This is a genomic window from Pseudomonas sp. GW822-FHT03F04 (genome assembly GCF_058801405.1).
In genome coordinates, this window is sequence record NZ_JBXANF010000002.1 from 170,748 (window position 1) to 226,704 (window position 55,957).

Here is a 55,957-nt window from a genome sequence, read left to right on the forward strand (position 1 = left end):
GCGGGGTTTCCTTGATCGACAGGTTCAACCGCGTGGCCGTGCTCATGGCGCCGGTGGTGTAGGAAGCGGTGTCTTCAGTCGTACTGCCCAATCCTTGGGCGGTGACGTTGGTGGAGGCCAGCTCGAGTGCCGGAGCGACGGCCTCGGGCTGTTTTTCGGCGTCGGATTCAGCCAGCAGATCCGGGCTCAATGCAGCACTGCACAGGCCCAGGGTGAGGGTCATGGAACGGGTGATGGGCGCGAACATCGCAGCCGACTCCTTGTCTTCGAGAGAAAATTTCCTTTGGTTCAAAGACGAAGAGGGGGAGTGCGATTTAGTAACAAACGAGAAATATTGTCATTTCTAGGTGTTGCGAGAGCATGAAAAAAGGGCCGTTTCCGGCCCTTTCCAGGTTACTGCTTGACGACTTCCTTAGGCGCTTCGTCGGGCTTTTTCGGCTTCATCAGGCTGAAGTCGATCAAGGCTCGCTGCTCACGTTCGTAAGGGTTGCCGATCAGCAGCGGACGCTGTTTGAAGCTGTCGCTGACCACGCTTTTGCTGCGGTCCAGTTCATCGAAGCTCAAACCCGCCAGGTCTGCCCAGGTGTGGATCAGATGCGCGCTGCTGTAAGGCCGGCTCAAGTCAGCGGCGAAACTCCAGTCGTGGTTTTCACGCCACTTCGGCGACGCCCAGGCCATGAATGGAATGGTGTACATCGGCGCGGTCGGTTTGTTTTCGTTACGGCCCAGGGTGTTGTGGCCCGCCGAGTCGAACACGTCTTCACCGTGGTCGGAGAGGTACAGCAGGAAGCCGTTCGGATCGGACTTGGCGTAGTCCTTGATCAGGCTCGAGACCACGAAGTCGTTGTACAGGACTGCGTTGTCATAGCTGTTGTAGGTCGGCACCTGGTCGTCACGCACACCGGCCGGCACGCCGTTGCGGTCCTGGAACTTGTCGAAGGTCGGTGGATAACGGTACTGGTAGCTCATGTGCGTGCCGAGCAGGTGCACAACGATCAGCTTGCGCGGTGCCGGATCGGTCAGGGCCTTGTTGAACGGCTCGATCACGTCGCCGTCATACTGCGCGGCGTTCTGGTTGCGGTTGTTGTTCAGGTACACCTGCTCGTCGGCCTGTTCGGAGAAGGTCGTGAGCATGGTGTTGCGCTTGGTCATGGTCTGCTGGTTGGTGATCCAGAACGTCTTGTAGCCGGCCTGTTTCATCATGCTGACCAGCGAAGGCGTGGACAGGTACAGATCCGGGTTCTCTTCGTCGGCGAAGGTCAACACCTGCTGCAACGCCTCGATGGTGTACGGGCGCGGGGTGACGACGTTATCGAAGACCGAGAGTTGATCCTTGAGCTTGTCCAGTTCCGGTGTGGTCTTGCGCTGATAGCCATAGAGGCTCATGCGCTGACGGTTGGTCGACTCGCCGATCACCAGCACCAGGGTCGCAGGCTGATTGGCGCCAGCGTCCTTGAGGTTGTGCAGCGGCGGGATCTTGCTCGCGCTGTCGAGCATGCCCTGCATTTCGCCCAGGGTCTCGAGGTAACGGTGGTAGGCCACGGCCATCTGCCAAGGCACGGCCGGTTCGATGCGGGTTTCGAACTTCTCGAAACCGCCGGCGAAGCTGCCGGTGCGCTGGGTCTGCTTGATCAGCGGATAACCGACCACCGCGATCAGAATCGCCATGGCTGCCACGAAGGCCCGGCCGCGCGGCATGTAGACCGGACGCAGGCGGGTCCACAGGAAGTAGGCGAACGCCGTGTGAGCGAGGAACGCAGGGATCATCCACCAGGCAAAGTACTGGGTCATGTACTCGCCGGCTTCCGACACGTTCGACTCGAACATGATGAAGATGACGCTCTGGGAGAATTCCTGCTGATAAATGAAGAAGTAACCCAGACTGGCCATCGAGCAGGCCCACAACACCACGCCGATCAGGGCGGCGAGCAGACGGGTGCGTTTGGGGAACAGCAGCATCGGTGCCAGCCACACCGCGCTCATCACGAACGCCTGGCGGAAGCCGGAGAATCCGGAGGTGCCGGTCAGCTGGATCAGCAGTTGAGTGATACCGGAGAAGTACCAGAAGAAAACAAACAGCCAGAGGAACCCGGCCCAGTCAAAACCTGCCGCAGCAGTTTTGCTGCGTTTGAACAATGCCATTCAGCACTCCAACTCGATCACCATTACCACCGCCGGGACGTTTCATGAACCAGAGCATGAAAACCGACGAACGGAAGCCGCGCGCAGACACGCACGACAGAATGGGCCGGAGTATCAACAAGCGAATGTGAAAACTTCGTTAGTTGCCGCAAATGGCAGAGAGCGGATCATGTCGGGAACAGCAGGGCAGCGGTTCCCGGATCAGGCGGGCGGTCAGGCGTGGGGTAAGCGCTGTACGCGGGGCAGAGGCTGCGGCTCAAGGCCCTGGGTCATCAGGCGCAATTGCGCCAACTCTTGTTTAAGCTGGTCGCGTTCGTCTTTCAACTGACGCAGTTCATCGCGACGGATCGTGACATACAGGGTTTGTGGCGGCATTGCTGTGTGTACTGTGCCCATTGCTCACCTCGCAAATGGCGTGTCTCAACTGCAGGTCAGCCCCGGTTTCGAGCCTTGACCTGCTATCGGCGCCGATTTTGGTTTCTTTTGCCCGCGAATGGAACTTTTTTATTTTTCATGGTCGTTGTGTCTTCGGCACGTTTCCCGACGTTATCAGTCTGGATCGGGCACAATGCCCGGAAACTTCACACCGACGCTCTGGACTAACCTCCATGAGAGCGTTGGGCTATAACCTTTGACACACTTTTATTTGTAGTAAGGAGCATCAGCACATGCAACTCGGGATTATTGGACTGGGCCGCATGGGCGGCAATATTGCACGGCGTCTGATGCTCAACGGTCACACCACCGTTGTTTACGACCGCAATACCGCCTTTGTCGACACCCTGGCCGCCGAGGGCTCTACCGGAGTCGCCGATCTTCCTGCACTGGTCGCAGGCCTGGCCAAGCCGCGTGCCGTGTGGGTCATGCTGCCGGCCGGCGCGCCGACCGAAGACACCATCGAAACCCTGAGCAATCTGCTTGAGGCGGGCGACACCATCATCGATGGTGGCAACACCAACTATAAGGACGACATCCGCCGGGCCAAGACCCTGGCCGAGAAAGGCCTGCACTACATCGACGTCGGCACCTCCGGCGGCGTCTGGGGCCTGGAGCGTGGCTACTGCATGATGATCGGCGGCGATGCCGAGACCGTTAAGCGTCTGGACCCACTGTTCGCCGCTCTGGCGCCAGGCATGGGCGACATCCCGCGCACCAAGGACCGCAAGTCCGATGACTCGCGTGCCGAGCACGGCTACATCCACGCAGGTCCTGCTGGCGCCGGTCACTTCGTGAAGATGATCCACAACGGTATCGAGTACGGCATGATGGCGGCCTTCGCCGAAGGCTTCGACATCCTCAAGACCAAGTCCAGCGAGCGCCTGCCGGAAGATCAGCGTTTCGACCTGAACGTGGCTGACATCGCCGAAGTCTGGCGTCGTGGCAGCGTGGTGTCGTCCTGGTTGCTCGACCTGACCGCCGACGCCCTGGCCAGCGATCCGAAACTGGACGGTTTCTCGGGCTCCGTGGCTGACAGCGGCGAAGGCCAATGGACCATCGAAGCTGCAATGGAACAAGCGGTGCCGGTCCCGGTGCTGTCCAACTCGCTGTTCTCGCGCTACCGCTCCCGCGGCCAGGGCACCTTCGGCGACAAGATCCTCTCGGCCCAGCGTTTCGGTTTCGGTGGCCACGTGGAGACGCCTAAGAAATGACCCATACGATCCGCAGGAAATCCAAGGCAGACCCCGCGCCACCGACCACGCTGTTTCTGTTCGGCGCCCACGGTGATCTGGTCAAGCGCCTGCTCATGCCGGCGCTGTACAACCTGAGTCGCGACGGCCTGCTGGATGATGGCCTGCGGATCGTCGGCGTTGATCACAACGCCATCACGGATGAAGCCTTCGCCAAAAAGCTCGAAGACTTCATCCGCACCGAAGTGGCGGCGAAGGTCGGCAAGGGCGATCAGATACTTGATCCGGCCTTGTGGGCCAAGCTCGCCAAAGGTATCAGCTACGTTCAGGGCGACTTCCTGGACGACAGCACTTATTCCGCGCTGGCGGCGAAAATCGCCGACAGCGGCACCGGCAATGCGGTGTTCTATCTGGCCACCGCGCCGCGTTTCTTCAGCGAAGTGGTGCGCCGTCTTGGCGCTGCGCGTTTGCTGGAGGAAACACCCGACGCTTTCAGAAGGGTAGTGATCGAAAAACCGTTCGGCTCCGACCTGCAGACCGCCGAGGCGTTGAACGCCTGCCTGCTCAAGGTCATGTCGGAAAAGCAGATCTACCGGATCGATCACTATCTGGGCAAGGAAACCGTGCAGAACATTCTGGTCAGCCGGTTCTCCAACAGCCTGTTCGAAGCGTTCTGGAACAATCACTACATCGACCACGTGCAGATCACCGCCGCCGAAACCGTTGGTGTCGAGACCCGTGGCAGTTTTTACGAACACACCGGCGCCTTGCGGGACATGGTGCCCAATCACCTGTTCCAGTTGCTGGCGATGGTGGCGATGGAGCCACCGGCCGCGTTCGGCGCCGATGCGGTGCGGGGCGAGAAGGCCAAGGTGGTCGGGGCGATCCGCCCGTGGACCACTGAAGAGGCGCGGGCCAACTCGGTGCGCGGTCAGTACAGCGCTGGCGAAATCGACGGCAAGCCGCTGGCCGGCTATCGCGAAGAAGCCAACGTCTCGCCTGAAAGCAGCACCGAAACCTACGTGGCGCTCAAGGTGATGATCGACAACTGGCGCTGGGTTGGCGTGCCGTTCTACCTGCGCACCGGTAAGCGCATGAGCGTGCGCGACACCGAGATCGTCATCTGCTTCAAACCGGCGCCGTATGCGCAGTTCCGTGACACCGAGGTCGACGAGTTACAGCCGACCTACCTGCGCATTCAGATCCAGCCCAACGAAGGCATGTGGTTCGACCTGCTGGCCAAACGGCCGGGGCCGGCGCTGAACATGGCCAACATCGAGCTGGGTTTCGCCTACAAGGATTTCTTCGAAATGCAGCCGTCCACCGGCTACGAAACGCTGATCTACGACTGCCTGACCGGTGACCAGACGCTGTTCCAGCGCGCCGACAACATCGAGAACGGCTGGCGTGCGGTGCAACCGTTCCTCGATGCCTGGCAACAGGACGCGAGCGTGCAGAGTTATGCCGCCGGTGAAGACGGGCCTCAGGCTGCCGACGATCTGCTGACTCGCGATGGTCGCGTCTGGCATGGTCTCGGATGAGTGAGCCGATCCGTTTTCTGTTGAGCGACATGGACGGCACGCTGTTGCTGCCCGATCACAGTCTCAGTCAGCGCACCATTGATGCCGTTCGTGAGCTGCGTGAGGCGGGCGTATTGTTCAGCCTCGCCACCGGGCGCCCGCCCAAAGCCATGTTGCAGCAGATCGAAGCCTTGGGCGTCGATCTGCCGACCGCCGCCTTCAACGGCGGCACGATCGTCAACCCGGACGGCAGCATTCTGGTCGCACATTACCTGCCAGCCACAGCGGCACTTACGGCACTGGCGTTGTTTGCCGATCAGCCGGAGGTCGAGATCTGGGTGTTCAGCGGCGGCGACTGGCTGCTCAAGGATCCGCATGGGCCGATGGTCCCGCGTGAGCAGCATGGCCTCGGTTATCCGCCGGTGGTGGTCGACAGTTTCGAGCCGTACCTGGAGCGTATCGACAAGATCGTGGCGACCAGCAACAACACCGAACTGTTGATCGAACTGGAGGCACGTTTGCTGGCGAAGGTCGAGGGCATGGCGCAGGTGTCGCGTTCGCAACCGGTGTATCTGGACGTGACGGCACTCGACGCCAACAAGGGCGCGGCTCTGGCAACTATTGCTGCCCATCTGGGCGTTCCGCTGGCGCAGACTGCAGCGATTGGCGATGGCGGCAACGATCCGGCGATGTTCCATGTCGCCGGCCTGTCGATCGCCATGGGGCAGGCAGAAGACGCCGTGAAGCGTCAGGCGGACGTGGTGACCGGGCCGAACACCGAGGACGGTGTGGCACAGGCCATCGAGAAATACATGTTGTCGCGCTGATCGACGCATAAAACAACGGGAGCCCAAGGGCTCCCGTTGTTGTTTCTACAGCCAGTAACTCACGGCATACCAGCCCAGCAAACCCATCACCACGGTGTAGGGCAACGCCATCCACACCATTCGCCCGTACGACAACCGCACCAGCGGCGCAATCGCGGACGTCAGCAGAAACAGAAACGCAGCCTGACCATTGGGCGTCGCCACGCTCGGCAGATTGGTGCCGGTGTTGATCGCGATGGCCAGCGTCTCGAAGTGTTCACGGCTCATATGGCCGGACAGGAATGCCTGTTTGACCTCGGTGATGTAGATCGTCGCCACAAACACGTTGTCACTGATCGCCGACAACAGACCGTTGGCGATGAACAGCATCCCCGGTTGCTGCTCGGCGGGCAATGCCAGGACCCACTGAATCAGCGGCACGAACAGTTGCTGATCATGGATCACCGCCACCACGGCAAAAAACACCACCAGCAAGGCTGTAAACGGCATGGCGTCCTTGAACGCGCTGCCCAGTCGATGCTCGTCGGTGATGCCGGTGAAAGCGGTGATCAGCACAATGACCATCAAACCGATCAGGCCCACTTCGGCGATGTGGAACGCCAGCCCGGCAATCAGGATCAATGCGGCTGCGCCCTGTACCAGCAGCGCGGCACGTTGACGCGGGGTGCGTTCGGCATCGTCTTCGCTGGCGTAATTGGCGAGAACCGCGCGGACGTTGTCCGGCAGCAAGGTGCCGTAGCCGAACCAGCGCAGCTTCTCCAGCAACATACAGGTCAACAGACCGGCCACCAGCACTGGCAGGGAAACCGGCGCGACCTTGAGGAAAAACTCGGCGAAGTGCCAACCCATCTCATGGCCGATCAGCAGGTTCTGCGGCTCGCCAACCAGCGTGCAGACGCCGCCCAGCGCAGTGCCGACGGCGCCATGCATCAGCAGACTGCGCAGGAAAGCGCGGAACTGTTCCAGATCCTCATGATGCAGCTTGGGAAGGTGTTGATCGTCGCTGAATTCGCTGTCCTGACGCGGATCGTTACCGGAGGCGACCCGGTGGTAGACCGAATAGAAACCGACGGCGGCGCTGATGATCACGGCGGTCACGGTCAGTGCGTCGAGAAAGGCCGAAAGAAACGCCGACAAGAAGCAGAACATCAGCGCCAGCAGCATCTTCGAACGCACGCCGAGCAGCAGGCGCGAGAACAGAAACAGCAGCAGATCCTTCATGAAGTAGATGCCGGCGACCATGAACATCAGCAGCAGAATCACCGGAAAATTGTGCTGCAACTCTTCGTACAGCGCCTGGGGCGTGGTCATCTTCAACAGCAGCGCTTCGATCAGCAGCAAGCCGCCAGGCATCAGCGGATAGCACTTGAGCGCCATGGCCAGGGTGAAAATGAATTCGATCACCAACAGCCAGCCTGCGGCGACAGGACCTGCCGACCACAGCACCACGGCGTTGAGAATCAGGAACCCGACGATGCACGCCTTGTACCAGCGGGGCGAATGCCCGAGAAAGTTGTGCGCGAACGCCTGGGCCATCGAACCGGACATCGGTTGCTCCTTGCTTTAAGAAGCGCGCAAGTTGCCGTAAGCGTTGAGCAAGATCAAGCGCAGGAGGTTTCGATTTCCGGATTTGCCGTTTTATGGGTTCAGATAACGCACCACCACGGCGCGGTAGTTGCCATCCAGTGAATAACCGCCGACCAGAATTCCACCTTGCGGTTGCAGTGCCAGCGATGTGGCGGTGTCGAGACTGCGGCCCAGTCGCGTACGCAACCAGCCGTGACCGGCGCCGAAACTTTGGTCGAGACGACCGTCGGCCAGATAGCGGGCGACGATGAAATCAGCCTCGACCCCGCCAATCGTCGCGCCTGCCGCGATGAGTCGACCGTCCGACATACGTTGCGCAGCACTCCACTGGCAGCCGCTGGGGCCGATGTCCAGCAGGTTGGGCTGACCGTTGTTGCAGTGCAGGTCTGGGCGACCATTGCTGTGGATAGACAGCGCCATGCACCGGATCGGGTCGCGGCTGCTGCCAAAGCAATGCAAACGGTCCATGGACTGGATGACCTGATTGACCAGCGCACTGTGCCCCTGGGCCTTGAAGGCCAGGAATCCGTCCAGCGCAAAGCGTTCGTCGAGCTGCCCGTCCGGCAGGTAACGTGCGAGCAGGCCTTCCTGGGGGAAGTCGATCGCACCGGCCACCACGATTCGCCCGTCTTCCTGCAGCAACAAGCCCCCCAGCCAGGTGTTCAGCAGCAAGTGCCGGACCATCACAAAACCTCGACCATTGAAGGTTTCGTCAAGATTACCGGTGGGCGTGACGCGGATCAGCATGCCGACATGGTCGGCCAAAGAGCAGTGGTGGTTGGCAATCAACAGAATATGTCCATCATTCTGGACGGCGAAGTCGCAGGCTTCTGCCCCTGGAACGCCCGGCGGCAGCCAGGTGTCGCGGGTGCCCATGGACAGATCGCCGGGCAGGCGAATGATTTTCCGGCCGTTGTCACCGAAGTCCAGGGCGGGTCGGCCGTGCCCATCGAACAGCGCCAGGGCGGGCAACGTCCGATGTTCGGATTCGTAATGCAGACCTGCCAGCAGGATTCGCCCGTCAGGCAAGACCTGGACCTTGCTGCCCGTGGCTTCGAAGCCGGAAGTGAACTGGCCGATCACGCTGCCCTGAAAGCCGAAGCCAAGATCCGCAGAACCATCATCCAGTAGACGCGCCAAGCCGAAACGGCTGCCTTGAGGGGTGACGACCTTGGCGGCGACCAGGATTCGACCTTGCGGGTCGAGCGCTACGTGTTGAGTCAGGCTGGACGTGCTGCCGGCAAAATAAACCTGAGCCACGCCGTTATTGGCAAATGTCTTGTCGAGTTGTCCGGCGTTATTCGCTAGCGCCGGGAGCGCAATAGCGGTCTGGGTTGACATGCATGCTTCTCCTTGCGAGTTGACCGATACCCGGGAGCCGGGTTGGCAACTGCATGAGCGAAACATTCAATCCCTGTAGACGCACAAGTACAACTGACAGAACTAACAGGTGGAGGGTCGTACTGTGCCAGAACAGTGTCTTTTGGAACCAGTCGCAAGCCTGCCAAGCATTCAGGTGCGAAAGTATTTGGGGAAGTTGTACGCGCAGGCTGAAGTTTAAAAAGATTCAGCAACTAACAGAAAAGGGCGGATGGCTCGAAAACCATCCGCATCGCCCTCGAATCAGTGCGGCATCGACCAGGATTGCAGTGCGTAACCCTCGTCGCTCAGTTCAGCGCGAGCCTGTTGCAACAGGTATTCAAGTTGAGCTGGATCGGAATAGGCACTGCTTGGAATGCGGGTGCGACCAATCTGCGAGTTGGTGCGGTCGATAACGGTCAGGCTCAGTTCGCCATTGCCGTCTTGTGGGGCCCAGGCCACGCATTGGAAAGGTTTAAATGCGTGGTTGGCAATCAAAAGAGCTTCGTTGATACGGAGCGGGGCGGTCATGGGGTCTTCTCTCTATAGTGCCCAATCAAGTGATGTGCCGTCGGTTGGGCTTACCGTTCGGCGAGTTACTTGTACTGATGCACGCAACCCGCTGGCGGGTCACACCGAATTTGAAGAAATTTCGACTTTCTTACATACAATCAGTCAATCGACAGATTTTGAAAGCCTGGTGAAAGATTCAAGTCGATAGCTAACTAATAAAGCAGCTTCTTATAACTGCTTCCCTTGTACATCTATAAGCAATCGATACAAGGCGCCGTCAAATTCTTGCTAATGTTACAGCCAGGTCTGCCAAATGACTGTTTTTACAATCATTTCCTATAATTTGGCGCCAAGGAACAGTCATGAGCGAAGCGCCTGCATTACGACGTTTATTGGTCGTCGACCCTTGTGACGACTGTCACCGATTACTGCCCGGTTTACGCGCTGTCGGCTGGGACGTAGACAGTTGCAGCCTGGAGAATGCCGCCGACCGCAGTTGCGATGTCGGCCTGTTGCGCTTGCAACCTTTTCACCTGGAACGTCCCGAGGCGGTCAAGGAACTGATCAGCCGCAGCGGCACCGAATGGATCGCCGTACTGAATCAGGAAGTGCTGCGCTTGCAGAATGTCGGGGATTTTGTCTGCGAATGGTTTTTCGATTTTCATACCTTGCCGTTCGACGTGTCGCGGGTGCAGGTCACCCTCGGCCGGGCGTTCGGCATGGCGCGCCTGCGTGGCCAGGGCACGATTCACGTCGATCAGCCGGAACACGAGTTGCTGGGTGACAGCAAACCGATTCGCGAGCTGCGCAAACTGCTGAGCAAACTCGCTCCTACCGAGTCGCCGGTGCTGATACGTGGCGAAAGCGGGACCGGTAAAGAACTGGTCGCACGCACCTTGCATCGGCAATCGCAACGGCACAGCAAACCGTTTGTGGCCATCAACTGCGGGGCGATTCCCGAGCATCTGATCCAGTCCGAGCTGTTCGGCCACGAAAAAGGCGCGTTCACCGGCGCCCATCAGCGCAAGGTCGGACGCATCGAGGCCGCCAACGGCGGCACCCTGTTTCTGGACGAAATCGGTGATCTGCCGCTGGAACTGCAAGCCAATCTGCTGCGCTTCCTCCAGGAAAAACACATCGAGCGAGTCGGCGGCAGCCAGCCGATCCCGGTGGATGTCCGGGTATTGGCGGCCACCCACGTCGACCTGGAAGCCGCGATCGAGAAAAAACGCTTCCGTGAGGACTTGTACTACCGGCTGAATGTGCTGCAAGTCGTGACCGCGCCATTACGTGAGCGCCATGGCGACCTGTCGATGCTGGCCAACCACTTTTCCCATTTCTACAGCCATGAAACCGGCCGTCGTCCGCGCAGTTTCAGCGAAGACGCGCTGATCGCCATGGGTAAACACGACTGGCCGGGCAATGTCCGGGAGCTGGCCAACCGTGTACGCCGGGGCTTGGTGCTGGCCGAAGGGCGGCAGATCGAGGCCCGTGACCTGGGGCTGATCAGCCAACAGTCGATTGCCACACCGATGGGCACCCTCGAAGACTACAAGACCCGGGCCGAACGCCAGGCGTTGTGCGATGTGTTGAACCGGCACAGCGACAACCTCAGCGTGGCCGCCAAAGTGCTGGGGGTTTCACGGCCGACGTTCTACCGTTTGCTGCATAAACACCAGATCCGCTAGGGCGCGGTGCTTCTTCCGGCAAGAAGCTGAAAAGGCCCGCTGCGATGCAAGTCGCAGCGGGCCTTTTCATAGTGTCGCGGGTTAGAAGTAGTACGGGAATTTCAGGCTGAAGGAAAAGTCCGGGGCATCGTCGGTCATGCCGATGGACAGGTTAGGTACGATGGTCAGGTTGTCGGTGGCCGCAATGGTCATGCCGACGTTGAAGTAACCGGCGTTGGCGTCACTGGACACCACCGATTCCCAGTCCGCGCCATCCTGTTTCAGCTTGCTCTTGCGTTGTACAAGGTCAGAGACCGAGAACGACATACTCATTTTTTCGTTCAGTGCGAAGGCTATGCCTGCGCCGATCTGGAAGCTGTCGCCGATACGGACCTTGCCCGGGGTTTTCTGGTTGACCGTGGAACTGATGTCGTCAAACGATTCCTCCAGGTTGTGGGTGTAGGACAAGCTGCCGAACAACACGGCCGGGTCAAACGTCTTGACCAGCGAAACACCCGGAGTGATCGACCAGACGCCGTTGCCGGTCGGCAGGGTGTCAGGCACGAACAGGTTGGTGTTGGCGTCGGTCTGACGCAGCTTGATACCGAACGGGTCCTTGCCGGTCGGGGCTTTCACCCGCAGGGTGACCACCGCGTCCGGGGTGTTGGCCGACTCGTCCAGGAACTTGTAGGCGATGCCGAAGTTAACGTCGCCAATGGTCGGATCCCGCGAAACATCCTGTTCCGTGGTGACGTTGGCTGCGCCCTGATTGCCGCCGCCCGACTGATAAGTCGAATCGCGATACACGACCGGCACGTTCACGTCGAACTGCCAGCGGTTATCGAAGTTGTAGCGGCCCGTCAGGTCGAGGGTCCAGGTATCGGCCTTGATCCGGTCGAGGTTGATGTTGCCCAGAAAGATCGAGTCCAGTGCCAGGAAGCCGTTGAGAATCAGCTGGCGAGTGTCATAACGCGAATAGGTTATGCCGGTTTCAAAGCTGAACTTGCCGCCGCCAAAGAAGCCGCTGGCCTCGTCGTACAGGTTGGACACACTCTGTGCAGGTTGCGAATCGTCGGCAAGCGACTGGCCGTAAGAAGCGCCACTGCCCCCGGCGGCGCCCCCCGACGCTGCTGCGGCCCCGGTACCGGTGGCCACTTTCGGATTGCCTTTCATGTCGGCTGGCGATTTGGCCAGACGTTTCGGTGGTGGGGAAGCTGGTTGATCTTCGACCTGGCGGACCCGTTGCTCGAGTACCGCCAGGGCTTTTTGTTGTACTTCGTATCGTTGCTTCAGCTCCAGAAGTTCCTGTTTCAGGGTCTCCACATCCGCATCGGGTGCTGCTTGCAGCATCGCCGCGGGTAGAAGAGTACTCAAACATACAGCGGCACGCAGTGATACTGATCGATACATGAATAAGCCGTCCCTTTAAGCCCAATGATCGAGACTCAGCGTAGTTCAATATCCGATATTGCGTAGTGCTCTGAGTTGACTCAAATTGCAGTCAAGCGCGCCGGCGCTCATGCCGTTATTACTAAGGACAACATTGAGTTGCGTCAGGTTGTTGACGACGTTTGCGTTACCGAGCAAACGGGTGTTTTGCAGCAGCCCGCCCTGGGCTACCTGTTGCAGGGCTGTGCCCTGATTGCCTGCGGCCTGGATGGCCATTTGCACGCCACCACCGGTGGCCGAAACGGCGACGCTGCCGGCGGCATTACTGCCGGAAATCGTTTGTCCGGCCATCAAGGCTTGCCCTTGAGCCGGCATCAGCGCCGGTGCCTGGTTGGCTTCCGAAACGTTGATCGCAACGTTGTTGTAGGCCGAGTTGCCGTCGCCGGCGGCGCGAACGCTTTGTGTCACGCCTTGGGAACTGTTGAGTCCTGCGCCACCAATGACTGAGCCGGTACCCGTTTGCAGGGTGCTGCCGTTACCGGTTTCCTTGATGGTCGAGACATAGAATTCGGGTTTTACGGTTGCTGCTTGTAGTTGCATCGCGGTTGAGGCCCCGATCAGATCTCCGCTGGCGTTGCGCCAGGTACTACTCATGACGATGCCGAAGCTGATGATCCGCCCCGGCATGACATAACGACCGCGAAGCTGTGACAGCTCCGAATCCTGGATTTCGATGGGTTTGAATCCTGCATTGGCATAGCCTGAAGCACTCGCTGCCAGGCAGGCAGCGGCCAGCCAGTATGAGGTTTTCATCTGCTGCTCCCGGGACATCCAGCCCCATTCTTTATAATCGGCGATTAAAAGAAGTCGCTCTGTATGAACCCGAAGTCCATCAATTCAGCATCTTTGACGGGGTTGAAGTTATCCAGCTTGTTCTTGGCGGTCAGCGGTGCCGGAGGACTGCGTAATGCATTGGTCTTGTCGTATCCGGGGCCGACGATGGCAAAGACAATGCCGTTCCAACCTTTGACAAAGTCATCATGTTTGTAGCGTTTATGGCCGAGAACCGGGTCTCCGATGTAAACCCAATCCTTGTCCGCTCGCTGCAGCACGACGAAATGCTTGTAGCCGCGAATTTCCATCAGTACCACCACCGGGATAGTGACCGCGTCGAGTTTTTCCGGCGGGATCTTGTAGCCCCTGGCGCGCATGCCGATGCTTTCTATGTAGCGCTTCATGTCCAGCATGGAAAAACCTTGAGTACGGACAAGGTCCTGGTCAGCGTTGACCAGCATGCCTTTGATGATGTGCTCTTCATCGACGTCGAGCCAATAAGCCTGGCGCAGTACCGTAGCCAGTGCGGCGGCGCCGCAGCTGAAATCGGTTTTTTGCTCGACGATGTCGGAAAACTTGCGCTCACGAATGCTTTGCACGTTTTTGTAGACCAGTACGCCACCGGGCAGGGCAGCCACGGGCATCTGGGCAGCCTGGGTCAGACCAGAGAGGCAAAGCAGGGCGAGGAGGGCAGTCTTACGCATGATCGATACGCCTTTGCGGACTGAGGAAAAGCCCCGTTTCCGGGGCTTTCGTTTCGATCGCGATTACATGCAGGCTTTGCAACCTGCAGCGATGGACAGCGAGTTGCTTTGTTGGTTGCCAACGCCAGCAGCGTTGTTGAAGCCACCGTTACCCGACCAGCCATTGCCAACGTTGGTCATGCTGGCATTGTTGGTGACAGGGTTTTTCCAGCCGTCTGGGGTCATCACTTGTTGAGTGGTTACGCCAGCCAGACCGAAGACACCCACGGCAACGAAGTCAGATTTCTGATCTTTGCCGCCGCCGTTGCCACCATGGCCACGGTCGTCGTTGCCATAACCGCCACCGCTGTGACCATGACCATGATCATCGTCTTTGGTGGTTGCGGTGCCTGCAGCTACGAATACGCCGCCTGCGGTAAATGTGCCAGTAAGCGTATCTTTTTTGTAGGTCTGGGTGCCGTTGTTGGCCACTTGCAGACCGGTGGTGCTTTGGTTGGCGGCGGCAGCGGCTTGCGCTACACGACCACCGGACACAGCGATTGCCAGGTTGTTTTTCTGTTGGTTGAAGTTGCCGGCAGCGTTGTTCACGCCAATGTTACCCGAGCCGCTGTTGCCGACGTTGTTCAGGCTGGCGTTGGCAGTGCTGGAGTAGTTGGCGACACCGTTGTTGGTGTTGACTTGAGTCGCGCTGGAGGCGGATACGGCGGAGCCGAAGATGAAGCTTTCATCAGCGGTTGCCAGAGCAGCGGCGTTGTCTTGTTGGTTGCCATCGCCAGCGGCGTTGTTCACCCCGATGTTGCCGTTGGCGCCATTGACGGCATTATTCACGCCAGCGTTGTTTTGGGTGCCCTGGTTCAACACGGTGTTACCGCTGTTGTTTTGCACATCAAGCACTGCGGCACCGGCGCCTGCGCCGATTTGCAGCAGTTCTTCCAGGGTTGGGCCTTTTGGATCATGGTCATGACCATGTCCATTGCCGTGCCCGTTACCATGACCGTGATTGTCATCATCACGACCGCCTGCCTGTGCTGCGATTGCCATCACTGCTGCGAGAGCGAAAACCAGTGGTTTGAGGGCCATTGTAGGTTTCATGGTGTTTCTCCGTCGTGCTTATTAGTTGGTTAAGTGTTGGTACTTTCTAATTGCACTGCTTCTTGTTTGGGTCAGTCAGCGACCCGGATGCTCAGGGTGTTAGCCATTCGGTTCCCCACCCCGGCACTCTGGTTCACCTGGATTACCCCTCGGCTGCCGGTGAAGGCCTGATCACTTGTCGTGACCTGGCGACTGCCGGGTGAGGTACCAGTTGCTCCTGAGCTCGGTAACAACGCCACGTTCTGTTGGGAAAGGGCGCTATCGTCAACGCTCTGCGGCGCAGCACTGATGCTGATGCGCATGGCGTTGGCCATCTGGTTGTTGGCCCCGGAACCCTGGTTCACGCCCAGTGCACCGTTGCCATTACTGAATGAGGTACCGCCGATGGTGGAGCTCGCGTTGATCGAGCGGTCGGCGGGGGTATCGAGTTTTTGGTGAATGGTGGTGGTGGCGCTGGCCGACGTGCCGATGGCAATCGACTTGACGTTGGTCTGTTGCTGTTGGTCGCCGGCGGCCTGGTTGACGTTGAAGTTGCCGTTGTACTGCACGCCGGAGCTCTGAATGTTGGCGCTGTCCACGGCGCTCGGATCGGCCATGACGCTGGTGCAGCCAAGCAGAGCAAGCAGGAGCAGGGAACGATTCATCTTATTGGCCTCCGGCCATGCGGGTCAGCGGAGCCAGACCGGTGCTGAGGGAGCGGTTGATGGTGTTGGAAATCGTGCCACCGCTACCGCCGCCATGACCGGCTCCCATGCCGGGCAGACCGTTTGGATTGGTCAAGACGTTGGTGCCGGGCAGGCTTGACCCTACGGCCATGTTTCCGCGAATGGATGCACCACTGGCTACACTGGCAAATTCACCGTCACTGAGTTCGGTGCTGGTCATTGCCTGGTCGATACGACCGGAAGGGTTGGCATTCACGGTGGTCGGGTAGGGGTCTTTGCCGGGAGCGCTGCGTCCGATGGGGATGGGCTGGACGTCGCGATTGAGCACGATCACGCCATTGCCTTCGGCCTGAACGTTGAAACTGAGGAAAGTGCTGGCAGCTGATCCGATCAGCAGAAGGCAAGTGAAGGCTTTATTGAAATTTCCCACGGCGGCAATTCCTTCTTCAGTGGGCTGGGCCTGGTCAGCGTTGTGAAGGAGAGAGCGAAAGCTGTGCCGCTTTTTAAATATTCAAGGATCTCAATGGGTTGGATGGATGGCGTGCAGCCTTGATACAAAAGCTGTTTCACGATTGAAACAACCCCCTGTCGGTGCAGGTGGCTACAGTCGTTGCAAAGCTCTGGAACAAGGGTTTGCGAGCATGTGTTTCACAGGCGTAACAAGTCGGGTGACAAAGCGATGAAGGCCGTTGAGACGGGCACTTTGCACCCGAGGGAGTGTTTCAGGATCGGACACTTTAGCCCCAAAGCAGGGGAAACCGACCCGGGAAACGGGGTCAGCCTTGCAGCAGGTTTCGCACCGCGTCGAAGGCTTGAATCTGCCGTGCGGCCCAGTCGCCCTGAATGATCCGGACCGGTTGGCGATGCTGCTCCAGCCAGGCCTTTGTGGCGTCGTAGAACGCCAATCGTTCACTCAGCTGCGGCTGGCAGCGTTGGCCATCGTCAGTCCAGTCGATCTGCTCCGGGGAGAGCAACAGGTGCAGGTCGTAATGACGGGCCAAAAGCTCTGTTTCCAGCCAGGCCGGGCAGTCACCGAACAGCGTCTGGCTCCACAACATGTTGCTCAACAGGTGCGTGTCGAGGATCAGCAGCGGCGGTTGTTGCGCTCGTGCGTCGTCTTCCCATTGCAACTGGCCGCGAGCGATCTCGGGGATATCGGCGAGGCAGGTGTCCCGTGGATTCTGCTCGATGAACCAGCGCACGTACTCGTCCACCCGCAGGCCGCCGAACTGTTGCTGAAGACCGGCCGCCAGCCAGCTCTTGCCGCTGGACTCCGGCCCGGTGAGAACGACGACTTTCATGTGCGCAACGCCGGATCGGCGCGCCATTCTCGCCAGCCCAGCACCGCGATCAGGGTGAACAAGGCGTACAACGCTGCGGTGAGGTAAAGCGCCTTATAAAGGAACAGGCCGACGAAGATCACATCCAGCACGAACCACAATGCCCAGCATTGCAGGCGCTTGTGGGCCATCCAGAATTGCGCGACGAGGCTGAAACCGGTCAGTGCGGCGTCGAGCCAGGGTTGCGCGGCATCGGTCCAGTGCGCCATGGCGGCGCCCAGCAGCAGACTGCCGACGCTGCCGATGGCCAGCCCTTTGATGATTGAAGGCGTGTCGAGCCGGCTGACCTGACGGCCGTCATGCATCGTCCCGGCCCGGGTCCATTGCCACCAGCCGTAGACTTGCAGGGCGGCGTAAACCACCTGCAGCAACATGTCCGAATACAGCTTCACCTCGAAGAAGACCCAGCTGTAGAGCAACACCATGACCAGCCCGATCGGCCAGCACCAGGGATTCTGTTTGACCGTCAGCCAGACGGCGATCACACCGAGGGCGGCGGCAAACAGTTCGAGCCCGGACATGCAAGATCCTTGGAGGGAGTAAAAGAGGGGGCGGATTGTACCCAAAAACCTGTGGGAGTGAGTCTCCCACAGGGTGAGAACGTCAGACGCGGAACTGGCGCAGCAATCCGTTCAACTGCTCGCTCAACTGGCCCAGCCGCACACTGGCGGCACTCGACTGCTCAGCGGCCATTGCGGTGCTGTGGGACAGGCCGGCGGCCTGGGTGACGTTCTGGTTGATGTCCTCGACCACGTGCGCCTGTTGCAGGGTCGCACTGGCGATCGACGCGTTCAGGCCGTTGAGGTTGCGCAGCGCCTGGCCGATGGCATTCAGGCTCGCACCGGCCAGTCCGGCCTGCTCGATGGTCAGTTGTGAAGCCTTGCTGCTGTCACCGATCACTTTCACGGCGGCTTCCGAATGGTTTTGCAGACGCTCGATCATCGACTGGATTTCCGCCGTGGATTTCTGCGTGCGTTGCGCCAGCAAGCGGACCTCATCGGCCACCACCGCAAAACCGCGCCCCTGTTCGCCGGCGCGGGCGGCTTCGATGGCCGCGTTGAGCGCCAGCAGGTTGGTCTGTTCGGCGATCGAACGGATCACCTCCAGAACGCTGCCGATCTGCGTGCTTTCGGTCGCCAAAGTACGAATGACTTCGACCGCCTGATCGATGGTGCCGGACAGTTTGTCGATCTGTTGCAGGCTGCCGTCGATGTTGATCTGGCCCTGTTGCGCCTGCGCCTCGGCATCGCGCATTTCGTTGGCGGCATGCTCGGCGTTCTTCGCCACATCCTGCACGCCGTAAGTGACTTCGTTGATGGCGGTCGCCACCAGTTCCATCTGTTGCGACTGTTGCTGGCTGCGCTGCTGGGCCTGGCTCGCGTCATTGCCCAGTTCAGTGGAGGACTGGCCCAGCGCACTGGCCGACACCTGCAAATCGCCGATCACCCGGCGCAGCTTGGCGGTGAAGGCATTGAAGTGATGCGCCAACTGCGTGACTTCGTCCTGACCGTGGGTGTCGAGGCTGCGGGTCAGGTCGCTTTCGCCGCTGGCGATGTTGGCCATGGCGTTCACGGTTTCCTGCAACGGGCGGACGATGCTGCGGGCAATCAGGATCACCAGCACGCCCATGATCAGCGCGATCACCAGGCCGACGACGGAAGCCTTGATCACCTGGCCCTGAAACTCGGCCTGTACATCGTCGACGTACACGCCGGAACCCAGTACCCAGCCCCATGGCTCGAACAGTTTCACGTAGGAGGTCTTGGCCACCGGTTCACTGGCACCGGGTTTCGGCCAACGGTAGTCGACCATGCCGGCGCCCTTGGATTTGGCGATGGCAACCATTTCGTTGAACACCGCAAAACCGTCCGGATCGCGGATCGCCGAGAGGTTCTGGCCTTCAAGCTTGGGATTGGTCGGGTGCATGACCATCACGGGCGTGAGGTCGTTGATCCAGAAGTAATCGTTCTGGTCATAACGCAGGCCGCGAATCGCGGTCAGTGCCTGCTTCTGGGCGGCGTCGCGGGTCAGGGTTCCGGCCGCTTCCAGGCCCTGGTAATAGGTCAGCAAACCGCTGGCGGTCTGCACCACATGCTGGGTTTTCTGGGCCTTGGCGTGATACAGGTCATCGTGGATCTGCTTGAGCATCAACAGGCCCAGGGTCAGCAGCATGACCACCGCCACAATCAAGATGAGCCACAAGCGTCGGCTGATCGACACACTGCGCAAGCTGTTCATAACGCTGTCACTCCGATTTCTTTTTCTTGTAATAAATCACCGCCAGCATCCAACCACGTTTCCATGGCCGGGCATACGCGACCCAAGTCGTAGAACGCGGCAGCGCTATTACGGCTTGTCTGATAGGATTTCGGCCCCGCGCGTGAAAACCTGAACCCAAGTTGCCATTTCACGGAATTTTGACCGTTTCGTGTGGATCCTTTGTGCGCGGAATCGGTACAGCAACAAACAGCTACGCTGAACGCAGTGAACGTAAAAAAATACTATCGGGGCATGCCGCTGAGCATCGCTCTTTGGGGGATTGATGGATCTTTGGACCGCCTTGCAGGCACTGATTCTTGGAGTTGTAGAAGGGCTGACGGAGTTTTTGCCCATTTCCAGTACCGGACACCAGATCATTGTCGCCGACCTGCTGAACTTCGGTGGCGAACGCGCCATGGCGTTCAACATCATCATCCAGCTCGGCGCGATTCTCGCGGTGGTCTGGGAGTTTCGCCGCAAGATTCTCGACGTGGTCATCGGTTTGCCGACTCAGCCGAGTGCGCGACGCTTTACCGCCAACCTGCTGATCGCCTTCCTGCCCGCCGTGGTGCTGGGCGTGATCTTTGCCGATCTGATTCACAAGTACCTGTTCAACCCGGTCACCGTGGCGACGGCGCTGGTGGTGGGCGGCATCATCATGTTGTGGGCCGAGCGTCGGCAGCATGAAGTGCACGCCGAAACCGTGGACGAGATCACCTGGAAAGATGCACTGAAGGTCGGCTTTGCCCAATGCCTGGCGATGATCCCGGGCACCTCGCGCTCCGGCTCGACCATCATTGGCGGCCTGCTGTTCGGCCTCTCACGCAAGACTGCCACCGAGTTCTCGTTTTTCCTGGCGATGCCGACCATGGTCGGTGCGGCGGTGTACTCGGGCTACAAGTACCGCCATCTTTTCGTGCCGGCGGACTTCCCGGTGTTTGCCATCGGTTTTGTCACGGCGTTCGTTTTCGCCATGATCGCTGTTCGCGGCTTGCTGAAGTTCATCGCCAGCCACAGCTACGCGGCATTCGCTTGGTACCGGATTGTTTTCGGCCTGTTGATTCTGGCGACCTGGCAGTTCGGCTGGGTGGACTGGGCGGCGGCCAAGGCATGAGTGATTCCCGCGCACGCCGGCCGGATCGCGGTCCTTCCGGTGGCAGCATCCAGCATCTGAAGTTGAAGCTGATGGTGTTGCTGATCGTCTGCGCGTTGCCGCTGTTCGGTTCGCTGTCGATGTGGCTGCGCGGAATCTCACTGGTACCGCTGACGGCCTATGGGCTGGTCAGCGTGCTGGCGTTTTTCCTGTACTGGGCCGACAAGCGCAAGGCCCGCGCTGAGGCCTGGCGCACCCCGGAGAACGTCCTGCACGCCGTGGAACTGGCGGGAGGCTGGCCGGGTGCGTTGATCGCCCAGCAAGTCTTCCGGCACAAGACGCGCAAGGTGTCGTTTCAGATCCTGTTCTGGGTGATCGTCGCGCTGCACCAGGTGTTCTGGATCGATCAGTTGTTCCTCGGCTCGAACCTGTTGGCGTTGGGTTAGGGCTACAGCAGCAAACCCACCTGGGTTTTCTTCGGCAGCTTGCTCACCACCAACTGGTGGGAACGTTGCAGCAACCCTCGCAGTTCCTCGGCGCCCAAAGGGTAGGGCGGGTGCATGATGATCCACTGCGCCCGCGCCAGATACGGCGCCGGGTGAATGCCCGGCCGGTCGCAATGACCGAGAAACAGATCCTTGTCGACCTTGAACGCCAGCGACTCGCCACGCAGCCCCTGCAGGGCGAACATCTTGTTGCCGGCAATCGAAAACACCCGCACGCCGCCCCATTTGTAGTCTTCTTGAGCACCGGGCAATGCCAGGCAGAAATCCGCGACGTCCGCTTCGCTCAACTTTCCTTGTTTCATAACAATCGCTCTCCACAGGCATTAAACGACTCAACCAGATGATCGATCCAGGCACGCACCGCTGGCATCACTCCTCGCCGGTGCGGATACACCGCTTGCAACCAGCCGCCGGGCAATGACCATTCCGGCAGCAACTGCACCAGCGTGCCGTTGTTCAGCTCCGCTTCGCAATACATCATCGGCAGCAGGGTGAAGCCCTGGCCGGCCAGCACGCAGGCCTTGCGCACGATAAAGTCGTCGATCCCCAGCCGTGCTTCCAGCGCCAGATCGCAACTTTTGCCGTGCTGATCGAGCAGGCGCACATGCACCATGCGATCGGCTTCCAGTGCGCCCAGCACCGGCAGGTTTTTCAGATCCTGCGGATGATTGATTTCCAGACCCTCTATAAAAGAAGGGCTCGCCACGACCACCATTTGCGCCTGACGCAAACGGCGGGTGACCAGCATCGGCTCCTCGGTGCCGTGCTCGCGCACGCGCAGGGCCACGTCGATGCCTTCGGTGATCAGATCGACCCGGCGATTGATCAGGGTGACTTCCAGTTGCACCTGAGGGTACTTGCCCAGGAAGTTGCTGATCACCATCGGCAGCATTTCATGGGCAAGCCCCGTCGGGCTCGAAACCCGCAGACGTCCACGGGGCTCGCTGGACATACTGGCCACCGTCTCATCGGCCATTTCCGCTTCCAGCAGCATCGCCTGACAATGACGCAAATAGCGCTCGCCAACCGCAGTCAGCTTCAGTTGGCGGGTGGTGCGTTGCAGCAAACGTGCGCCGAGGCGTTCTTCCAGTTCGGCAATCCGCCGTGACAACCGTGACTTGGGAATGCCCAGCAAACGGCCGGCAGCGGCGAATCCGCCGGCCTCGACCACTTTGGCAAAATAGTAGAGATCGTTGAGGTCTTGCATGGGAATTCCGACTGTTCTATCAGTGGGACAAACTATCGCATTGTTGCCGTCTAATCAGCTATTGGTTTCGTAGGTAGGATTGTCTCCATTCCGTCGCCACCGGCGATTCTTTCCAGGAGATTCCAAATGAAACTGCTGCACATCGATTCGAGCATTCTGGGCGACAACTCCGCTTCCCGTCAGCTGAGCACCGAAGTCGTCAAAGCCTGGCAAGCCGCTGAGCCAGCTGCTGTCGTGACCTACCGCGACCTGGCTGCAGACGCCATCAGCCACTTCTCGTCGACCACTCTGGTCGCCGCCGGCACCACCGCGGAACTGCGCAACGCCGCACAACAGCACGAAGCCGAGCTGAGCGCCACCACCCTGGCCGAATTCATCGCCGCTGACGCCATTGTCGTTGCCGCGCCGATGTACAACTTCACCGTTCCAACCCAGCTCAAGGCCTGGATCGACCGCATCGCCGTCGCCGGCCAGACTTTCCGCTACACCGAAGCCGGCCCTGAAGGCCTGTGCGGTGGCAAGAAAGTCGTGATCGTCTCCACCTCGGGCGGCATCCACGCCGGTCAGGCTTCGGGCGTCGCTCACGAAGACTACCTGAAACTGGTATTCGGCTTCCTCGGCATCACTGACATCGAAATCGTCCGTGCCGAAGGCCTGGCCTACGGTGAAGAAGTCCGCAACAACGCCATGAGCGCGGCTCACACCCGCATCAGCGAGCAACTGTTCGCCGCTGCGTAAGGCTTGCGTAAAGAACAGCTCTCGTTCAGGCAACATCCAAAAAACTCTGTATTCTGGTTCTGCAAGGGCCAGATACGGAGTTTTTTGTTTCCGACTGTTACATAATCTGGCCCGGGTTATGCAGTCTGATGATCAACGTCTGAGTGCAACGCCGCGCCGGATCACCGAACCTCGGAGTTTCGGGCGTCGTAACACAACGGATCTTTCGATTGAGTAACAACAGGGTGGGGCATCCCATGATGCGTCTTTGTGCAACGTTACTGATTTGCCTGCTCGGCAGCCTGAATTCAGTGCACGCAGCCCCCGGCCAGCACCCGCGCTGGAGCGTCGGTTATCACGAGATGACGTTCCTCGACCCGCTCGACCTGCAACCGATGCGCGCCATCGCGTTCTACCCCTCCACCGACCGCGAACACATGAGCCTGCTCGAGGGTTACTCGGTCGAAGCCGGCGAAGACACCAAGGTCGCCCTCGGCCGCTTTCCGATGCTGATGCTGTCCCACGGCAACACCGGCACGCCACTGGCGCTGCACGACCTCGCCACATCGCTGGCCCGCAAGGGCTTTGTGGTGGTCGCGGTGATTCATCCCGGCGACAACTCCAAGGATCACAGCCGCCTCGGTACCTTGAGCAACCTCTATGGGCGCCCGATCCAGATTTCCGAAGCCATTACCGCCACCCTCGGCGACCGCATGCTTGCACCGTTCGTGAACGCCGATCAGGTCGGCGTGATCGGTTATTCGGCGGGGGGCGAGACCGCGTTGATTCTTTCCGGCGCGCAGCCTGACCTGGATCGCCTGCGCCGTTACTGCCAGGAACGTCCGGACGACCGCGACGCCTGCAACACCCAGGGCGAGCTGATCGTTGATCGCGATGACTTGCAGCCGGTGGCCGATCCGCGCGTGCATGCGTTGCTGCTGATGGCGCCGCTGAGCCTCAAGTTTGGTCGTCACACCCTGGCCGACGTGCATGTGCCGGTGCTGCTGTACAGCGGCGACGGCGACAAACTGGTGGCCTTCGACAAGAACGCCGCCGCCCTGGCGCGCAAACTGCCGACTGCGCCGGACTTCAAGTTACTGGCCGGGGCAGGGCACTTCGTGTTCATGGCGCCGTGCAATGAAGAGCAGATCCGTGCGATGCCGGCCCTGTGCACTGATGCTGACGGCGTAGATCGTGAAGACATTCACCGCAACCTGATTTCCGAGGCCGGGCGGTTCTTCTCCCATGCGCTGGGCAAACCGGATCGGGCGGGGATGCAGACGGCGGATCAGTGAAGGCTCAGGCCATCGCCCGACGCTTGAGCCACAACGTCAACGCCAGTCCGGTCACGGACAACAGTGCTGCGATCAGGAAAATCCACGAATACCCCAGATTCAACGCCACCGCGCCCATCAACGGTCCGGCAATCGCCAGCGCCAGATCGAAAAACACCGCGTAGGCACTCAGCCCGGCCCCGCGGCTGGAGTTCGGCACTTGCTTGATCGCTTCAACCCCCAGCGCCGGATACACCAGTGACAGACCAAACCCGGCCAGGCCAGCGCCAATCAGTGCATACCCGGTCGACGGTGCGAGCCACAGCAGCAACAGGCCGACGGTCTCGATGCTCATGCAGGCGATGGCGGACGCAAAGCCGCCAAATCGAGCGATGGCGGAAATGAACAGCAGCCGGGAAAGGATGAAACACACGCCGAACACCGTCAGGCAGTACGCCGCGCCGGTCCAGCCGCGATTGAGGTAATAAAGGGTGATGAAGGTGGTCAGGGTGCCGTAACCGATCGAGGCCAGGCTCAAACTGGCGCCAAATGGCGCTATCCGCCCGAACACCGCCCAGAATGGCAAACGCTCGCCACGCACCACCGGCACCGAAGGTTTGTTGCGGATCAACAGCAGGGCACCGGCCGCCAGTACCGATAATGCGAGCCCGAGGCTGGTAAAACCGTAATCGGCCACCATCAGCACGCCCAGCGGTGCGCCGATCGCAATGGCGCCGTAAGAAGCAATGCCGTTCCAGCCGATGGAGCGGGCGGTGTGTTCCGCGCCCACCTGGCCCATGCACCAACTGATGGTGCCGACACCGATCAAACCCTGCGCAATGCCGAGCAGCAAACGCCCGGCGATCAAAATGATCAGGCTCGCCAGCGGGGAGTCCTGCAGTAGTGTGGAAACCAGCGTCAGCAAGCCGCTGAGCACAATCCCCGACAAGCCATAAACGATCGCCCGTTTGGTCCCGACGGTATCTGACATGCGCCCGGCCATCGGCCGGCTGAGCAGGGTGGCCAGGTACTGCGAGCCAATCACCAGCCCCGCAACGATAGCGCTGAAACCCAATTGCTCATGTACATAGCCGGGTAACACCGCAATCGGCAGACCGATGCAGAGGAAGGCAATAAAGGTATAGAAAACAATGGAGACGATCTGCAGGGTGATCGCCATGGAGCTTTGCGGTGGCTGTTGCTGCGCAGACATGAGGGCTCGTTCGCGGGCGGCGGTGGGAGAGTCCGCATCATGGCGTGGCGCTGAAATAAAAGGAAGCAGGCTAACTATTTTTCCTCGGTGCAAAAAAAAGCCCCGTCACAAGGACAGGGCTTTCCGTTTACAGCTCGAATCGACTTAGAACACCACGCCTTGGCTGCGCAGGTAATCGTCGTAGGTGCCGCTGAAGTCGGTCACGCCGTTCGGGCTCAGCTCGATGATGCGCGTGGCCAGGGACGATACGAACTCACGGTCGTGGCTGACGAAAATCAGCGTGCCCGGGTAGTTTTCCAGCGCCAGGTTCAGCGCCTCGATCGATTCCATGTCCAGGTGGTTGGTCGGTTCGTCCATGATCAGCACGTTCGGCTTTTGCAGGATCAGCTTGCCGAACAGCATGCGACCTTGCTCACCACCGGAGATCACCTTCACCGACTTGAGGATCTCGTCGTTGGAGAACAGCATCCGGCCCAAAGTGCCGCGAATCATTTGCTCGCCCTGAGTCCACTGACCCATCCAGTCGAACAGGGTGACGTCGTCTTCGAAGTCGTGAGCGTGGTCCTGAGCGTAGTAGCCCAGTTCGGCGGCGTCGGTCCACTTGATGCTACCGGCATCCGGCGTCAGTTCGTTGACCAGGGTGCGCAGCAGGGTGGTCTTGCCGATACCGTTCGGGCCGATGATCGCAACGCGCTCGCCCGCTTCAACCTGGAAGCTGAAGTCCTTGAACAGCGGCTTGCCGTCGAAGCCTTTGGCCATGTGCTCGACGATGACCGCCTGGCGGTGCAGCTTCTTGTTCTGGTCGAAGCGGATGAACGGGCTCACCCGGCTCGAAGGCTTGACTTCGGCCAGCTGGATCTTGTCGATCGCCTTGGCGCGGGAAGTGGCCTGCTTGGCTTTCGAGGCGTTGGCCGAGAAGCGGCTGACGAACGATTGCAGTTCCGAGATCTGCGCTTTCTTCTTGGCGTTGTCCGACAGCAACTGCTCGCGGGACTGGGTCGCCACGGTCATGTATTCGTCGTAGTTGCCCGGGAACAGGCGCAGCTCACCGTAGTCCAGGTCAGCCATGTGAGTGCACACGCTGTTCAGGAAGTGACGGTCGTGAGAGATGATGATCATCAGGCTGTTACGCTGGGTCAGAACGTTTTCCAGCCAGCGAATGGTGTTGATGTCCAGGTGGTTGGTCGGTTCGTCGAGCAACAGCACTTCCGGATCGGAAAACAGTGCCTGCGCCAGCAACACGCGCAGTTTCCAGCCCGGCGACACTTCGCTCATCGGGCCAAAGTGTTGCTCGATGCCGATCCCCAGGCCCAGCAACAGCTCGCCAGCACGGGATTCGGCGGTGTAGCCGTCCATTTCAGCGAATTCGGTTTCCAGCTCGGCCACGGCCATGCCGTCTTCTTCGCTCATTTCCGGCAGCGAGTAGATGCGATCGCGCTCGGCCTTGACCTTCCACAGCTCTTCGTGACCCATGATCACGGTGTCGATCACGGTGAATTCTTCGTAGGCGAACTGGTCCTGGCGCAGCTTACCCAGACGCACATTCGGCTCGAGCATGACCTGACCGCCGGACGGATCGAGATCGCCGCCGAGGATTTTCATGAAGGTCGACTTGCCGCAACCGTTGGCGCCGATCAGGCCGTAACGGTTACCCGCACCGAATTTGACCGAAACGTTTTCGAACAGCGGCTTGGCGCCGAACTGCATCGTGATGTTAGCTGTGGAGATCAATTACCTTACCTATCAATGGTTTAGAGCTGGTCTGTTTTGCCTGATACCGAATTGATACCAATCTGGAGCTTTTCCAGCCCCCCAGTCTGAGCTTGAGTTGAGCCAACGCGCATACGTCGTCAGCAACATTTGGACGCTGTGGCCAAGCTGCTGAGCGATGAGTGCGGGGTTCATGTTGGACATTAAGCATATTGTCGCATAAGTATGACGACAGTTGTATGGCGGCCGATAAGGCATCGCGAGCGTCTTCAGGGTCGGGGCCCTTGATTTTGCAGATCCGACGTCTGCCTGATGCACTCGCTCGTCCTGGAAGGCGGGATCATGCAGGCTCGACCGCGCCGTAACCCAAGGTTACTCCGACGCCGTCATCACCGAACGTTGAGCGCCTCGAATGGAACGTTCTCGTTTGGGTGTGTCGCCCCCCGAAGGCACATAGACAAAATAACTGCCCACAGCAAGGGGCAGTTCGGGATGTTGTGTTTTGGCTTTGGTTGTCAAGCCAGCAGATACGCAACTGATGCGACGGTGGCAACGTACGCTATCAGTAAGTAGTAAAAGATGGAGTTCTGAGCTTTTCTGAGATCTTCTTTTGTGACCATCTGCTGGAGAATTGAGTTTACTTTGTCTGTGGCTTCTTTTGTTTTGATCGATGCAAGGTCTAACTTGTCCTGGATTTTCTCAAGAGTGGCTGCCTGCTTTTTGCCTGGCGTAACATCACTAACCAATGCGGCCTTTGCTCTTTGACGAATGGACAGCGGAGCGCTTTCATCCAGAGCGATTGCTGATGTGAACGCCATAACGGATTCCCGTTGTAAAATATCTGCTGTTGTTGCTGCTGCTGCGTTGGCGGTTAGATTCATTTTTCTTGTCAGCAGCTCGACTTCTTGATTCATTTAATGCGCACTCCTTGAGCGACATTTTTAGCGTATTGATATTTTGTATCCCCGCTTTCTTGCGGTCGGGATGAAATCCGGCGCATATCATAACGTGATGACAGGCATTCGTCGCGGCAACTATTTTTTGCAATGGTGAAGAACAATTGGGCTCTTGCCAGGCTGGGGGGCACTCCCGGAGGGCCCTCCATGTCTCACTCGGCAGCAGTTGCTGTGAATTCTCCCGGACGCCCGCGCCAAAGCCTGCGTTTTTGTGTCCGCCCTCAACGCGGCGATGTAGCGTTATCAGATTGTCGGGGCCAAAAGATCTACCACGTTCCTCGCTCAAGTTGGCCAAAAGTCTGGGTAGTTGGTGGGGGCACGGCAACCAGGGTTGTAAAAACTAAAGGATCCTGCTCAGACAACCGGGACCATGCATCGGTTATCGACCCAAGCGGCGTTCCGGGCGTGCTCAACGGTGACAGAGGTTACTGGAACCCTGGTCCTGCATTGCCACCTGGCATTCAGAAAAATCTGGCGCGCGGAAAGCCTCTTCCGCCGGGTATCGCTAAAAAACTGGATGGCGACTTGTGGGGTGGTTGCCTCACGACGATGGGTATGAATGGCAGCAGGCGGGAACAGGCCTGACTCTGGTGGCTGTCGCAAGCAGGATTATCTACGAAGTTCTAAATGGTGCTTTCGATTAGTCCGGTCTTGTTCTATTCGATTTGAATCTTGTTTGACCATTTCAAATGGGAAGTGAAAGCAATGCATTCTCACCCACTTTATATGTGAGGTGTTGCTGTCTCCGCTTGTCGCTTGTGGTTGAACTGGATGTCATTGAGTGCGTCCTAGAGGGCAGTAAAATCAACCCTTGTGGATGCCATCATGCGTTTAAAAAAGAAAAAACTCGTTGCCGTCATGTCGTGCGTAATGATGTTTGCAGCTGCGCCGTTGCTGCCTGCTGAACTGTCCATCGTGGCTTCTGCCTTTGCCAAGGATGGTGGTGGTCATGGCGGTGGTGGCGGTGGCGGAGCAGGCGGCGGTGGCAGTCACGGTGGCGGTGTTGGCGGTGCTGGACATGGAGGCGACAGTGCCGGGCATTCAGCCAGCGCCTCCAACAATGGCCGCGCCGAAGGCCAGGAGGCGGATCATGCCGGCAGGGCCGTTCGGGATCACGGCGTGAGTGGCCAACACACCGGACGTGATCACAGCACTGACCGTGGGCACGGAACAGCGACCTCGGGTGTCGCGCACTCTAAAGCCACACGGGGCTTGTCGAAGGCCACGGCGATCTCGGCCACAACGCCAGGCGATCACAACACCAAGGGCTTGAGCAAGGCCAGCCTTTCAACCTCTAAATAAACGCGGTTCGCTACTCACCAGGCCTTCGTACTTCGTTGAACGTTTGGCCTGGCGGTACACCCTGATCGCGCGTCTCCCTTTCCAGCACTCTCGTCCAGGCACCCGCGCCATCTACACGTTGTGGCGCGGGTTTTCGCTCGTCTGGTAGAAAAGCGATGAGTCCAGCGCCTGAATGCTCAGAGGCAAACTCTGCAGCGCCTCTTTGATTTCCTCGATTTCGTTCCAGGAGATCCAATCCTCAAGCTTCAGTCAGGTGCCGCGTCTGGCCCGCTGTCTCCACGTCCTCTCGTCAAACTCGATCTGCTGTAGCGCTGATGCGACAGGCACGGCTCACTGGCGTGAAGCCTCCGCGGTTGCCATTTGGCAGATTCAGCGGACAGTTTTTCACAGATGAGGTTCACCTTTGGTTACAAAGTATGGCTAAAATGCCATCCGATCACCCAATAGCCGCTAACGGCATGGGCTCAAGGAAGTGCCACCGGGATAGTATTTGTATTCATGCCACTGCATCAGACCCTGGGCCACCGGCCGGCAGGCGCGCAGTTTGTTCACTTTTGACGTGTGACGATTTCCGTGAAACTCATCATTGCTGCTATTTATGTCATTTCCATTGCATACGTTCACTTGCGCGGTCGTGTGCGCCACAAACTGGGCCGTCAGCTGAGCGATCACTCGACGTTTCTGGCGCCGATCAACTGCTTCCTTTATCTGTTTTCGAAGAATCCGAACAAGCCCTACCTTGATCCGAAGGATTTTCCCGATCTGAGCCCGTTGCAGGCTCATTGGGAGGAAATCCGCGAGGAAGGGCAGAAGCTGCTGCGTGCCGGCGAGATCAAGCGTTCGAACCAGTACGACGATGTCGGCTTCAACTCCTTCTTCAAGACCGGCTGGAAGCGCTTCTACCTGAAATGGTACGGCGACAGCCACCCGTCGGCGTTGCAGCTGTGCCCGCGCACCACTGAACTGGTGCAGAGCATCGGTTCGATCAAGGCCGCGATGTTCGCTGAACTGCCGCCCGGCTCGAAACTGGTGCGTCACCGCGACCCGTATGCCGGTTCCTACCGTTATCACCTGGGCCTGGAAACGCCAAACGATGCCGGTTGCTACATCAACGTCGACGGCGAGAACTATCACTGGCGCGACGGCGAAGCGGTGATGTTCGACGAGACTTACATTCATTACGCCGAAAACACCACCGACAAGAACCGCATCATTCTGTTCTGCGATGTCGAGCGTCCAATGAAGTACCGCTGGGCGGCCGCGTTCAACGGCTGGTTCAGCCGTACCGTGATGTCGGCAGCCGGTGCGCCGAACGATGCGGGTGACCGCACCGGCGGTATCAACCGCTTGTTTACCAAGATCTACAAGATTCGCCTGCGCGGCAAAGAGCTGAAAAAGCGCAATCGCAAGCTCTACTACCTGGAAAAGTGGGCAATCTTCGGCGGTCTGCTGGCGATCTTCATTCTGATCTGATGAATCGGGCGACTGTTGAAAGACAGTCGCCCGATTTCATTTACGAGGCCCTTTTGGTTTTTTTGGCCGCCGTTGTCTTGCTGGCAGCCTTGGCCTTCGATTTGGCGGCAGTCTTGCCACCCAGGCTGCGCTTGAGCAGCTCCGTCAGATCGATCACATCAGCAGATTTACGCTCTTCTTCGCCGTCAACGGTCTCAACGTCCTCGATCTTGCCTTCATGGGCCTTTTTGTCCACCAGGGCCATGATCTTGTCTTCGAACGCGTCGGTGTAATCTTCGGGTTTCCAGTCGGCGCTCATGTCTTCAACAAGCCGTTTGGCCATGTCCAGCTCGGCTTTGGCCAGTTGCGGTTTGGTCACTTCGCTGCCCAGCTCCAGTTCGTCCAGGCTGCGTACTTCCTGCGGCCAGCGCAGTTTCACCAGTACCAGCGCAGACTCCAGCGGCATCAACGCCGCCAGATACTGGCGCGTGTGTAAAACCACGCGGGCGAGGGCGACCTTGTGCGTCTTGCTCAGGGTTTCGCGCAGCAACGCGTAGACTTTGCCACCGCGCTTGTCCGGGGCCAGGTAGTAGGGCGTGTCGATGTTTTGCAGCGGGATCTGCTCGCTGTCGACGAAGGCGAAGATGTCGATGGTCTGGGTCGAAACCGGGTGCGCCGAACGGATTTCCTCCTCGCTGAGCACCACATAGCGACCTTTCTCGAACTGCACGCCTTTGACGATGTGCTCCTTGGTGACTTCCTTGCCGGTGACCTTGTTGACCCGTTTGTAGCCGACCGGGTCCATGCTACGGCTGTCCAGCCAGTCGAAATCCACGCCCTGGGATGAGGTTGCCGAGACCAGCGCCACGGGGATGTGCACCAGACCGAAACTGATTGCGCCTTTCCAGATTGCCCGAGCCATGGTGACGTTCTCCGAGTGATGTTCGGGTGACCCGTGGCCCGGCGCAAAAGTTTCCACTGTCTTCGGGGGAAGGCGGGAGGCAGGTCAAACCGTGTTACACCTTGTTTATCGATGACGGGTTAACAAATCCGAACCCTGGGCGTAGCGTGGACTCGAAGGCTCTAAGCCACATGCATCAAAACACGCGCATCGAGAGAGGCCGTTCATGAACCGTTTTCTGCTTGGCATCGCATTGCTGGCCCTCAGTGGCGGGGTGGTTCATGCCGATACCCTGTTGCTGGCACAAAGTCCGACCGGCAACAGCAACAATCCTTACAACAGCCCGATTCACCGGGCCAATCCCAACAGCATGCAGGGTACGCAACCGGCCAATCCGGTGATCCGCGGGCCGAATACCGTCCCCGTCCCTCGACCGCCCACGGTGGAAAACGGCGGCATCGGCAATGGCCAGCCTCTGCGGTCGGTGCCGGGCACACCGCCGAAATTCATTCCCAATCCACCCGCCCGTGACGGCGAGAGCAACCGTTGAATGGCAGAACCGTTTCTGTCAGCCCTTCAATCGAACAAAAGGAATCGTGCATGTTGCGTAAAACCCTTTTAGCCGGCCTGTGTGCCAGCGCAGTAATCTGCAGCCCGGCATTCGCTGCCGCCTCGAAGGAACTGCAAAGCGAGCAGGGCACCCTCGAAGTCACGACGGTCACTCAGGGACTTGAACATCCATGGGCCCTGGCGTTCTTGCCGGATCGTCAGGGCATGCTGGTGACAGAACGCCCTGGCAACCTGCGGGTAGTGGGCGTGGACGGCAAACGATCGGTGCCCATCGAGGGCGTTCCGAAGGTCTGGGCCAAGGGGCAGGGCGGATTGCTGGACGTGGTGCTGTCGCCAGACTTCAAACAGGATCGGATGGTGTACCTGTCGTATGCCGAGGGCGGTGGCGCCGGTGACAAGGCGGGGACTGCGGTCGGGCGCGGGCGTCTGTCGGATGACCTGAAAACCCTCAAGGACTTCACTGTTATTTTCCGTCAGGAACCGAAGCTGTCGGTCGGTAATCACTTTGGCTCGCGGCTGGTGTTCGACCGTGACGGCTATCTGTTCATCACCCTCGGCGAAAACAACGACCGGCCAACTGCACAGGATCTGGACAAATTGCAGGGTAAAGTCGTGCGGATCTATCCGGACGGCAAGGTGCCGGATGACAACCCGTTTGTCGGCCAGTCCGGTGTGCGTCCGGAGATCTGGTCCTATGGCCATCGCAACCCGCAGGGCGCGGCGCTCAATCCATGGACCGGCACGTTGTGGGAGAACGAACACGGCCCGCGCGGTGGCGACGAGGTGAACATCATCGAGCGCGGGAAAAACTACGGCTGGCCGTTGGCAACCCACGGCATCAACTACTCGATGCAGCCCATTCCGGAAGCCCAGGGTAAAACCGTTGAAGGCACTGTCACTCCGCATCACGTCTGGGAAAAATCACCCGGTGTCACCGGCATGGCGTTCTACGATGCCGATCGCTTCAAACCCTGGCAGCACAACGTATTCATCGGCGCACTGGCCACTCAGGAGCTGATCCGTTTGCAGTTTGACGGCGACAAGGTGGTGCATGAGGAGCGTTTGCTGGGCGATCTGAAACAACGTATCCGTGATGTACGCCAGGGGCCGGATGGTTACCTGTATGTGCTGACAGATGAGTCCGACGGCTCGCTGTACAAGGTCGGACTCAAATGAGCACTTCATGCGGGTGAGCGGGCGTAGAGCACCACCGCTGCTCGTAACTTGCCGCGCCCGAACCGACACATTTTTTCGAACTCCCCATGGCTGACCGGCACATGCTGGCAGTCCATGGGCTGGCGATGCTGGCTGTGGTCGACATCCGGGTCATGCAGGTAGACGAAATCTTCGTCGCAATCGGTGACGATGACCCAGTGCGGCGATTTGGAGCGGGTCAGGCGATAGCTGCTGATCAGCACCAACGGCTGCCCGCCTGCGCTGAGCAGCCGGGATAAATCCAGTGTCGTGCCGATGATTTGATCAACGTCGGTGTCGTTCAGTTGTGCCATGAACTCGTCATGCACCAGGCGCATGACGTCTTTTTTATGCGCGTCGCGCACGCCGTCGAGAAACAGCGGCCCGGTCATGCTCAGTTGCAAACGCACGCGAAACCCTCGGCGCCATGCAGCCAATGCCAGCCCTTGAGGGCTGCAACCGCCATGGCCGGCGGTCATGAACACGGTGGTCGCTTCACGCCAGAGCTGCAATTCCTCGCGGCGCTCCAGCAAGCGATCGGCTTGCAATGCGCCCATGGCCATCAGCAAACAGGCCGGACCACAGGTGAAATCGGTGGTTTGCCGGTAATAGGGCACCTTGAGGCTGCGCGAGTCGTGGTGTTGAAGGATGCGTTTTTCCAGGCGTAAGGCGTCCGCGTGGTCTTCGTAGTAGTCGTGAATCAGCGCAAAGCGCCGATAGCCACTGCGTTCGTACAGCGCGATGGCGGCGGGGTTGTCGGTGCGCACCTCCAGTCGCAGGTAAGCGCAGTCGTGCTCAAGGGCGCACGCCTCGATGCGTTGCAGCAATTGCTTGCCCAGGCCACCGCCCCGGGCTTCGGGGGAAATGGCGATGGAATACAACCGCGCAAGCGACGTGCCGCGATGGAACAGCACCAGCGCATAACCCAGCAGTTGACCTTCGCGTTCGGCCACCAGCAACTGGCCGTGGGCGCGGGTAATCATCCATTGAAAGCTGCGGCGAGTGAGCCGGTCCGTGGTGAAACAGTGCATTTCCAGTGCCAGCAGCGCCGGTAAATCATCAACTGTCGCCAAGCGAAAAACAGTGTTCATATGACCGCCGTAAAAGTTGCGTAACGAAACGGGACTTTCGAAAAAGTTCGTGCTTAATAGAAAAGGTCTTGTTCTCCAACGGATCAATTTCTATGTCAGCGGTACAGGGTCATTGGCGCGAAGTATCCAAGCAAAGTTTGCCGGCGGCAACTTTTTTAAAACCGCAAATCAGAACTTCCAGTCAAGTGTTGATCATCGTCGAACGCAAGGAGGACTGGGCCTCCTATTTTCCCAGCGAAGACATCCTGACGGCGCAGGAGTACCTCGAACAACCCCCCGACAGCGAGCCGGGAAAACGGGTGCAGGTAATCAACCTGTGCCGCAGCTACAAGTATCTGGGGCACGGCTACTACTGCTCGTTGCTGGCCGAGGCCCGGGGGCACAAGGTGATTCCGTCGGTGCGCACCATCAGCGAACTGACCCGTAAATCCCTCTATGGCCTGGCGCTGGATGATCTGGATAAAACCCTGGAAAAAGCCCTCAGCCATCACCTCTACAGTGATACCGAAGGTTTTACGCTGACACTTTATTTCGGCAGAACGCACATCGAGCCGTTGCAGGATCTGGCCCGACAATTATTTGAAGTGTTTCCGTGTCCGATTCTGTTAGTTGAATTCCGTAGAACTAACGGTTGGCACATCGAAGGCATCAAGTCCGGTGCCTTGCACAAGTTGCGCGATGATCAGGAAGATCAGTTCGCCAACGCGCTGGACGGTTTCAGCCGCAAGATCTGGCGTGTACCGCGTTCGCCGCAAGTGGCGCGTTATGACCTGGCGATCCTGCACGATCCGCAGGAAGCCTTGCCGCCGTCCAACGCCCGTGCGCTGGAAAACTTCGTGCGAGTCGGCAAAGGCATGGGTATCGATGTCGAACTGATCGAACGCAAGGACTACGCACGGCTGGCCGAATACGACGGCTTGCTGATCCGCGAGACCACCAGCGTCGACAACCACACCTACCGCTTCGCCAAGAAAGCTGAAAGCGAAGGACTGGTGGTGATGGACGACCCGACGTCGATCCTGCGCTGCACCAATAAGGTTTATCTCACCGACCTGCTCAACAGCCACCAATTGGGTATGCCCGCCACGGAAATTCTCTACAAGGAGCGACCCGAAGACTTCGAACGGGTCGGCGAACGCCTCGGTTTTCCGTTGGTGCTTAAGATCCCTGACGGCTGCTTCTCCCGGGGCGTGATCAAGGTCGAGAGCCAACAGGCATTGCTCGAAGCTACCGCCGAGCTGTTCGAACACTCGGTGCTGTTGCTGGCCCAGGAGTTTTTCTACACCGAGTACGACTGGCGCATCGGCGTACTCAACCGCAAACCGATCTTTGCCTGTCAGTACTTCATGTCCAAGGGCCATTGGCAGATCTACAACCACAAAGCCAAGGGCCAGGACGTCAACGGCGAGTGCCGCACGCTGGCGATCCACGAAGCGCCGCGTGCCGTGGTGGAACTGGCGGTGAAGACCGCCAACCTGATCGGCGACGGACTGTATGGCGTGGACCTGAAACAGGCCGGCGACAAGGTCGTAGTGATCGAGGTCAACGACAACCCAAACCTCGACGCCGGCATCGAAGACGCTTACTTGCAGGACGATCTGTATTCGCTGGTGCTGGAGGAGTTCGTGAGGCGTCTGGAACTCAAACGCCGCGGTCAGGCCTGGTGACCGGCCGATGATCAACAGCTTTGCACTGAGCCACGGCGCCTTGCAGCGGGTCGAGCGGCTGGACGCCGAGGTGATGCTGTTCAGCAACCCCGACGCTGGCGAGCGCGACGTGCTTCACAGTCATTTCAAACTGGATGAACACGCGTTGGCCTCGGCGCTGGACCCGGACGAGGTGTCGCGGATCGAGTTTCACCCCGACCATCTGTTCCTGATCTGGAAGCGTCCGGAGAACTATTCCGGCGGCGGCAGCCTGGCGTTCGAGGTGTCGTCCTGCGGTTTGCTGTTTTCGCCGGGCCAACTGTTGGTGATCGCCACGGATGAGACGCCGTTGCACGGTCTCGGCACACGCCGACCACTCAATACGCCAATGGATGTGTTGCTGGACCTGTTGTTCAACAACATCCATCACTACCTCGGGCACCTGAAGGTGATCAAACTGGTCGCCCGGGAGTTGCAGCAGAAATTCAACGCTTCGATGCAAAACCAGCATCTGGTGCAGATGTTCAACCTCAGCGAAAGCCTGATCTATTACATCAACGCGCTGCACAGCAACGGCGCGGTGCTCACGCGGCTGCGCAACCACGCGGAAAAGCAGCATTTCGGCAGCGAAGCCATTGGCCTGATCGACGACCTGATCATCGAAAACAACCAGTGCTACAAGCAGGCGGAAATCTACTCGACGGTGTTCTCCGGGCTGATCGACGCCCGGGGCAACCTGATGAATAACAGCATGAACAACCTGCTGCGCAAGCTGACGCTGATCAACGTGGTGTTTTTGCCGCTCAACCTGATTGCGAGCATTGGCGGCATGTCGGAATTCAGCATGATGACCGCCGGGACACCGTGGTGGGTGTCGTACCCGATATTCCTGGCGGTGATGCTGTTGGGGGCCGGCGGGATGCTGTTTGGGCTCAGGCGTCTGGCGAAATGACGGCGGCCGGGCGTTTGCGGTCCTGCAGGCCCCGGACCACCAGGTACAACAACGGCCCGACCGAAACAAACACCGCCGTCAGCAACAGATATGGCACTACCGACCAGCCCGATTGCCCACGCTTGCGCGCATCCTTGAACATCCAGATGCCGGCGAGGGTCGCCAGCAGATAAAGATCGATCACCACCTGCGCAGTGTCTGGCCGCGACATCAGGCCGATGCCGAAGTCGATCAGCGATTGCTCGGCTTGCAGCATCACGCCAACGGTGTAGCCGCTGAAGGCAATCAACGCGGTGAGGGGCAGGGCGATGGACATCATGTATTCCTTCCTTGGGCAGATGAGCGAAAGGCCAGCCTACAGACCCAACGCAAAAATCGCCATTGACTTGCCAGCAACGCCCGGGCTAATTTCGAGCCCATGACTTCCACCGTACTGCGCTGCCAGCCAAGCATTATTACCGCCATTCCTCATTTGGCGGGCTAGCTCACGACTGCAGCACCCAACCCGCCCTATAGGCGGGTTTTTACTTTCTGTCTCCGGGGTTCTGAATCAAACGTCAGGAGACGACCATGCGCCACAGCCCCGCCCAGCAAGCCCTGCTTGAGCAGTACGTGAAAAAGATCCTCGCCGCGCCGGTGTATGAGCTGGCGGTGCGCACGCCGTTGCAACCGGCGCCGGCCTTGTCCGAAGCGCTGGGCAACCGGATCCTGCTCAAGCGCGAAGACCTGCAACCGACGTTCTCCTTCAAGATCCGTGGTGCCTACAACAAACTCGTGCAACTGAGCGACGAGCAAAAGGCGCGCGGGGTGATCACGGCGTCGGCGGGCAATCACGCTCAAGGCGTAGCGCTGGCGGCGCGTGAATTGGGCATTGCTGCGACTATCGTCATGCCGGCCACAACACCTGAGTTGAAAGTGCTGGGCGTCAGCAGTCGCGGCGCCGAGGCATTGCTGCATGGCGAAAGCTTTCCGTTTGCCCTGGCCCACGCACTGCAACTGGCTGAGCAGACCGGGCGAACGTTCGTCTCGCCGTTCGACGATCCTGATGTAATCGCTGGCCAAGGTACGGTTGCCATGGAAATCCTGCGCGAACACCAGGGCGCGCTTGATGCGATCTTTGTCCCGGTGGGCGGTGGCGGGTTGATCGCCGGCATCGCGGCATACGTCAAATACTTGCGGCCGGAGGTGCGGATCATTGGCGTAGAGTCGGAGCACTCGGCCTGCCTGAAGGCTGCTTTGCAGGCAGATGAACGGGTGGTGCTGCCGAGTGTGGGCACCTTCGCCGATGGCGTAGCGGTGGCGCAGATCGGCGCCTACGGGTTCGAGGTTTGCCGTTTCTGCGTGGATGAAGTGATCACCGTCAGCAACGACGAACTCTGCGCAGCGATCAAGAATATCTACGACGATACCCGCTCGATCACCGAGCCTTCCGGGGCGCTGGCGGTCGCGGGCATCAAACAGTACGTGGCGCAAACCGGCGCACGGAACCAGACGCTGATCGCCATCGATTCCGGCGCCAATATCAACTTCGACAGCTTGCGTCACGTCGCCGAGCGGGCGGCGGCGTGCGGTGTTGTGGCTTGAGATTATTCGGGAATGGCGACGCCGACCTTGTCCGAAGCCGACCAGATGCGATAGCGCACTTCGACATCCGACGGTGCGTAAACCACGATTGGCAGCTTGCTGTTGTAGCGCACGGTGAAGCCGTCACCGATCACCGGGACGAAGGCGCGTTTTTTCTGGGTGCCGGGTGGGCAGGCCATCAGCGTGCTCATCGGGCCGCTGACTTTTTCCAGGCGATAGAACGGATAGCCCCAGCCTTCGAGGTTTTTCTCTTCAAGGGTGCCGCCCAGACGCTGGCGGTTGCAGTCCACCTCAAGGGTCTTGCCGGCGAGGATTTCGACTTTGAAGTTGTCTTCCTGTGCCTGCTGCGGCAAATGGATGACCTGACGAGTGAAGCCCGCTTCGGCTTTGGGGTAGGGCGCTGTGTCTTCGAGTTTGGCGGCGTGGGTGAGGGTAGACAGGCTGGCGAGCATCAGGCCGGCGGTCGCGTAAACAGTGAAATTTCCCATTGAAGCCTCCTGGCGGGTGTACGTTGGTAGACGGGCATTCTCACTGTCATGGACGGTGAATGCAAACCGCCAGCCGCTTGCAAATTGCAGTGCCTGCACGATCGGATCTTGCATTCTGCAACTGGCCAGTTGCCTGCTTTTTTGCCAACCCATTGATTTTGAAGGAGGAGAAATCGACCCGATGAAAGGCACGGTTTATGCGTTGATTTGGTGCGGCGCACCGAGTTTGTGCGCCTACACTCCAATGGGCATTTCGCAGTACAGCCGCTTGCCACACCCAGGGATTCAGCGGGGATACACCCGTGGGGAGGCGTGGTAACGGTCATGTGAATACTTGATTGGCAGTCTCACAGTAAGGAGAGGGTTCGCCATGTTTCTGTCTGCCTTGGAACTACGCAATATCATTGAAAGCAGCTTTCTGCCGAAACGCTGCCAGTGCACGCTGTCCCCGGATCTGTCGATGACCGTCAAGGTGTATGGCGATCACCAGACCGATCAGGTTGATTTGCTGGTGAGTGGCATCGACGCCAGTCACTTGAACAGCTGTCGCGAAATCAATGGCCTGATCGCCGGGTTGCGCTCGGATCTGGCGCAACACACGGCAACCCATCATTCATTGCCGCGATCAAAAGCCGTTTAACCGACCGTTTCACCCAGTTCGATCGTAACGCGCCGGGCCTGGACAAAATCGAGGCCCAGCGCGAACTCGACCAGCACCGCGAGCAGAATCCCGGGGCCGGCGTGGCCGTTGAGCCATTCTGCGAAACCCAGCACTGCCAAACCAAAACAGCCGACGATAAAACCGTTGCTCAGTGCATTGCGCGCGATCGACACCGGCGCATTGCGCACCAGATAAAACATCACCCCCAACGCTGCAAACAGCACCGCCATGCGTCGAGCTACAAAACCTGCGGCCTCGGAGTATTCAATGCTCCAGATCGAAAGCAGCACCTGCGGCGCCAGGCCCCAGGCCAGTGCCAGCAAGAAACACAGACTAAAGGTGACGGTCGACAACGTGCGAAACGACAACTGCATGGCGAATCCTTGCGGCAGTGAGAAGTGATCCGAGGATAACCTTCGAGACCCTTGCTCGCCTACCGCAAAGCCGCAATTCAGAGCTTTCTGTCAGTTCTGGAAGTCGCAGGCGTCAGACATTTTCCGGTAAGTGATTTCTTCGGGTTTACCGGTGGTGTCGATGTACTTCATGTCGGCATCGATCACCTTGCAGGTCTTTGCGGGCTGCTCGGTCATCGATACCACTTTGGCCACATTCAAAGGCATGCCGTAGGTGTAAGGCACGGCTTTGGTTGTTGCGGCGGTGTCATTGGCCTGGGCCAGCCCGGCAAACGCGGTGCAGGCGAGGGCGGTGGTGAGCAGGAACGGACGAATGTTCATGGAGTGACTCCCGTGCGACGGAATGAAAGCCCGGCGTGAAACACGCCAGACCTGCCGCACTGGGCGTCAGCATCGGGCTGAGGGTGTGCGGTTCAGTAGAGTCTTTGACCGCGGCGTTAAGCGAGGGTTAACCCGGCTGAATGCCGGCTGTCTGGCGGGGGGATTGTTTCGTGGGGGAGTCTCGGCGGATTCCTACAAGGGTGGATGCCTTGTCTGCTTTCGGCGGCTGGAGGGGGGCGGTTATGGTTTGGTGTCGCTGCAAAATCAGCGGCTTAGGTTTGGTCACCTGAAAAACTCGACACATCTGTGCCATGATTCGCGCCGCGGACACTCACGTCTTCGGAGTACATTGCTGTGGCGGCTGTGTGCAGGGGCGCCTTCGGGCGAGCTGATCGGGTTTCTCAGTTGACCAAGCCTTGCATACAGTCCGCCTCCCATCGTTTGGTCACTGTGTCGGCGGGTCATTGAAGCCTATCGAGTAATGACAATGCCAATACTGAAATAAGCTCCGCCCGCTACCTCCCGCTCAACAGCGGCGTCACCGACAGCGCACCGCTGGTCATCGACACCGAAGCCAACCCCAAAGACATTCTCGAAGCCGCCGTCCAGCGCGTACGCGCCGCCGCCGACCTGCTCGAAACCCTGCACTGCCTGTGCTTCAAACACGCCGATGTCCAGGACATTCCCCACATCACCCATGCGCTGTACCTGCTGGCGCAGGATGGCAATGACCTGCTGCAGGTTGCGCAGCAGAAAATGTTGAACTGGCAGGCGCCGGTTTAACGGAACGCAAAAGCAAAAAGGGGAGTCCGTCTGGACTCCCCTTGGTCATTGGGCTGGATGAAATCAGCTAGAGCTGAGGATCATACTGAAATCACGCAGTCCTTAGCTGAGCGCTGCCCGCCTGAGGAATCATCGCGAGCTGAACCTCTACATTGTTCTCTTTCTTCGCCAGCCAGCGTTCAATATCGATCTCATGTTCTGGCCCTTGGGTCGCGGAGCCGTAGATATCTTCCGGCGTGAGTTTCTGGAAGCTTAGAGTGTGTAGTCGTTGTCTTGACGTATCGATGCGCCCCATCTCAGCTCGGAGAGAATTGATTTGTTGTAGAACAGTTCGACGATCAGGCTGGAAGGAATGATTGAGTTCAGCTTCCTTGGCTTTCAAGCGTTCCTGCATTTCCTGTAGTTGATAGTAGATCTGATCGTATTCAGTCTTGGTCACCACTGTACGGCCGGCATCTTGAGTTTGCTGCCATCGGCGAAGCGTCGCCCATGCATTTGGAATGTAGGATGGGACCATGTAGTGGTCAGACATCTGGAACAGTTGCTGGATAAACATGGCACGATCAGGCAAGTCGCCGAACTTTTTCACTGCTCGTGTACAGGCGGCTTCTTCGATGGACTCGCATCCGGGATTCCAGAGCACAGCAGATTGTTCGCGTCCCTTGAAATGCACCGGCATGAAATGGCGCAACTCACCTTGGTGCTCATAAGGTGCTCCACCTATTCGCGTCAAACCCAGAGCAAAAATCAGAGCACCTAGAGGAGCAGTAACGAAGCTGAGTACCAAGCCAGGTATCCAGACGCTTTTTCTGGTGTTCATCCAAGGCGCCGGAACACTCGGGATTGGGTCGTTGTCGTTGACCATGCGGTGATGCGCCAAAGCTGCTGCGCCATTCACGAAGTCGGCATCGCCGGCTCTTGGCGAGCCGTAGGTATAAAGCAAAATGTCATAACCATTTGGATGCCGTCTTAAGGCCTCAGCAAGGAGTGTAGCGATTGCTCCCCCCAAGCTGTGCCCGCAGATAATTATCTTTTGCCCAGTGTGAAATTGGCCGAGATAAATTTCGACAAGTTTACTCAATGCGTCATAGGCCTCGTAAAAGCCTTGGTGAGACTTGCCGACACCCGCTGCAAAGGGAATCTGCTCAGCATCTGTATCGCGCACAAAGTCGACGAGTTCCAATGTGCCCCGGACGGCGATCAATACTATTTCGTCATGATGAGTTATGAAGGCTTGAGTGTTAGTTCCTTCATCGCTGTCGTCAAAGAAATGCAGTTTCGCAGGGTGCTCTTGTTTTTCCTTTAAGTCAGGTTTGTTCTGATCATAAAGAGTTGGATCGAAAGGCAAAATCTCGAATCGCTTGGAATACGGAACATCTTCGTATAAAGGGTAGTAAGGTTTTGCCTGTCCAGCGTTAACTTTCCAAGGTTCCTTGTAGCTAGCCATTCCCTCGGCAAACATGTTTCCGACACTAGGATCGAGAGGGAAGCTAACCGTATCTATCGGATTTTCAGCAGGTGATTGACCGAAATTGCAATAGCTTAAAGCGGCGAATAAAGAAAGTTGATAAAGATTTAATGCGCTGAATTTGTTGTCTTTCGAAAGTATTGGCCGGAAAGCGCGTAACGGTCTGACCTCCAGAACGGTATGCTTGTTAGGTAATAATGCAACTCCGCCAAGCTCTGACTCCTCTGGGCCAAATCCCAAGTCACCCATAATTTTAAGCAGGCTAAAGTTTGGTGGGTACTTTCTCGTTGAGTAAGGGGGCAGGTGAGCGGATTTGCTTACAAGGTCCTTAACTTCAACGTGAAAAAATTGCTGAGCGTTATTTTTTGCAGGGTTGTTTTCAACGCGCGTGCCATCCTTTCTTACAAAGCGTGTTTTCTCTGCCCTTACTTGGAGTTCAGTAATTGGGAGCGGATAGCTGCTTCGTTGAGAAAGAGCGTTGTAGAGGTTCTCTGTACCTTTGTAAGGGCTATCAACCGTGAGTACAACAGGTCCTTGATAGTGGTTTATGACCTTGGCCGAACCATTTGCATCCAGTACGCCGATGTATTGTTGATGGGCGCTATCGCTTAAGACGTACGCAAGGCCTGCGTATGGCTTGCCGTCGCCATTTTCATCAACCAGTTGAAAGCTGATCCAGTCGCCACGCAATGGGCATGCTTCCGACTTTTCGCTTAACATGGGATCGCAAGTGTTTTGGGATGCCATAAAAAATATCCTTATTCAGTACAGTTTGGGTAAACAGTGCACTCGCGACCGTCGGGCATTTTAAAGGACTTAAAGTCTTTTTTGTTACCGCGACAAAATCCGTATTGATCATCAAGATTTTCGCCCATGCAACGCTTCCATCCCTCTGGGAACTTGATCCACGTATCGCCCATATATGGGCGTTCCTCCTTTGAAAGGGAAAACTCTACAGTCAGCGTCTTTCCTGCCAGTTGAGCTCGCGACAATGAACTGGTGGCAGAGTCTTTTTCATCTTGCGAAGTACCTATTGCCTTGCATTTCAATATCTTTGTTATGTATCGATTTGATCCGATTGTTCGAAATAGCCACTCGCATTCTCTTTTTAATAAAAGAGGTGAGAGAGAAGGCTGGTTATTTGCTGTGGCGTCTTCGAACGCAATGCTGGTGTAATCTCGCCCCAAGTTAAGTCTGGCTGCACCATATTTTGCATCTACTTCGTAATCAAAACGCTCCAAAACCAAAGGGCAGCCGCCGTCAGTGCTGGAAAGCGGGATCGTAAACTGCGCTGTCTGAGCTTTTTCACTCAGTTCCTGTTTAAAAATTTTTAACCCAGGATGATTCTTGCCATTTTTTGGCGGGACTTTGCAGGTTTCTCCAGTGCGAGGAGCATAGATGGCTTCACCCTTCACCTCAAACCCCGGCGGAAGCTCCGTCACCAACGTAAAGCTGTCCTGCTGAGCAACCGAACAACCAGTAGCCCCAATCGCACCCAGCCCAATCATCAAGCTGCGAACAAACCCATTGAAAACATTGCGATGACGCATTTGATTGTCCTTTGTCCCGTGGCGGTCGTTTCGAGCGAGTGACGCCCAAGGTCTTGAATTCAATTCAGTGCGGCGGCGTCGCTGTGATCGGCGAAAAAACGTTCGCACCGCTCGAAATGCTTCTCCGGCGTTTCCCCCGGCAGGGGCTGCCAGGCCAGGTCCTCGGCATTCCTGGGATCGAGGCGCAGGGTCAACATGAACTCCCGCTGCTCCGGCGTGTTCCATTGCCAGGCTTCGAGCAGGTCCATCTGTTCTTCCAGCCATTCGAGGATGGGGCGGGTTTCGGAAAGTTTTGCAGCGGTTTCGGCGTGATACACCAGCAGCCAGCATTTCAGGTTGGCTCGCAGATTTCGCGTGTTCGTTCCGGTGGGGTAGGGACTTGCAGCCAAGGCGCCGGATTCAAGCTATCTCTGAGTCAGTGCTCTTTGTTCCGAAAAACTAACCAGCCCTCGTACATTAGTGCGGGGGCTGGCTGAGAGCAAAGCTAGGCAAGGTCAGGCTGTGCTGGACGTTGCGCCTTGCGGAATCTGAGCAACTCGGACAACGGCCTGATTTTCCTTGTGTGCCGCCCAACGCTCAACGTGTTTCTTGAGTTCGGGAAGGTCGGCTCGGTCGCCGTAAACGTCGGCGATATTCAACGGTGTTGATTCAAGCGATCCTATTCGTGCCAAGGATTCACTGATTTCTACCATTTCGTTCTCATTGTGTCGGATAGCCAAGTCGATCTCTTTTTGACGAGATTGCAAGTCGGACATCGTCGATCGTCTTTGGGAAGCAGTGGCTCGATCCTGCGGTCGGCCCTCAATCGTTCGACCTGGGAATTCGACCCGTTGTGCTTGCTGCCATTGTTCAAGAGCAGAACGGTAATTTTCCAACTGCGTGCGAAGGTTAACCGCTTCGCGCGCGGTCAAAATATTCCCGCCACTGGTTTGCGTATCTTGCCAACGCCGCAGGGTTGCCCAGCACGCCGGAATATAGCCGCTCAGCATCGTGTGATCACCAGCGTTAAGCGCCTGGACAGCCAAACTCTTCCGATCTGGCGTATCGTTATTCTTGAGGTTCGCGTAACACAGTTGAGTCATCGCGGACTCTTCGTAGCCCTCGCACCCCGGTGTCCACAAAATCGAAGACACTTGGTTGCCCGGCAGTCTCAACGGCATGAAGTAACGTTGTTCGCCCTGATGTCGATAGGGTTCTCCACCGAAGCGGCTTAACCCCGCCCCAAAAACAAGGCCTCCAACAACTGGTGCCACGCCGCCAGTAACTGTTGCAGCAACACCTGTGATCCACACAGCTTTTTTCGTGTCCATCCAGCCAGCGGGTACGCTAGGTACAGGGTCGTTGTTGTTTACAATTCGGTGGTGAATCAGCCCTTTGGCGCTTTCAACGAATGTCGCATCGCCCGCTCGTGGAGCACCGAAGGTATAAAGAATCACGTTCTCGTCATAGTTGTTACGAATCCAGGCCGCCAGCAAGAGTGCAATTGCCCCGCCGAGACTATGTCCGCACACCATGATTCTTTGGTTACCAGTGCGAAACCTGTCGAGGTATTTGATGGCGAATTTTTTTACCGCGACGTAACCCTCATGGAAACCTTGGTGAGCTTTTCCTACGCCATCTTCGACCGGGACCTGCATTGCGTCGCCGTCTCGCCATGCATCCCATTTCTCGGCGGTTCCGCGCACTGCGATTAAAATCATACGGTCATCATGCGTAGCGAACGCTTGAGTGTCGGTATTTTTCCAATCGGTCATTCCTTGACGTTCATCGCTGAAAAAATGGACCTGCGATGGCGTTTCTTGCTCATCAGCTGCGCTGTAGGTTTTCGGATCGTACGGCACGATCTCCAAACGTTTCGAATACGGCACATCTTCGACGATTGGATAGTTTGGCGTTTTTGAGTCTGCGTAGCGCATAGGTTCTTCATGGCAAGCCAGACAGGTTTGAAGCACGTGGCCGATACTGCCGACAACTGGAAAGCTGATTTCCCCACCAGGCTCTCTGGATTTTTCGTCTTTCGGGTCCTTCGGTGCATTCGGATCTAACGGAAACTGTCCGAAAGGTGCGTAACTCAGCGTCGCGAAGAGCGACATGTGATAAAGGTTGATTGCGCTGAATTTCGGTGAAAGTGAGATCAGCGGTCTATATGCGCGTAACGCGCGAACCTCAAGTACGTAGTGTTTGTCCGGAAGTAAAGCTGTTCCATAGTCCGGTACTTTATTTTTGCCAAAGTCACATGCAAGTTTCGTCCAGCCATAGGGGACAGGTTTGGATAGCTTTGCTGCGGTTGGAAGATGGCGAGAGTATTTAACAAATTGTCGTACTTCAACATTATAAAATTCGGCCTTCTCTGACGAGGCTCTATATGCACCGCTCTTTGCTGCACTACCGATTGGGCGATGCAAGGTTTGTTCAGCGGCGACTTGAAAGTCGGTCAGTGGAAGTCGGTAATTTTTTCGGTCAGCAAGATCTTCATACCACTTGTCCCCACCAGCGTAAGGCTTTGCTAATGACAACGTAACCGGCCCTTTGTAGCTGTCACTGACCTTCGCATAACCGTCGCTATCAAGGCGACCTTCCGTCTTCTCGCCCTCTGAGTCAGTCAGCTCGTAGGTCAAGCCGGCATATGGTTTTCCGTCTCCAAATTCGTCCACGAACCTGAAACTAATCCAGCTGCCCCTTGCAGGGCAGACTCTCTTGTCACACAGATATGGTTCCGTCATCAGGGAATGTCCTTATTCAGTGCAAGCGGGATAAACCGTGCACTCGCGACCGTTCATTTTGAATGATTTAAAGGAAGGAGGTGTCTGGCAGCGATTTGATTTTTCGGTACCTTGGCAGGGTCTCCAGCCTTTTACAGTTTTAATCCACCGATTGTCCATGCTGGGTTCTTCTTCACCCGCCACGCGGAAGTCAACAGTCACCTTGCTGTTATTTAACTTGGATTTTTGAATACTGCCGCCAATCTTGGATCGCTCCGTATAGTCGCTCGGCACTGTCCAGTCCGAGCCCGCCGCACTGCAGGAAAGAACCTTTGATATTCCATCTTTTTGGATTCTTGCTTCGCTGAGCTGAAACATCCAAGTGCACACTCCACGAAAGTTAGCAATTGTTGCGCTGTCATTTTCACTATGTGAGGCGTTGCTCACGATGGATATTCCGCCCACATCTCCAGCAATATCCAAAGACGAAGGGCCATAGCGTGCTTCGATTGACAGTTCTACCCGCTTCAGCTCCATGCGGCACCCGGCGACATGGTAACTAAGGGGAATATTAAAGGTGGCGGTTTGCTCCACATCCTTAATATCAATTTCGTCGGTTTTTTGATGCCGTCGTGAGACCTCGCCGCCAAGACCTGGTGAATAAACCTTGCAGGTTTGTCCTGCCTCGGATGCGTACTGTGCTTTCGATACCAGCCCGAAATTGGCAGGAGACGTCGCTACGAGGGAGAATGAGTCGGTTCCGTAATAGCTGGATGCGCCGTCAACAGTACTCGTAACGAGCTGGCCGGCCGAGCTGCAAGCTCCAATCAAAGGTAGCATCCACAAAGCTAATGATTTGGTACTGAATGGAAGAAAGATCCTGCTCACTGGATACTCCAAACCAATCCCATTGGGATGGCTTTCTGAAAATTCGTGCCGTCAGGCCGTGGATTGATTTATCCGAACACTCGCTGACACCGCGCAAAATGAACCTCCGGTGACTCCTCCGGCAATGGCTCCCACGCAACATCTTTCATGCACTGCTCAGACAGTCGCCGGCTGAGCATCAACTCGCGCTGCTCCGGCGTCTGCCAGCCCCATGCATCGAGTAAATCCATTTGCTCCTCCAGCCATTCGCTGACCACTCGGGTTTCGGCGAGATTAGCGGCGGCTTCGACGTGATAGGTCAGCAGCCAGCGTCTGAGGTTGTCACGCAGGATGCTTCTCGCCTGTTCGCCGGACTCGGGGTTGCGCAGCCACGGTTCAGGGCTGGGTACCGGGTACATGCCCGGCTTGCCGTTGTCCGTGCGTTTCCACTGGTTTTCATCCCAATACAGAACGCTGCTGATCGGCCCCAGCAGCAGCACAAATTCGCTTTCCTTGAGGTTGCCGAGACAGCGGGCAAGTACGCGGTTGTCCTGAAAGCGGAACAGTGATCGGTCGCCGTCTTCGTCGATGACCATGCGCGCGACCCAGTGCTGGGTCAGACTGTCGAGGTCGGCCTGATCCATGCTGCCGATCCAGCCCCAGTTGCGTTGGGGGGCGTCGAGCAGTTGGCGAAACGCCTCGTTGCCTGGATTGTCCAGCTCAATTAGCCATGGACTGATGGCCGCGAATTTCGCGTACTCGGTACGTTGGTAGAGCTGCACCGAACGCTGCATCGCCCCAGCGCTGTAAAGCGACGTAACCGGGTTGGGTTCGGCGAGACTGTCGACGGCCAAGATCAGCACGCGATTGAGGCGTGACTGTTCACTCAGCCAATTGTTGAGAGCATCACTCATGCTGTGGCCCCCAAATCGCATTTGCCTTCACGGCAAGCTTCACAGATCGGGCAACGGGTATTGCCTGCCTCCCGGGCGGCTTTGGCCATGGCCATTTGTACAACGGCGGGAACGAGCAGGGCGCCAGCCTTGTCTTTGGCCGCTAGCCACGGGATAACGGGTTCGAGAATCCCGATGCCTGTTCCGACGCCCGGCGCACCGCCAGTGTTGACCTTCACTTCCGCACCGCTGATGGTCACACCACCCGCATCGACCTTGACGAAACTGCCGCCAGCCTTCGCCGTCAGTTCCATTCCGCCTTCGATCACCACTTTTTCGCCGGCGTGGTAATGAATCTCCGTGCCCGCCTCGACGAACTGACCGGTGCCGACCTTCACATGCTGGGTCACGCCCACGGTCAGGTGATCATTCGCCCGCATCTCACTGACACGATCCAGATGAGTGATGCGGTGCTCTTCGACCTTGAATTCACTTAAAACATTGGCTTCAACGGTGTCATGCCGTTCATTGCCAACGCGAATCTTCTGGTCGTGCTCGATGTTTTCGTCCCAGTCGCGCTGGGCGTGGATGTAGATCTGTTCTGCGCCTTTCTTGTCTTCGATGCGGAACTCGTTGTAGCCCTTGCCGCCCGGGGAGCTGAGGGTCTTGAAGGTGCTGCGGGTCTTGTTCGCCGGCAGGTCGTAGGGGACGACGTTTTCCTTGTGGTACAGGCAACCGGTGACCAGCGGCTGGTCGGGGTCGCCTTCAAGGAAGGTCACCAGCACTTCCATGCCGATCCGTGGAATGGCGATCCCGCCATAGGCCGCGCCGGCCCAGCCGCTGGCGACGCGCATCCAGCAAGTGGTCTTGTCGTCAGCCTGGCCGTCGCGGTCCCAGTGGAATTGCACTTTCACGCGGCCGTACTGATCGCAGTGGATTTCTTCGCCGGCGGGGCCGGTGACGATGGCGGTCTGGCTGCCGAGGACTTTCGGTTTCGGGTGTTCGAGGGCAGGGCGGTAGTGCGCGTCCCACGGGGTGGCCACAAAGCTGTTGCGGTAGCCCTGGTGGAAATCGCTCTTGTTGTCGGTGACGTCGCTGGTGACGTTTTCGCCCAGCACTTGCGGTTGCTTGCCTTCGTGGAAGATTTCCAGCAGCAGCCACATGTCGTTCCACTCGGCGCGCGGGTGTTCGGCCAGCGTCAGGAAATGGCCGCTGGTCAGGGTCGGTTCGTCACCTTTGCCTTCTGCCAGTTTGTAGTCGCTGCGATGGCGCTCCAGCGCTCGGGTCGAGAGGAACTTGCCGCGCTCGCGCGTCGTGAAGCGGCCGGGGTAGTCGTAGTCTTCCAGGTCCGGCATGAACTCGGATTTGACTGCGCCCTCGGGCAGGATCTTCGGTTTCTCGAAATCGTAGTCGCGGCGGCTGACGCGGCTGGTGCGGGTTTCCAGGCGCAGGTTGAAACGCTTGATCACCGGTTTGTCGGCGGTCATGCCGGAGTCTTGCTGGTAGTTGACCGGTTTCAGCTTGCGGAACACGGTCTGGTCATCGCCGAACACCAGTTTGTGGCCGCTGCTGCTGTGCTGGAAGTGGAAGTGGATGCCTTCCTCTTCGCACAGGCGCTGGATGAAATGCAGGTCGGACTCGTCGTACTGCACGCAGTAGTCGCGTTCCGGGTACTCGGCGCTGAGCTGGAAGCTGTAGGCGTCGGCCAGAATGCCGCGATCTTCCAGGACCCGGGCGATGATCTTCGGCACCGTCAGTTGCTGGAAAATCTGCTGGTCATGGTTGTGCCGCAGGTAGGCCAGTTGCGGCACCAGACTGATGCTGTAACGGGTCAGGGTCTTGCCGGAGTCGCCTTGCTCGATGCGATACACCAGACCGTGAATCTTGCCCTCGCCAGTGGCGCCGAAGGTCAGGCAGCCGGGCTTGTGCAGGAGTTCTTCGAGCTTGAGGTCGGGACGGGCGCTGACCAGTTCGAGGTCGAAACGGAACGGTTCGTTGAGGGCTTCGCGACCGGTGAAACTGAGGACTTGCAGATCGGCCGAAGCGCCTTCGAGCGTGAGGGTAATGTGGGTAGCGTTGGCGTCCAGCATGCCTTGATTTCCGTCCTTTGGATTAGCGTGGGCGGATGGTGCAGGATTAGCCGGGCTCGTACAACCCGCAAATGCCCGCGAGAGGAGTAGGGCATTCCCCTAGGACGGGCGGTTTCTCCAATGGATACGAGGGTTTCACGACTGTTCGGTCATTTCAGATCAATGACTTCGAATCCCTTCCTGTCAGGCACCGCATTCATCCCTTTGGGTTCTTCCGGCTGGCCTTTCGGGCTGATGAAATCGTAGACGATAAATTTTTCGGGAATCTCATAGCCTTCGTTGGGGATGATCAGGCGCATCTGCCGAGCATTCAGGTACAGAGAAACCGGAAGTGCCTTTTCGGCAAAATCAATGCGCTCAAGGGTTCCGCTGCCTGGATTTTTGCGTAAAACGGCTCCTTTCATATAGGGAGAACCATAGTTCATGGCGTAGACCAAACTGGAGCCCATGCATTTGGCCATGACGACTTCGCCAACAAAGTCCGGATCGGGCATGTCGGTGAAGGCAGTTTCGGTCTGGCTGTCGATGTTGACGAAGAGTCGCTGCCCATCGTCGCGGGAGGTCGACAGCAGGGATGCGATTGAACCGTCCGAAAGCGGACAATCCAGAAGGTTTTTTTGGGCGTCTGCAAAAGCCGGATGACAGGCAAGCGCGAGGATGAAGGGTAACCACCGCTTTTTCATTTCAATGTATCTCTGAGTACATCCATCGAGTTAGGTCGGCGTCCAGCTTTCTGGCGCACTCACTTGTTTTGAGGTTGTAAACGCCGTTCGATTTGCCGCGGTACTTTAGGCCTCTGGTGGCGTGTTTTCCACGACCGGCTAGACGCAGGTTGAAACGCAGGTCGGATTCGTCGTACTAACCTGCAGACCGGGCGTTGGTCGGAACACACCCTCAGCGTCCGACTAAAGTCGCCTGTAGCACGTCAAAGCCATCTGCCATCATGGGCGCTCACCCCCGCGTGTTCACTTCCTTCCGGTTCTTCACTGTTCCGGGACGGAAGCTATTTCTGGTTTGTTTGCGCCCCTGCGCAATCGTTGTTCTGTTGGAGTTTTCAATGCGTCCCCCATTTCCCCTCATCACCCCGCGCCAGTCGTTTGGCTTCGGAGCCTTTGTGCTGTGCGCCGGTTTTACCGCGCAGGTTCAGGCCAGCGGTTTTTTCGAAGACACCACGGCGAAGATCGAGTCGCGCACGGTGTACTTCAACCGCGATTTCCGTGATGGGCACACCTCCAGTGATCAGGGCGCGTCCAAGCGCGAAGAGTCGGCGCAGGGCTTCATTCTCAACCTGCAATCGGGCTATACCGAAGGCACCGTCGGTTTCGGGATCGATGCGCTGGGCATGGCGGGTTTCCAGCTCGATTCCAGCCCCGACCGCAGCAACAGCGGCTTGCTGCCGTCCAGCGGCGACAACCCGCGTGGTTCGAAAGGTCAGTACGCGAAGATGGGCCTGACGGCCAAGGTGAAAGTCTCGGACACCGTGCTGAAATACGGCGCGCTGCTGCCGGATCTGCCGCTGCTCAAGTACAACGACGGCCGCCTGCTGCCGACCATGTTCAACGGTGCGATGCTGACGTCCAAGGAAGTGAAGGACCTGACTTTCATGGCCGCGCGCCTGGACAAATACACCGCCCGTGACTCGACCGATTCGCAAGACATCCGCGTGCACTGCAAGAACAAGCGTTATGCCTGCAACGTCACCGCCGATCATTTCGACATGTACGGCTTCGATTACAAGATCAACGATCGCCTGACCGCGCAGTATCACTACGCCGAGCTGGAAGACATCTATCGCCAACACTTCGTCGGTCTGCTGGGCAACCAGCCGCTGGGTGACGGCGTGCTGAAAGCCGATCTGCGGTTGCTGAAAAGCGCCGACAGCGGCGATGCGAAAGCCGGTTCCATCGACAACCGTGCCTTGAGCGGCATGCTGTCCTACGGCATCAGCGGCCACACCTTCAGCGCCGGCTGGCAGCGCATGAACGGTGACAATTCGATGCCTTACCTCGATGGCAGCAACCCGTACCTGGTGAACTACGTGCAGGTCAACGACTTCGCCGCCGCACAGGAACGTTCCTGGCAGCTGCGTTACGACTACGACTTCAAGGCGATCGGCATCAACGGCCTGAGCTTCCTGACCCGTTACGTGAACGGCGACCACATCAAGGTTCCGGGCAGCGATCAGGAAGGCAAAGAGTGGGAACGCGACAGCGAGTTGAAGTACGTGATCCAGAGCGGCACGTTCAAGGACGTCAGCCTGCGTTTGCGTAATGCGACGTATCGCACCAACTACGAGAAGTTCGCCCGGGACGTGGATGAGACCCGGTTGATTGTGAGTTACAACTTTTCGGTGTTGTAAACCCGTTCAGTTCATTGGCCGAAAAAAACCATCGCGAGTTAACTCGTGATGGTTTTTTTTGGCCTGCGATCAGAGCCAGTGCCAGAACCGGCTCCAGAACCCGCGATTCAAATCATCCTTGCACGCCGCATATTGCTGGCCGTACATGTCCGAGCGGTTCTGTACCTTGCGCGCCACCGGCGGCAGCCACGCCTTGCTGGCATAGGTCTTCTGGCGAAACCCGCCCCAGCCTTCGTGGTAATTGAGGTACTGGTTGTAAGCGTCGTACTTGTACACGCCGTTGACCGAGGTGGTCTTGTCCATGTACCAGCCGACAAAGTCGATGGCGTCGTCGAAGTCTTCGCGGTCGGCACCGTGACGGCCGGTGCTTTTCTGGTAGTCGGACCAGACTTCATCCTTGGCCTGCGCATAGCCCGATGCCGTCGTGACGCGACCCCACGGAATCACCCACAGCAGGTATTTGCGCGGGGTCTTGGCGTCGTAGCGGTAGCCGGACTCCTGATACATGATCGCGAACGGCACCTGGATCGGTACGCCCCAGCGCTTTTGCGTGACTTGCGCCGCGTCGTACCAATCACTCTTTTCCCGAAAAATCTCGCAGATGTTTTCCGGCGAACGCGGTGGCGATGTTCCGCAACCGGTCAGTAGTGCCGCCAATACCAAAAGTCCAACCGTACGCCCCGAATTCAAAAGCCGTCATCCCGTCGTGCAAAAAAGGGCGCCAGTCTACGCGGTCAGGTCAACTGATGGCGATAAGGCAAATCCGGACCTGTCTTGCTGCACGTCAGGGCGGCGGCCTGTACGGCAAACCTGAGCATGGCGTCGATCTGATCGCGTTGCAGATGCTGTACGCCTTCCACCGAATCCAGTTCCTGCTCGGTCAGCCAGGTGATCAACGCGGCCTGGAAGGTATCGCCGGCGCCAACGGTATCGGCGATCTTCACTGCAGAGGCCGGCACCGACCATGAACCGTGAGCACGACTGAACACGGTCGCGCCTTCACCGCCACGGGTCAGGAACACCACCTGACAGCGATACTGCAGCCAGCCTTCGATGACACGCTGCGGATCCTGCTCGGGGTACAGCAGGCTCAAATCCTCGTCGCTGACCTTGATCAGGTCCGCCAGTTGCACCAGTGTGGCGATCCGCTCGCGCCACAGGTCGATGTTCGGTTCGGGATTGAGGCGCACGTTCGGGTCGAGGCTGATCAGGCGCTTGCCGCTTTCACGCTGAATCAGCGCGAGCAGAGTATCGGCAACCGGTTGCACCACCAGCGAGAACGAACCGAAGTGCAGACCGCGCACTTCAGACCCCAGCGTTGGCAGATGCGCCAGGCTCAACTGGCGGTCGGCACAGCCTTCACCGCGAAAGCTGTAATGCGGCGAGCCATTGGCGCCCACCGCGACCATGGCCAGCGTAGTCGGCGCGGCGAAATCCACCAGATAATCCGGGCGTACGCCTTCATCTTTCAGAACTTGCTGCAAACGACGGCCGAGGTAGTCGGTGGACAACCCGGCGAACAGCGCCGAGTCCACGCCCAGTCGGCGCAAACCCACGGCCACGTTGAACGGCGAGCCACCGGCAATCGCCTTGAAATTGACTTTCGACGCCTGCCCGCCGGCATCGTCTTCGCTGAAGAAATCGAACAGCGCTTCGCCACACACCAGGTACATAGTTGTTTGCTCTTTATAAGGTTGCGACATGCAGTCGATAGCGTTCATAGGCCTGCTGGAAGGCTGCGACATTCGCGGCAATCGGCAGGGTTTCACTGTTCAGGTCAAGCTTCACGCAGCGTTCGCACAGGTCGGCCAGGGTGTCTTCGTGGCCGTTGGACCACGACTTGCACCACGCCGCCTGAATCGCCGCGCCCAGGGCGGCGGCTTCGCTTTGCTCGGTGCAGATCACCGGGGTGTTCATGATGTCGGCGACGATCTGCCGCCACACCGCACTTTTCGAGCCGCCGCCGATCAGGCAAATGCTGCGGCTTTGTAAACCATTCTGGCGCAATAGATCCAGTCCGAAACGCAGGCCGAAGGTGGTGCCCTCGACGGCGGCGCGGCACAGATTGGCCCGGGTCAGGTTATCGATCGTCAGGCCATGCAGGCTGCCAGTGGCGTGGGGCAGGGGAGGCACGCGCTCACCGTTGAGGAACGGCAGCATGCTCACGCCTTCAGCGCCGATCGGCGCCTGGGCCACCAAGGCGTTGAAAGCGTCGAGATCGAGCTCGAACAACTCGCGGATCGCGCCGGTAGCGTTGGTCAGGTTCATGGTGCAGATCAACGGCAACCAGCCGCCGCTGGACGAGCAGAACGTGGCGACCGAAGCATCCGGGCTGACCTTTGGCGCTTCAGCGTAGGCGTACACCGTACCGGAGGAACCGAGACTCATGGTGATCGCGCCCGGCTGAATATTGCCGGTGCCGATGGCGCCCATCATGTTGTCGCCGCCACCGCTGGATACCAATGCGT

Annotated in this window: 54 protein-coding genes and 3 pseudogenes (2 of these 57 only partly in view); 19 read left to right on the forward strand and 38 right to left on the reverse strand. The window is 58.2% G+C overall.

The window, feature by feature from the left end; translation table 11 throughout:
• From AC1RMX_RS04520 to AC1RMX_RS04530, 3 genes are all read right to left on the reverse strand, one after another.
• Positions 1-247: the beginning of a TonB-dependent siderophore receptor gene (locus AC1RMX_RS04520; protein WP_493070666.1), read on the reverse strand. It extends 2,000 nt beyond the left edge of the window; 247 of the gene's 2,247 nt are visible here — the first part of the coding sequence; its start codon is at positions 245-247; its stop codon lies beyond the left edge, outside the window.
• Between the two features lie 146 nt (positions 248-393).
• Positions 394-2,142, reverse strand: coding sequence for a phosphoethanolamine transferase CptA (locus AC1RMX_RS04525; RefSeq protein WP_096820308.1), 1,749 nt, complete (start codon positions 2,140-2,142; stop codon positions 394-396).
• A gap of 213 nt (positions 2,143-2,355) precedes the next feature.
• On the reverse strand, positions 2,356-2,538 hold the full coding sequence (locus tag AC1RMX_RS04530; RefSeq protein ID WP_096820309.1) for a DUF6026 family protein: 183 nt from the start codon (positions 2,536-2,538) through the stop codon (positions 2,356-2,358).
• Between the two features lie 272 nt (positions 2,539-2,810).
• Between AC1RMX_RS04530 and gnd the strand changes: the two genes are divergently transcribed.
• The 3 genes from gnd to AC1RMX_RS04545 are packed head-to-tail and all read left to right on the forward strand — an operon-like array spanning position 2,811 to position 6,117.
• Positions 2,811-3,791 carry a phosphogluconate dehydrogenase (NAD(+)-dependent, decarboxylating) gene (gene gnd / locus AC1RMX_RS04535; RefSeq protein ID WP_493070668.1) on the forward strand — a complete coding sequence of 327 codons (981 nt, stop codon included), beginning with the start codon at positions 2,811-2,813 and terminating at the stop codon, positions 3,789-3,791.
• Positions 3,788-5,311, forward strand: coding sequence for a glucose-6-phosphate dehydrogenase (zwf, locus tag AC1RMX_RS04540; protein ID WP_493070670.1), 1,524 nt, complete (start codon positions 3,788-3,790; stop codon positions 5,309-5,311). The genes gnd and zwf overlap by 4 nt, the downstream gene beginning before the upstream one ends.
• Positions 5,308-6,117, forward strand: a complete 810-nt coding sequence (locus AC1RMX_RS04545) for an HAD family hydrolase (RefSeq protein ID WP_493070672.1) — start codon at positions 5,308-5,310, stop codon at positions 6,115-6,117. The genes zwf and AC1RMX_RS04545 overlap by 4 nt, the downstream gene beginning before the upstream one ends.
• Before the next feature lie 45 nt (positions 6,118-6,162).
• On the opposite strand, the gene nhaB is transcribed toward AC1RMX_RS04545, so the two are convergent.
• The 3 genes from nhaB to AC1RMX_RS04560 form a co-directional block, all read right to left on the reverse strand.
• Positions 6,163-7,665: a sodium/proton antiporter NhaB gene (nhaB, locus tag AC1RMX_RS04550; protein WP_096820313.1), complete on the reverse strand. Its 1,503-nt coding sequence runs from the start codon at positions 7,663-7,665 to the stop codon at positions 6,163-6,165.
• 90 nt (positions 7,666-7,755) lie between these two features.
• On the reverse strand, positions 7,756-9,045 hold the full coding sequence (locus AC1RMX_RS04555; protein ID WP_493070674.1) for a hypothetical protein: 1,290 nt from the start codon (positions 9,043-9,045) through the stop codon (positions 7,756-7,758).
• A gap of 282 nt (positions 9,046-9,327) precedes the next feature.
• The gene (locus AC1RMX_RS04560; protein ID WP_096820315.1) at positions 9,328-9,594 is read right to left on the reverse strand and encodes a hypothetical protein; all 267 of its coding nucleotides are present in this window, start codon (positions 9,592-9,594) and stop codon (positions 9,328-9,330) included.
• Between the two features lie 344 nt (positions 9,595-9,938).
• Here AC1RMX_RS04560 and AC1RMX_RS04565 point away from each other — a divergent pair, with 344 nt between their 5' ends.
• Positions 9,939-11,264, forward strand: a complete 1,326-nt coding sequence (locus AC1RMX_RS04565; protein WP_096820316.1) for a sigma-54 dependent transcriptional regulator — start codon at positions 9,939-9,941, stop codon at positions 11,262-11,264.
• A gap of 81 nt (positions 11,265-11,345) precedes the next feature.
• On the opposite strand, the gene fapF is transcribed toward AC1RMX_RS04565, so the two are convergent.
• The 9 genes from fapF to AC1RMX_RS04610 all read right to left on the reverse strand — a co-directional run bounded on the left by fapF (position 11,346) and on the right by AC1RMX_RS04610 (position 19,505).
• A complete protein-coding gene (fapF, locus tag AC1RMX_RS04570) occupies positions 11,346-12,653 on the reverse strand; it encodes a fibril amyloid transporter FapF (protein ID WP_096820317.1) in 1,308 nt (435 codons plus the stop codon).
• Between the two features lie 45 nt (positions 12,654-12,698).
• Entirely contained in the window at positions 12,699-13,445 is a 747-nt protein-coding gene (fapE, locus tag AC1RMX_RS04575; protein ID WP_493070676.1) for a fibril amyloid subunit FapE, read from the reverse strand.
• 44 nt (positions 13,446-13,489) lie between these two features.
• Positions 13,490-14,170 (reverse strand): fibril amyloid maturation endopeptidase FapD, encoded by a 681-nt coding sequence (gene fapD / locus AC1RMX_RS04580; RefSeq protein ID WP_096820319.1) that lies wholly within the window; start codon positions 14,168-14,170, stop codon positions 13,490-13,492.
• A gap of 63 nt (positions 14,171-14,233) precedes the next feature.
• Entirely contained in the window at positions 14,234-15,262 is a 1,029-nt protein-coding gene (gene fapC, locus AC1RMX_RS04585) for an amyloid-like fimbrin subunit FapC (protein WP_493070678.1), read from the reverse strand.
• 71 nt (positions 15,263-15,333) lie between these two features.
• Entirely contained in the window at positions 15,334-15,906 is a 573-nt protein-coding gene (gene fapB, locus AC1RMX_RS04590) for a fibril amyloid subunit FapB (RefSeq protein ID WP_493070680.1), read from the reverse strand.
• A gap of 1 nt (position 15,907) precedes the next feature.
• Positions 15,908-16,357: a functional amyloid chaperone FapA gene (gene fapA, locus AC1RMX_RS04595; RefSeq protein ID WP_096820322.1), complete on the reverse strand. Its 450-nt coding sequence runs from the start codon at positions 16,355-16,357 to the stop codon at positions 15,908-15,910.
• 346 nt (positions 16,358-16,703) lie between these two features.
• Positions 16,704-17,228, reverse strand: coding sequence for an AAA family ATPase (locus AC1RMX_RS04600; protein ID WP_096820323.1), 525 nt, complete (start codon positions 17,226-17,228; stop codon positions 16,704-16,706).
• The gene (gene pnuC, locus AC1RMX_RS04605) at positions 17,225-17,788 is read right to left on the reverse strand and encodes a nicotinamide riboside transporter PnuC (protein ID WP_493070682.1); all 564 of its coding nucleotides are present in this window, start codon (positions 17,786-17,788) and stop codon (positions 17,225-17,227) included. Before pnuC ends, AC1RMX_RS04600 begins: the two co-directional genes overlap by 4 nt.
• An 82-nt stretch (positions 17,789-17,870) precedes the next feature.
• A complete protein-coding gene (locus AC1RMX_RS04610; RefSeq protein WP_096820325.1) occupies positions 17,871-19,505 on the reverse strand; it encodes a methyl-accepting chemotaxis protein in 1,635 nt (544 codons plus the stop codon).
• Positions 19,506-19,809: 304 nt separating this feature from the next.
• On the opposite strand from AC1RMX_RS04610, the gene AC1RMX_RS04615 reads away from it, so the two are divergent.
• Positions 19,810-20,640: an undecaprenyl-diphosphate phosphatase gene (locus AC1RMX_RS04615; protein ID WP_102621331.1), complete on the forward strand. Its 831-nt coding sequence runs from the start codon at positions 19,810-19,812 to the stop codon at positions 20,638-20,640.
• Positions 20,637-21,065 carry a DUF1294 domain-containing protein gene (locus AC1RMX_RS04620; protein ID WP_493070685.1) on the forward strand — a complete coding sequence of 143 codons (429 nt, stop codon included), beginning with the start codon at positions 20,637-20,639 and terminating at the stop codon, positions 21,063-21,065. Before AC1RMX_RS04615 ends, AC1RMX_RS04620 begins: the two co-directional genes overlap by 4 nt.
• Positions 21,066-21,067: 2 nt before the next feature.
• On the opposite strand, the gene AC1RMX_RS04625 is transcribed toward AC1RMX_RS04620, so the two are convergent.
• Together AC1RMX_RS04625 and AC1RMX_RS04630 are read right to left on the reverse strand one after the other, a co-directional pair.
• Positions 21,068-21,427, reverse strand: coding sequence for an MmcQ/YjbR family DNA-binding protein (locus AC1RMX_RS04625; protein WP_096820328.1), 360 nt, complete (start codon positions 21,425-21,427; stop codon positions 21,068-21,070).
• Positions 21,424-22,332 (reverse strand): LysR substrate-binding domain-containing protein, encoded by a 909-nt coding sequence (locus tag AC1RMX_RS04630; protein WP_096820329.1) that lies wholly within the window; start codon positions 22,330-22,332, stop codon positions 21,424-21,426. The genes AC1RMX_RS04625 and AC1RMX_RS04630 overlap by 4 nt, the downstream gene beginning before the upstream one ends.
• A gap of 126 nt (positions 22,333-22,458) precedes the next feature.
• Here AC1RMX_RS04630 and AC1RMX_RS04635 point away from each other — a divergent pair, with 126 nt between their 5' ends.
• Entirely contained in the window at positions 22,459-23,070 is a 612-nt protein-coding gene (locus AC1RMX_RS04635; RefSeq protein ID WP_096820330.1) for an FMN-dependent NADH-azoreductase, read from the forward strand.
• Between the two features lie 236 nt (positions 23,071-23,306).
• Complete coding sequence (locus AC1RMX_RS04640) at positions 23,307-24,344, forward strand: alpha/beta hydrolase family protein (RefSeq protein ID WP_102621329.1); 1,038 nt, start codon at positions 23,307-23,309, stop codon at positions 24,342-24,344.
• Positions 24,345-24,348: 4 nt separating this feature from the next.
• Here the strand turns inward: AC1RMX_RS04640 and AC1RMX_RS04645 are convergent, their stop codons facing one another.
• From AC1RMX_RS04645 to AC1RMX_RS04660, 4 genes and pseudogenes are all read right to left on the reverse strand, one after another.
• The gene (locus AC1RMX_RS04645) at positions 24,349-25,536 is read right to left on the reverse strand and encodes an MFS transporter (RefSeq protein WP_493070689.1); all 1,188 of its coding nucleotides are present in this window, start codon (positions 25,534-25,536) and stop codon (positions 24,349-24,351) included.
• A 144-nt stretch (positions 25,537-25,680) separates the two neighbouring features.
• Positions 25,681-27,267 (reverse strand): ABC-F family ATPase, encoded by a 1,587-nt coding sequence (locus tag AC1RMX_RS04650; RefSeq protein ID WP_096820333.1) that lies wholly within the window; start codon positions 27,265-27,267, stop codon positions 25,681-25,683.
• A gap of 20 nt (positions 27,268-27,287) precedes the next feature.
• A pseudogene (locus tag AC1RMX_RS04655) lies at positions 27,288-27,632 on the reverse strand (site-specific integrase); the annotation flags it as partial.
• A gap of 129 nt (positions 27,633-27,761) precedes the next feature.
• Complete coding sequence (locus AC1RMX_RS04660) at positions 27,762-28,160, reverse strand: hypothetical protein (protein WP_096820334.1); 399 nt, start codon at positions 28,158-28,160, stop codon at positions 27,762-27,764.
• A gap of 384 nt (positions 28,161-28,544) precedes the next feature.
• On the opposite strand from AC1RMX_RS04660, the pseudogene AC1RMX_RS04665 reads away from it, so the two are divergent.
• From AC1RMX_RS04665 to lpxO, 3 genes and pseudogenes are all read left to right on the forward strand, one after another.
• Positions 28,545-28,846: pseudogene (locus tag AC1RMX_RS04665) on the forward strand (anti-virulence regulator CigR family protein); the annotation flags it as partial.
• Positions 28,847-29,027: 181 nt separating this feature from the next.
• Positions 29,028-29,504, forward strand: coding sequence for a hypothetical protein (locus AC1RMX_RS04670; RefSeq protein ID WP_493070691.1), 477 nt, complete (start codon positions 29,028-29,030; stop codon positions 29,502-29,504).
• A 573-nt stretch (positions 29,505-30,077) separates the two neighbouring features.
• On the forward strand, positions 30,078-30,977 hold the full coding sequence (gene lpxO, locus AC1RMX_RS04675) for a lipid A hydroxylase LpxO (protein WP_096820478.1): 900 nt from the start codon (positions 30,078-30,080) through the stop codon (positions 30,975-30,977).
• A gap of 40 nt (positions 30,978-31,017) precedes the next feature.
• Here lpxO and ku read toward each other — a convergent pair whose 3' ends face one another.
• Positions 31,018-31,878 carry a non-homologous end joining protein Ku gene (gene ku / locus AC1RMX_RS04680; RefSeq protein WP_096820336.1) on the reverse strand — a complete coding sequence of 287 codons (861 nt, stop codon included), beginning with the start codon at positions 31,876-31,878 and terminating at the stop codon, positions 31,018-31,020.
• Between the two features lie 205 nt (positions 31,879-32,083).
• On the opposite strand from ku, the gene AC1RMX_RS04685 reads away from it, so the two are divergent.
• Positions 32,084-32,407, forward strand: coding sequence for a hypothetical protein (locus tag AC1RMX_RS04685; protein WP_096820337.1), 324 nt, complete (start codon positions 32,084-32,086; stop codon positions 32,405-32,407).
• Between the two features lie 50 nt (positions 32,408-32,457).
• A complete protein-coding gene (locus tag AC1RMX_RS04690; protein ID WP_096820338.1) occupies positions 32,458-33,603 on the forward strand; it encodes a PQQ-dependent sugar dehydrogenase in 1,146 nt (381 codons plus the stop codon).
• Between the two features lie 5 nt (positions 33,604-33,608).
• Here the strand turns inward: AC1RMX_RS04690 and rimI are convergent, their stop codons facing one another.
• Positions 33,609-34,712 (reverse strand): ribosomal protein S18-alanine N-acetyltransferase, encoded by a 1,104-nt coding sequence (gene rimI, locus AC1RMX_RS04695; RefSeq protein ID WP_493070694.1) that lies wholly within the window; start codon positions 34,710-34,712, stop codon positions 33,609-33,611.
• 92 nt (positions 34,713-34,804) lie between these two features.
• On the opposite strand from rimI, the gene AC1RMX_RS04700 reads away from it, so the two are divergent.
• Together AC1RMX_RS04700 and AC1RMX_RS04705 are read left to right on the forward strand one after the other, a co-directional pair.
• Positions 34,805-36,379 (forward strand): RimK family ATP-grasp domain-containing protein, encoded by a 1,575-nt coding sequence (locus tag AC1RMX_RS04700; protein WP_096820340.1) that lies wholly within the window; start codon positions 34,805-34,807, stop codon positions 36,377-36,379.
• Between the two features lie 7 nt (positions 36,380-36,386).
• The gene (locus AC1RMX_RS04705) at positions 36,387-37,310 is read left to right on the forward strand and encodes a magnesium transporter CorA family protein (protein WP_493070697.1); all 924 of its coding nucleotides are present in this window, start codon (positions 36,387-36,389) and stop codon (positions 37,308-37,310) included.
• Here AC1RMX_RS04705 and AC1RMX_RS04710 read toward each other — a convergent pair.
• Complete coding sequence (locus AC1RMX_RS04710; RefSeq protein WP_493070699.1) at positions 37,291-37,629, reverse strand: DUF2834 domain-containing protein; 339 nt, start codon at positions 37,627-37,629, stop codon at positions 37,291-37,293. The two genes, AC1RMX_RS04705 and AC1RMX_RS04710, sit on opposite strands and share 20 nt — an antisense overlap.
• A 251-nt stretch (positions 37,630-37,880) precedes the next feature.
• On the opposite strand from AC1RMX_RS04710, the pseudogene ilvA reads away from it, so the two are divergent.
• Positions 37,881-38,870 (forward strand): annotated as a pseudogene (ilvA, locus tag AC1RMX_RS04715) (threonine ammonia-lyase, biosynthetic); the annotation flags it as partial.
• Positions 38,871-38,896: 26 nt separating this feature from the next.
• On the opposite strand, the gene eco reads toward ilvA, so the two are convergent.
• On the reverse strand, positions 38,897-39,382 hold the full coding sequence (eco, locus tag AC1RMX_RS04720) for a serine protease inhibitor ecotin (protein WP_096820344.1): 486 nt from the start codon (positions 39,380-39,382) through the stop codon (positions 38,897-38,899).
• Positions 39,383-39,752: 370 nt separating this feature from the next.
• Here eco and AC1RMX_RS04725 point away from each other — a divergent pair, with 370 nt between their 5' ends.
• Entirely contained in the window at positions 39,753-40,022 is a 270-nt protein-coding gene (locus tag AC1RMX_RS04725; protein ID WP_096820345.1) for a DUF1652 domain-containing protein, read from the forward strand.
• On the opposite strand, the gene AC1RMX_RS04730 is transcribed toward AC1RMX_RS04725, so the two are convergent.
• Together AC1RMX_RS04730 and AC1RMX_RS04735 are read right to left on the reverse strand one after the other, a co-directional pair.
• Complete coding sequence (locus AC1RMX_RS04730) at positions 40,019-40,417, reverse strand: hypothetical protein (protein WP_493070702.1); 399 nt, start codon at positions 40,415-40,417, stop codon at positions 40,019-40,021. The two genes, AC1RMX_RS04725 and AC1RMX_RS04730, sit on opposite strands and share 4 nt — an antisense overlap.
• Positions 40,418-40,507: 90 nt before the next feature.
• Positions 40,508-40,777 (reverse strand): DUF2790 domain-containing protein, encoded by a 270-nt coding sequence (locus tag AC1RMX_RS04735; RefSeq protein WP_493070704.1) that lies wholly within the window; start codon positions 40,775-40,777, stop codon positions 40,508-40,510.
• A 501-nt stretch (positions 40,778-41,278) separates the two neighbouring features.
• Between AC1RMX_RS04735 and AC1RMX_RS04740 the strand changes: the two genes are divergently transcribed.
• Positions 41,279-41,560, forward strand: coding sequence for a hypothetical protein (locus AC1RMX_RS04740; protein WP_493071155.1), 282 nt, complete (start codon positions 41,279-41,281; stop codon positions 41,558-41,560).
• A 91-nt stretch (positions 41,561-41,651) separates the two neighbouring features.
• On the opposite strand, the gene AC1RMX_RS04745 is transcribed toward AC1RMX_RS04740, so the two are convergent.
• The 8 genes from AC1RMX_RS04745 to AC1RMX_RS04780 form a co-directional block, all read right to left on the reverse strand.
• Complete coding sequence (locus AC1RMX_RS04745; RefSeq protein WP_493070706.1) at positions 41,652-43,775, reverse strand: lipase family protein; 2,124 nt, start codon at positions 43,773-43,775, stop codon at positions 41,652-41,654.
• A gap of 11 nt (positions 43,776-43,786) precedes the next feature.
• On the reverse strand, positions 43,787-44,578 hold the full coding sequence (locus AC1RMX_RS04750) for a hypothetical protein (RefSeq protein ID WP_192560848.1): 792 nt from the start codon (positions 44,576-44,578) through the stop codon (positions 43,787-43,789).
• A 59-nt stretch (positions 44,579-44,637) separates the two neighbouring features.
• On the reverse strand, positions 44,638-44,967 hold the full coding sequence (locus AC1RMX_RS04755) for a hypothetical protein (protein ID WP_493070709.1): 330 nt from the start codon (positions 44,965-44,967) through the stop codon (positions 44,638-44,640).
• A gap of 105 nt (positions 44,968-45,072) precedes the next feature.
• Positions 45,073-47,301 (reverse strand): lipase family protein, encoded by a 2,229-nt coding sequence (locus AC1RMX_RS04760; protein WP_493070712.1) that lies wholly within the window; start codon positions 47,299-47,301, stop codon positions 45,073-45,075.
• A 12-nt stretch (positions 47,302-47,313) separates the two neighbouring features.
• A complete protein-coding gene (locus AC1RMX_RS04765; RefSeq protein WP_493070716.1) occupies positions 47,314-48,168 on the reverse strand; it encodes a hypothetical protein in 855 nt (284 codons plus the stop codon).
• A 68-nt stretch (positions 48,169-48,236) separates the two neighbouring features.
• Positions 48,237-49,061 (reverse strand): DUF4123 domain-containing protein, encoded by an 825-nt coding sequence (locus tag AC1RMX_RS04770; protein WP_493070719.1) that lies wholly within the window; start codon positions 49,059-49,061, stop codon positions 48,237-48,239.
• Complete coding sequence (locus AC1RMX_RS04775) at positions 49,058-51,130, reverse strand: type VI secretion system Vgr family protein (protein ID WP_493070721.1); 2,073 nt, start codon at positions 51,128-51,130, stop codon at positions 49,058-49,060. The genes AC1RMX_RS04770 and AC1RMX_RS04775 overlap by 4 nt, the downstream gene beginning before the upstream one ends.
• A gap of 149 nt (positions 51,131-51,279) precedes the next feature.
• Positions 51,280-51,813: a hypothetical protein gene (locus AC1RMX_RS04780; RefSeq protein WP_493070723.1), complete on the reverse strand. Its 534-nt coding sequence runs from the start codon at positions 51,811-51,813 to the stop codon at positions 51,280-51,282.
• Positions 51,814-52,187: 374 nt separating this feature from the next.
• Between AC1RMX_RS04780 and AC1RMX_RS04785 the strand changes: the two genes are divergently transcribed.
• On the forward strand, positions 52,188-53,489 hold the full coding sequence (locus tag AC1RMX_RS04785; RefSeq protein ID WP_096820353.1) for an OprD family porin: 1,302 nt from the start codon (positions 52,188-52,190) through the stop codon (positions 53,487-53,489).
• Positions 53,490-53,558: 69 nt separating this feature from the next.
• Here AC1RMX_RS04785 and AC1RMX_RS04790 read toward each other — a convergent pair whose 3' ends face one another.
• The 3 genes in view from AC1RMX_RS04790 to xylB are tightly spaced (at most 44 nt apart) and all read right to left on the reverse strand, a layout consistent with a single transcriptional unit that may run on beyond the window.
• Entirely contained in the window at positions 53,559-54,179 is a 621-nt protein-coding gene (locus AC1RMX_RS04790) for a transglycosylase SLT domain-containing protein (RefSeq protein WP_493070725.1), read from the reverse strand.
• A gap of 44 nt (positions 54,180-54,223) precedes the next feature.
• The gene (locus tag AC1RMX_RS04795) at positions 54,224-55,162 is read right to left on the reverse strand and encodes a carbohydrate kinase family protein (protein ID WP_096820355.1); all 939 of its coding nucleotides are present in this window, start codon (positions 55,160-55,162) and stop codon (positions 54,224-54,226) included.
• A gap of 13 nt (positions 55,163-55,175) precedes the next feature.
• Positions 55,176-55,957, reverse strand: partial view of a xylulokinase gene (gene xylB / locus AC1RMX_RS04800; RefSeq protein WP_096820356.1) — the 3' portion only. It continues 715 nt past the right edge of the window; 782 of the gene's 1,497 nt are visible here — the last part of the coding sequence; its start codon lies beyond the right edge, outside the window; the stop codon is at positions 55,176-55,178.

Coding starts and splice junctions, on each gene's coding strand:
- AC1RMX_RS04525 (WP_096820308.1), bottom strand. CDS start 2,142: ATGGCATTGTTCAAACGCAGCAAAACTGCTGCGGCAGGTTTTGACTGG.
- AC1RMX_RS04530 (WP_096820309.1), bottom strand. CDS start 2,538: ATGGGCACAGTACACACAGCAATGCCGCCACAAACCCTGTATGTCACG.
- gnd (WP_493070668.1), top strand. CDS start 2,811: ATGCAACTCGGGATTATTGGACTGGGCCGCATGGGCGGCAATATTGCA.
- zwf (WP_493070670.1), top strand. CDS start 3,788: ATGACCCATACGATCCGCAGGAAATCCAAGGCAGACCCCGCGCCACCG.
- AC1RMX_RS04545 (WP_493070672.1), top strand. CDS start 5,308: ATGAGTGAGCCGATCCGTTTTCTGTTGAGCGACATGGACGGCACGCTG.
- nhaB (WP_096820313.1), bottom strand. CDS start 7,665: ATGTCCGGTTCGATGGCCCAGGCGTTCGCGCACAACTTTCTCGGGCAT.
- AC1RMX_RS04555 (WP_493070674.1), bottom strand. CDS start 9,045: ATGTCAACCCAGACCGCTATTGCGCTCCCGGCGCTAGCGAATAACGCC.
- AC1RMX_RS04560 (WP_096820315.1), bottom strand. CDS start 9,594: ATGACCGCCCCGCTCCGTATCAACGAAGCTCTTTTGATTGCCAACCAC.
- AC1RMX_RS04565 (WP_096820316.1), top strand. CDS start 9,939: ATGAGCGAAGCGCCTGCATTACGACGTTTATTGGTCGTCGACCCTTGT.
- fapF (WP_096820317.1), bottom strand. CDS start 12,653: ATGTATCGATCAGTATCACTGCGTGCCGCTGTATGTTTGAGTACTCTT.
- fapE (WP_493070676.1), bottom strand. CDS start 13,445: ATGAAAACCTCATACTGGCTGGCCGCTGCCTGCCTGGCAGCGAGTGCT.
- fapD (WP_096820319.1), bottom strand. CDS start 14,170: ATGCGTAAGACTGCCCTCCTCGCCCTGCTTTGCCTCTCTGGTCTGACC.
- fapC (WP_493070678.1), bottom strand. CDS start 15,262: ATGAAACCTACAATGGCCCTCAAACCACTGGTTTTCGCTCTCGCAGCA.
- fapB (WP_493070680.1), bottom strand. CDS start 15,906: ATGAATCGTTCCCTGCTCCTGCTTGCTCTGCTTGGCTGCACCAGCGTC.
- AC1RMX_RS04600 (WP_096820323.1), bottom strand. CDS start 17,228: ATGAAAGTCGTCGTTCTCACCGGGCCGGAGTCCAGCGGCAAGAGCTGG.
- pnuC (WP_493070682.1), bottom strand. CDS start 17,788: ATGTCCGGGCTCGAACTGTTTGCCGCCGCCCTCGGTGTGATCGCCGTC.
- AC1RMX_RS04610 (WP_096820325.1), bottom strand. CDS start 19,505: ATGAACAGCTTGCGCAGTGTGTCGATCAGCCGACGCTTGTGGCTCATC.
- AC1RMX_RS04615 (WP_102621331.1), top strand. CDS start 19,810: ATGGATCTTTGGACCGCCTTGCAGGCACTGATTCTTGGAGTTGTAGAA.
- AC1RMX_RS04620 (WP_493070685.1), top strand. CDS start 20,637: ATGAGTGATTCCCGCGCACGCCGGCCGGATCGCGGTCCTTCCGGTGGC.
- AC1RMX_RS04625 (WP_096820328.1), bottom strand. CDS start 21,427: ATGAAACAAGGAAAGTTGAGCGAAGCGGACGTCGCGGATTTCTGCCTG.
- AC1RMX_RS04630 (WP_096820329.1), bottom strand. CDS start 22,332: ATGCAAGACCTCAACGATCTCTACTATTTTGCCAAAGTGGTCGAGGCC.
- AC1RMX_RS04635 (WP_096820330.1), top strand. CDS start 22,459: ATGAAACTGCTGCACATCGATTCGAGCATTCTGGGCGACAACTCCGCT.
- AC1RMX_RS04640 (WP_102621329.1), top strand. CDS start 23,307: ATGATGCGTCTTTGTGCAACGTTACTGATTTGCCTGCTCGGCAGCCTG.
- AC1RMX_RS04645 (WP_493070689.1), bottom strand. CDS start 25,536: ATGTCTGCGCAGCAACAGCCACCGCAAAGCTCCATGGCGATCACCCTG.
- AC1RMX_RS04660 (WP_096820334.1), bottom strand. CDS start 28,160: ATGAATCAAGAAGTCGAGCTGCTGACAAGAAAAATGAATCTAACCGCC.
- AC1RMX_RS04670 (WP_493070691.1), top strand. CDS start 29,028: ATGCGTTTAAAAAAGAAAAAACTCGTTGCCGTCATGTCGTGCGTAATG.
- ku (WP_096820336.1), bottom strand. CDS start 31,878: ATGGCTCGGGCAATCTGGAAAGGCGCAATCAGTTTCGGTCTGGTGCAC.
- AC1RMX_RS04685 (WP_096820337.1), top strand. CDS start 32,084: ATGAACCGTTTTCTGCTTGGCATCGCATTGCTGGCCCTCAGTGGCGGG.
- AC1RMX_RS04690 (WP_096820338.1), top strand. CDS start 32,458: ATGTTGCGTAAAACCCTTTTAGCCGGCCTGTGTGCCAGCGCAGTAATC.
- rimI (WP_493070694.1), bottom strand. CDS start 34,712: ATGAACACTGTTTTTCGCTTGGCGACAGTTGATGATTTACCGGCGCTG.
- AC1RMX_RS04700 (WP_096820340.1), top strand. CDS start 34,805: ATGTCAGCGGTACAGGGTCATTGGCGCGAAGTATCCAAGCAAAGTTTG.
- AC1RMX_RS04705 (WP_493070697.1), top strand. CDS start 36,387: ATGATCAACAGCTTTGCACTGAGCCACGGCGCCTTGCAGCGGGTCGAG.
- AC1RMX_RS04710 (WP_493070699.1), bottom strand. CDS start 37,629: ATGATGTCCATCGCCCTGCCCCTCACCGCGTTGATTGCCTTCAGCGGC.
- eco (WP_096820344.1), bottom strand. CDS start 39,382: ATGGGAAATTTCACTGTTTACGCGACCGCCGGCCTGATGCTCGCCAGC.
- AC1RMX_RS04725 (WP_096820345.1), top strand. CDS start 39,753: ATGTTTCTGTCTGCCTTGGAACTACGCAATATCATTGAAAGCAGCTTT.
- AC1RMX_RS04730 (WP_493070702.1), bottom strand. CDS start 40,417: ATGCAGTTGTCGTTTCGCACGTTGTCGACCGTCACCTTTAGTCTGTGT.
- AC1RMX_RS04735 (WP_493070704.1), bottom strand. CDS start 40,777: ATGAACATTCGTCCGTTCCTGCTCACCACCGCCCTCGCCTGCACCGCG.
- AC1RMX_RS04745 (WP_493070706.1), bottom strand. CDS start 43,775: ATGGCATCCCAAAACACTTGCGATCCCATGTTAAGCGAAAAGTCGGAA.
- AC1RMX_RS04750 (WP_192560848.1), bottom strand. CDS start 44,578: ATGCGTCATCGCAATGTTTTCAATGGGTTTGTTCGCAGCTTGATGATT.
- AC1RMX_RS04760 (WP_493070712.1), bottom strand. CDS start 47,301: ATGACGGAACCATATCTGTGTGACAAGAGAGTCTGCCCTGCAAGGGGC.
- AC1RMX_RS04770 (WP_493070719.1), bottom strand. CDS start 49,061: ATGAGTGATGCTCTCAACAATTGGCTGAGTGAACAGTCACGCCTCAAT.
- AC1RMX_RS04775 (WP_493070721.1), bottom strand. CDS start 51,130: ATGCTGGACGCCAACGCTACCCACATTACCCTCACGCTCGAAGGCGCT.
- AC1RMX_RS04780 (WP_493070723.1), bottom strand. CDS start 51,813: ATGAAAAAGCGGTGGTTACCCTTCATCCTCGCGCTTGCCTGTCATCCG.
- AC1RMX_RS04785 (WP_096820353.1), top strand. CDS start 52,188: ATGCGTCCCCCATTTCCCCTCATCACCCCGCGCCAGTCGTTTGGCTTC.
- AC1RMX_RS04795 (WP_096820355.1), bottom strand. CDS start 55,162: ATGTACCTGGTGTGTGGCGAAGCGCTGTTCGATTTCTTCAGCGAAGAC.